The following is a 57,671-nucleotide window of genomic DNA, read 5'->3' as shown; positions in this document are numbered from 1 at the left end:
CCGCTATAATTTGCTGAATATCAAACTTTGGCTGAAAATCTCTTTCGCTATCCAGGACGATCTGGTGCAACTTGTTGATTGATTTTAACTTTTCACCATAACCCAATTTAGATTTTTCAACACCTTTTTGTAAAATCTGAATGCTCTCATCGTAAATAGTTAATGGAACCGGAAAAGGATGTCCATCTTTTCCGCCATGAGCAAAGGAAAATCGTGCGGGGTCGTTGAACCGTGAAGGCGCTCCATGGATAACCTCACTAACCAAGGCCAATGACTGTAACGTGCGGGGGCCAACTCCTTTTAACAGCAGTAGATCTTCAAAATGGCTTGGTTGACTTTCTCGGGCGACATACAACATCGCTCCCAATCTTTTCAAGTCAACATCTGCAGCACGTACATCGTGATGAGCTGGCATAATAAGTTTAGCGAAATCTTGCATTACTTTACTTGAATCCTCTCCCACTATATTCATGATACCGGCTCTATTGGCTGCCGCTTCTGCAGCTGTCAAGTTGAGGATTATACCTTGCGAAGGCCCACTGATGCCAGCATGAGGTTCTTCAACGAACGACTTGACCTTTTCAGAATGCCAATGGTAGCGACGAGCGGTGCCATCCTTTTCATGCATACCTTGCTGGACAACAGACCAATTACCACTATCTGTTACGATAAAATTATGTAAATACAGTTGGTAACCATCTTGAATGGCTGTGTTATCCACTTTAGCGACAAGCTTACTGCTGCGAATCAAGCCGTTGCCATCCAACCCAATTCGATCTGACAACTGAAGTAGTTCCTGTGGGGTCTGCATAGACAATTTGCCTTTCCCCCCACAGATATAAAGCCCCAGCGACTTCGCATCTGGATTAATAGCGCGTTTTAATGCCCCCATAACAGCCGTTGTGATCCCTGAAGAATGCCAATCCATCCCGAGAACAGCACCGAAACTCTGAAACCAGAATGGATCCGCTAGTCTTCTTAAAACTTCATCTTTACCATAATCCATAAGGATAACTTCAACTATTGAACGACCTAGGGAAGCCATTCGTTCGTAAAGCCACGCTGGTACTTTTCCATAATGTAATGGGAGATCTGCAGTGCCGGACCGTTTCATTGTAAACTAAATATATTAGTACAAATCTATCTCTTTTTCACATAAAATAAAAACGGCTAGATAATTTCTAGCCGTTTTTATTTTATAATCAATCTATACACTACACCTGAGCATACAACTTAGGGCTCATCGAAGTAGCGGCACATGTCACAGCTTCCCTATTTACCGGTTAACGCTGACAACAAACCAGCACGGAACGAAGGATCTTTCTCTGAAAATTCAATAGAATGCTTATATGTGTCTACATTAAAGAAGAGCTCCGCTGGAGCAGCTTTTTTATTGTCCAAAAATAGTTTAAAGCTATATGCTGTTTTTTTGGACAAGTCAGCATTCACCTTATTGGATGAAAAGACATTCGGAAGAATTACATCTTTTGTAAAAGAATCAGTTGTAGGCGTCTGAAATAAGTCACCTAACGCTTTAATTAAATTATCAGACTGTTGACCCGATGACGAGATTCTAATTTTACCTTTGGTAAAACCGACGTCATCACTCGGCTGGCCGTCTATTATACCTGCGGGTATAAAATCTACAACCTCAAACTTCGCTCCAACAGTATCTTGTTTGTAAAGAGATTTTGTGATATAAATCCGACTTGAATCGGTTAAGATCTCATCTGTGATACGTAGAAAAAAGTTCTTCTTTTCTGCGCCCGGTGTACCATTCGTAAATTGTTCGATTTTTACACCTTCAATTTTGTTAACCGTTGTTGTATCACTTCCATCAGTTTTCTTCTGATTGGAATTTCCGCAACTAGCCATCAGCACCGTAGCGGTTGCAAGAAATGCTATAGATTGAATCTTGTACATATTGAATTGTTTGTTATCAGTTATTAATGAATATTGCTCTTATAATATTACCATTATTACTGATAACAAACAACTATTATCAATGTTTTTATTTTATTTCAATAAAGCATCGTATAAAATTTCCACAGGATGATAAGATTTTCTTCCTACACCATCTTTAATCTGATGCCTACAGGAAGTACCCGCCGCAGCAATTAGCGTATCGGATGATGTTTTACGTATGGTTGGTAACAAAACCAGCTCGGCCACTTTCATCGAAACATCATAATGTTCAGCCTCATAACCAAATGATCCTGCCATACCACAACAGCCCGAAGGAATAGTTTCTACGCTAAAATTCGTCGGGAATGATAGAACCTGTTCTGTCACAGTCACGAGGTGAAAAGCCTTTTGGTAACAGTGACCATGCAGCTTTATCTTTTTTGTTGTTCCAGTAAACTGTTCCGGATGAATACGCCCTGCCTTCATTTCAGTCAACAGAAATTCGTCAATCATCAACGCATTTTTGGCTACTTTTTGTGCGTCAACTCGTAAATCATCGTCTACTAAACTCAAATACTCGTCTCTAAATGTAATTATTCCTGATGGTTCAACGCCTAAAAGTGGCGTATCATCCGTAATTAACCCCTTTAGGAAATGGATATTTTGATTCGCAATCTTCTTTGCTTCTTTGACAAACCCTTTGGAAAGATAAGTCCGCCCACTTTGCACATGTTTTGGAATGACTACTTCATACCCCAATGCCGTCAATAATTTATATGCTGTAATACCGATCTCTGCATCATTATATTCCGTAAACTCATCCGAAAAAAGGTAAACACGACGCTTGGCATCTCTTACCACTGCTTGTTTTTTTACCCATTGGGTTAAAGTCGTTCCATTGACTGTTGGTAAGGAACGCTTTGGCGCAAATCCGACTGTTTTTTTGACCATTCCTGACAAGAAATCATTTTTGACCACAAAATTATAAAGAGGTGCAACCCACGATCCGAGTTTCTGAGACTGGGTGAAATTAGCGATTAATTTTGTTCTAAACCCTGCACCATGCTCATCATAATAGTGTTGCAGAAATTCGGCTTTCATTTTAGCAACATCTACGCTGGAAGGACACTCCGTTTTACAGCCTTTGCAGCTTAAACAGAGATCCATGACCTCTTTGATCTCTTCATGATCGAAACGATTTTTCTTTGTGGAATTTGTTAGAAACTGACGCAGCATATTTGCCCGCGCCCGTGTCGTATCTTTTTCATCGCGCGTAGCCATAAACGACGGACACATTGTTCCACCGGTAATTTCAGTCTTTCGGCAATCTCCCGAACCAGAACACTTCTCCGCCAGCCGAAGAATAGACTCATCTTTAGAAAAATCGAAATAGGTCTTTATTTCTGTTCGGTTGCTATCGTTGTCATAACGCAGATGAGAATCCATTGGCGGTGTGTTGACAATCTTATTTGCATTAAAAACACCCTGTGGATCAAAGATGGATTTTACATCTTCAAGTAATTTGTAAACTTTTTCACCAAGCACTTTGCCAATAAACTCTCCGCGTAGGCGACCATCACCGTGCTCTCCACTTAGCGAACCGTTATATTTTAATACAAGATCACTGGTTTTTTCGAGGATTGAACGAAAAGTACGTTTCCCCGCTGCAGTTTTCAGATTTACAAAGGGTTCGATATGCAGCTCTCCCGCTCCTGCATGCGCATAATAAGATGCATGTACTCCCTCTTCGATCAAAAGCTTTTGAATATCACGCACGTAAGCAGGTAGGTCCTCAGGCGAAACAGCACAATCTTCAATCAAATTTACAGGCTGACTGTCCCCAGGCAAATTACGGATTAAACCAAGTCCTGCTTTGCGCACATCCCAAACTAAATTCGTCTGTTCAATACCGGTAATATAAGGATAGGCATATCCTAAGCCGCGGGCAATTAGATCCGCTTTCAAGGCCATCGCTTTCGATTCTGTTTCAGCTGCTGTCTGCCCCCTAAACTCAACAATTAATAAAGCCTGGGGATCACCCTCAATAAAAAAACGATTATACTTATAGGTTGGATGCCCAACCGTGAAATCCATGATGTATTTGTCTACCAGTTCAGATGCTTCTGGCTTATGCTCCAGGGCAATCACGTTGCCATGCATACACTCCACCATATCTGCAAAGTGAACACAGAGTAAACCTAGTTCCTGAGGTGGTAAGGACATCAGTTTGAGTTTCGCTTCTGTAACGATAGCCAAAGTTCCTTCGGATCCTGCTAATAAATTACACATATTGAAAGGGGCCGAACGATCAGCAAGAATATCCAATGCATAACCGGTATTTCTTCTTGTGATGGATCGTTTGGGGTAGCCCGCTTCTATAGCACTTAAATGCTGTGGGTCTGTCAATAATGCATTCATATTACGATAGATATCCCCTTCACGACCAGCTAATAATAATTTCTTAAAATATGCTGCTTCATCAATCGCCTCAAAAGTCACTTCAGAACAGTCGTCCAAAAGTACGTTGGCCGAAATCAAATTGTGCCGTGTATCTCCCCAGACAATTGAATGCAAACCCGAAGAGTTATTGCCAATCATTCCACCAACCATGGCACGGCTTGCCGTCGAAGTTTCAGGCCCAAACATCAGTCCGAATGGTTTAAGATAACTATTTAAGTCGTCACGGATCACGCCGGGTTGCACCCGAACCCACTGCTCTTCGACATTAAGTTCAATAATACCCTTAAAATGACGCGAAATATCCATAATAATACCATGGCCTACAACCTGTCCCGCCAAAGAGGTACCGGCAGTACGTGGTATTATAGTTATCCTATGCTGCTGTGCAAAATCAATTAATTTTTTAATGTCATCAATATCAGCTGGTATTGCTACAGCCAACGGCTTTTCCTGATAAACAGACGCATCGGTCGAATAGGCAAGCAACATCGTTTGATCCTTGGTTTCATTGGTATAAAAGAGCTCCCCCTTGAGTTGAGACGCTAATAAGGCTAATTGATTTTGATCTTTCACTTAATCTGCATTTAATGTATGAAACAAATTTAGTCAAATTTATGCATCGGAAAAAGAGATGAATGCAAGAAACGCACAAATCAAAAACAAAAAACGCATAAAAACGCAAAACAGGGTAATTTACCACAAAAGTCAATTTTATTTCGTTCCTTCAAACAATGCGTGTATTTTTGTGGCGCTACATCATTTAGTTAACGATTGATATCTTCCTTATATGCGTAATCTATTCCTTCGCTATACGCTTCATTCTGATTTTATTATATACACCATTCGGGTATTGATTGGCTTCCTTATAGGCTACCCACTCTTTGTATCCTTTCCCCAGTATTCTGTTTCTTGGACACTCATATCGATTATACTGGTTATTTCGCCACAAGAGAATGAATCAAAAAAAATAGCTATCGATCGCGCTAAATCCAATTTTATAGGTTCGGCAATCGGGCTTAGTTTATATTTTGTACCTATTTCACAACTGTACGCCATGATTATCGGCATTGTCGCGTCGTTGATCACATGTAAGCTACTCAACATCATGGCTGTGGCGCGAACATCTATGGTCGCACTAATTATCGTCTACCTTCATGAACAGCAAAGCCGCTCCTACTTCGCCGCCTTGGATCGCTTTGGCTGTGTCTGTTTAGGTTGTCTGATTGGATTGGGGGTCATCCTGTCTACAAGAAATATTATTCTGAAATTAAGAAAAAGGTATAATTGTTGAATTATATCGCTAGGCAACCTAAAAAGCAATACACTTACTTTCAGCACCATAACCCAGATGGTTAAGATTTCTTTACAGTGAATTCGAATAAAATTCACATATCATTCTGATTTATCAGAATAATATTCAGAATTGTGTAACTAATTTTGAATATTATACTTTTTTACCTACCTTTGCAGTCGAAATGACAAAAGTAGAATATAATTTAGACCAGGTCGACTATAAAATCTTGCGCTTAATGCAGGATAATGGACGGATCAACAATGCCGATATCGCAAGAGAATTAGGTATGGCACCATCAGCAATCCTCGAGCGCGTAAAGAAGCTTGAGCAAAAAGATGTAATTTTAAAATATAGTGCCAAGATCAATCCTGCCGCGGTCGATCAAAAACTTTTATCGTTTATTTTTATCAAAGCCAATGATATTATTGGCGAACAGGGTGTAGGGTTGGCACTTGCCGAAATCCCTGAAGTTCAAGAAGTACATGACATTGCAGGTGATGATGGTTACCTTATTAAAGTAAGAACTGCAGATTCTACAGGTTTAGTGGATCTCATGCGAAATACCTTAAGTAAAGTTGAAGGTATTATTTCAACGCGAACAACAATTGTACTTCAGACAGTCAAGGAAGATCAGCAGGTTGTGATACCTGAGTAATAGAAAGGAGGTTTAATTATGTTGCAAGGACAAAAAAAGGCAGCTAGCCCATTAATGGTTGTTGTTGCTTATTTCATTATTTATGTGGTATGGGGCTCTACCTTTTTCTTTATAGAAAAAGCATTGCATAGTTTCCCGCCATTTATTTTGGGTTCGTTTCGATTTGTTGCAGCCAGTGCAATCCTAATGACATATTGCGCCATAAAAGGATATAAATTATTTAACAAGCGCTCTATTCAGGAGGCCGCAATCGTAGGTTTTTTATTGCTCTTTGTCGATATGGCAGGGGTTATTTGGGCCGAGCAATATGTATCTGGTGGTGTTGCCGCTATTATTGCTGCTGCTGCTGCAATCTGGTTTATATTATTGGACAAACCAAAATGGAAAGAAAACTTTAGCAGCATTAGCACAGTTGCTGGTGTAGCATTAGGTTTCTGTGGTGTTGTGATGCTATTTGCTGAACAGATCATGGCGACCAATGACAATACAGATGGCACCCTTAAGGTGATTGCCTTATCGATTTTAGTATTGGGTTCTATCGCTTGGACTGTAGGTTCATTGATTTCCAAGTATTTTAAAAAATCTGAGAAAGAAGAAAAAGAGGATCTACATGTTATGGTGAAGACCGCGTGGCAAATGGTTACCGCGGGTGTACTCTTTAATATCACGGCGCTTTTTACCGACGAATATGCGTCATTTACACTGCGTAGTGTGGCGCCTGTAGATTGGTTCAATTTGGGGTATTTAATTACATTTGGCTCAATTCTTGCTTTTAGCTCTTATATTTGGTTATTGCAGGTGCGTCCAGCAATGGAAGTAAGTACCTATGCGTATGTGAACCCAATTATTGCACTTATTTTAAGTCATTTTTTCACTTCGCACGCGGTAACCTCCTTGCAAATTGTCGGTTTAGCCGTTATTCTATTTTCAGTCTTGTTGATGAACTGGAAAGCGTATCGCACCAAACTGTCGTCGCGCAGCAAAAGGAAAAAGATCATCCAACAAGGTAATAAGCTGGAGAACTTGAAATCAGCAGATCGCCAAATGGATGCCAATATTATTCCTGACACGGAATTAGTTCACTAGGTTGTTATTTTTCTAATTATATGGACAAAGCTTAATGTGTAACAATGTTAAGCTTTTGTTGTTTTTAAAAATTAGCTAACATTGGATAAGATTTGTTCATATATAATTGGCTAACTTTGCAAAGTATTTGGTTAAATTAAAAAGAATGAATATATCGAAGCAAATTGCCTTTATTGGTAGCCTTGGTGTCGCTTCGCTTTTGATGGTTACAGGTTGTACAAAACAGCTCCATCCAACGCAGAAAGATTTCCAACAATATCATATCAATAGCGATATGCAAGCTGATCCTGCAGTCGTATCAATCTACGAGCCCTTCAAGCACAAAATGGAAGCGGAAATGAATCGTGTGATTGGACATGCGGACAAGGCATTGACAAAAGAGAAAACAGCGGAAACATTAATGGGCAACTTTTTTTGTGAAGCCTTGTTGTGGATGAGTGAACATAATGCCCATAACCCTGCGGATTTAGCGTTCGCAACAAAGGGTGGGATTCGAAATGACCTTAAAGCGGGCGATATTACCGTAGGACATATTTTTGAGGTTATGCCCTTTGAGAATACATTGACCATCCTTGAACTTAAAGGTAGTCAAATTCGTCAGCTCGCTGACTATATTGCAACAACACATGGTCAACCTATTGCTGGAATGACTTTGACAATTACAGGCAACAAAGTTCAGGACATCAAGATCAAAGGTCAAGCTATTGAAAACGATAAGTTATATAAACTAGTGACCTATGATTATCTTGCCAATGGTGGTGACAACCTTACCCTGTTGACACAACCTGTATCGCGGGCAGATTATCCGCAACGTATGCGTGAAGGTTTGATTGAATATGTGAGTGAATTAACGAAAGAAGGCAAAAAAGTAAATGCAGAATTAGATGGAAGAATTAAAATCAATTAACCGAAGATCATTTATCAAGCAAGTTGGTGGATTTTCTGCTGCAGTTGCTTTGGGATCACTTCCTTTTCAAGTCGACGCGAAAAGCAAAAAGGTAAAACTTACAATTTTACATACCAACGATGTTCATAGCCGTATTGAACCGTTTCCAATGGACGGCGGTAAATATCAGGGATTGGCTGGTGTTGCGCGCAGAAGTACACTTATCAATAAAATCCGCAAAGAAGAAGAACATCTTCTATTACTAGATGCAGGCGATATGTTTCAAGGTACCCCCTATTTTAATCTTTTTGGAGGAAAACTTGAACTTGATCTCATGACAAAGCTGGGTTATGATGCGGGAACATTCGGAAATCATGAATTTGACAATGGTCTTAACGGCCTTGTAAAGTATCTGGATCACGCTAAATTTCCGTTCTTAACGGCCAATTACGACTTCAAAGGAACTGTATTGGAGGGGAAAACCCAGGATTATACCATATTCCATAAAGGTGGAATAAAAATAGGCGTGTTTGGACTAGGAGTAGATATTGAAGGATTGGTTGACCCCAATAACTTCAAGGGAATGAAATATTTGGATCCTATTGAAGTATCCGACAAGGTGGTCCGCATATTGAAGGAAAAACACAAATGTGACTTGGTCATCTGTTTATCGCATTTGGGCTATCAATATGAAAACGATAAAGTGTCAGATCTAATCCTTGCCGCTAAAACCTCAGATATTGACCTAATTATCGGCGGCCATACTCACACCTTCTTAAATGAACCAACACTGGTTACCAATTTAAAAGGAACGAAGACCGTTGTGAATCAAGTCGGTTTTGCCGGGATTAATCTGGGACGAATTGACTTTATTATGGAACCGGGGTCTGAGAAGAAACAAATGGTCGCAAGTACCTATCAAGTCAATCCTTCAATTCCGGAGTCCATGTTGGCATAATGTGATCTAATTTTAATAAATGCCAAGTTGACTAATCAATTTGGCATTTTTTTTACCAATACTACAAGAAGACGTATGAATTAAAAAACTTATGCGATCTATACAAGCTGATTCATCATTCAATGAAAAGAATTTTATCGATATACCTCGACTCCTTTAAGGGACTGTCTCAAGCCGCATGGCTACTTGCCATAGTTATGCTCATCAATAGAATGGGAAGTATGGTGATTCCCTTTCTTGGTCTCTACATGACCCAGGTTCTACATTTTGACATTAAACAGGTCGGTGTGGTATTGATGAGTTATGGATTCGGCTCCGTTTGTGGTTCCTATATCGGTGGCTGGCTGACTGATCGGATTGGCAGCTTCAAGGTTCAGTTCGGAAGTCTCGTATTGGCTGCTCCTTTATTCTTACTGATTCCACATTTCAAAGAGGTGCAGTCGTTATCCATCATGATTTTTACGTTAAGCTTAATCTTTGACGCCTTTAGACCTGCAAACTCGGTGTCAGTGGCGAGTTACGCTAAACCAGAAAATATCACGCGTGCTTTTTCATTGAATCGCCTAGCCATAAATTTGGGATTTTCAATCGGCCCAGCGGTTGCTGGCTTTTTGGCCACCATCTCATTCAATTGGATCTTTTATGGAAATTCTTTTGCCGTCCTTTGCGCTGCAGTCATTTTCTTTGTCTTTTTTCATAAACGACAAAAAAGAAGCGATATCAAATCAAAAAAAGAGATTATCTCCGAAAACGAATTACCTCAAAAAGGACGAAATCCTTATACAGACCTGCCCTTTGTCTTATTCAATATCTTTTGTTGTATTTTCTCATTTTGTTTCTTTCAGCTGATTACCACTTTACCTATCTTTTACCGTGAGGTTCATCATTTGAACGACCATCAAATCGGATTTCTACTCGGTTGGAGTGGTTTCGTTATTGTATTGCTGGAGATGTTTATCGTCCATATCGCTGAAAAAAGATTCTCGTTAATTAGCACGCTCGTCTTTGGAACATTTTTATGTGCCAGCTCTTATGCTATGCTAAATTTTACAGGCGGGCTGGGTTGGTTATATTTCACATTCTTTATTTTTGGTCTCGGCGAAATGCTGACATTACCCTTTATGGCAACGGTCTCTGTTAACCGCTCGACACCCAAAACACAAGGAGCATACATGGGCTTCAATTCCCTTGCTTTTTCAGCTGCAAATATATTTTCACCACTTTTAGGGACAAGCATAGTTGACTCCTTTGGTTTTACAACACTATGGTGGGCAACTGCATTGACTTTATCTGCTACTGCAATCGGGTTCTATTTGGTTCTGAAATGGATGAAATAGTATAAACTAAATAAACAAAAAGCGGGTGTATTTAAAATTAAATACACCCGCTTTTCATTACCTATAGCCGAAACCTACCAAATTTTGATACGCTTATCGACTGGAACAAACATTTTGTCGCCGTCCTTTGTATCCCAAGCTTTATGGAAAGCATCCAGGTTAATGATCGGCGCAAAAGCACGGTACTGTGCCGGAGAATGCGGATCAGTTTTCACTTGATTGACCACAAACTCGTCTGTTGTCTTCGTTCTCCATATTGTAGCCCAGGAAAGGAAAAAGCGCTGGTCCTGCGTAAAACCATCTATTAATCCAGGATTTCCCTTATCTTTCAGATAGAGTTGCAATGCATCAAAAGCAACTGATGAGCCTCCCAAATCCCCTATATTCTCCCCTAATGTAAAGCGACCGTTCACAAAAACACCTGGTACAGGTTCATAGGATTCAAATTGACGTACCAAAGCATCAGCCGCTGCTTCAAATTTCGCCTTATCACTGTCGCTCCACCAGTTGTTCAGGTTTCCATTTCCATCGTATTTAGCACCCTGGTCGTCAAATCCATGCGAAAGTTCATGACCAATTACCGCACCGATACCACCAAAATTAACTGCAGCATCAGCCTTATAATCATAGAATGGGGGCTGAAGAATCGCTGCTGGAAAGACGATCTCGTTAAACAATGGGCTATAATAAGCGTTTACAGTCTGCGGAGTCATCCCCCATTCAGATTTGTCAACTAGCTTATCTTGCTTCGCCAAATTTTGGTAAAATGCCCATTTACTCGAAGCCAATACATTTTCATACAACGATGTACCAACATCAAGTTTGCTATAATCTTTCCATTTATCCGGATAGCCAATTTTAACTTTAAACTTAGCCAGTTTGTCCAATGCCTTTACTTTCGTTTCATCCGACATCCAAGTTAATCCCTTGATATGCTGCCCGAAAGCTTTAACAAGATAGCTTACAAGTTCTTCAGCTTCAGCTTTGGCCTTCGGAGGGAAGTTTTCTTTCACATATAATTTCCCTAATAATTCTCCTGCGATCGAATTGACAAATTCCACACCACGCTTATCTAAAGCACGCTGCTCCTTTTGTCCTTTTAACTTACGACCCCAGAAGTCAAAATACAGATCATTAAGCTCCTGTGTAGTATATGACGCTGCATTATTTAAAATATGAAATGTCAATATCTCTTTGATTAGCGGTAGATTTTCAGGATTGAAAACTCGATCCAAATTCTCATAATACTTTATTTCCGGCACAATCACAGTATCAGCCTTAAAACCGACATCCTTTAGGTACTTTGCAATATCCACGTTTTTCACCATCTTTTTTAGATCTGCTACAGCGATCGGATTATATCGACCATTAGCATCACGTGATTGCTCAACAGTTTTAAGGTTTGCGGCCATCTGCTTTTCAAAAGCAACAATTTTTGGACCTTTTAAATCCTTCGTAACTTGGCCAGATTTAGCATAAAGTGCAGAAATATAATTTGAATAGTCAGTTAAGGTTTCTTCGTTCTTCTTGTCTTTTACTTGATAATATGAACGTCCTAAACCTAGACTTCCGCCACCAAGGTATACCGTATTAACATCGGAATTTTTAAGATGTGCATATACATAGCCACTAAAAAAAGGATTTCCACCAATGGGTGCTACCTCAACAAGATATTTATATAAATCATCGAAATTCTTAACGGCTGCAATTTTAGTGAGATAAGGTTTAACAGGCGCTAAACCAAGTTTATTGCGCGTTTTCATATCCACAAATGATTTATACAAATCACCTATCTTCTGATTGTCTGTACCCTTTTGGAACTGTCCAGATAATGATTCTTGCAAAACCTTCAAAGTAGCAATATCGGTATTTTCACGCAATTCGTCAAAAGAACCCCAACGTGCTTTATCAGAAGGTATTTTGACCGTTTTCATCCATTGCCCGTTCACAAAATTATAAAAGTCATCTTGCGGACGAATACTCTTATCCATGTAACTCACATTGATTGCATTGTTTTGCGCATGGCTTGCCAACGAGCCACAGGCTAACAAGGCTGCTAAAAGTAGATTTTTCTTCATATAAAAATTTAGTTTGTTTATCGCTATACACAAACTTAAGAAAAGTTCTTCTATTGTTGATGCAACAAATATGGTTCTAATGACAACCAAAAGTAAGAAGCATAGCTGGGTCTATGCTTTATTGCGGGTTGATTTGCGTAGTATAAGGATAAAAATAAGGAAGAATAAAGCGATACCAGCGATCCAGACCCACGGATTAGCATACCATAAAGTACCATTCGCTTCTTTCAGTTTTTGATTTTCTTCTTGCGTAACCTGTGCTTTCAATACAAAAAATGAAAGAACAGAACCAACTAGTAAAGCAGTCTTTTTCATATTTAATCACTTAACATGAATAGAATGCTTTTTTAGCCGTTTTTGTTTGAAATGAATTAAATTATCCTTGTTTGATTTCGCCTAAGTAAACCACATCTTTCAGATCAAAAGGAGTTTCTTGATACACGAAGTAATTCAACCAGTTATTGAAAAGCAGGTTCGCATGGCTTGTCCAACGCACTAGAGGACGATTTTCGGGATTGTCATCGACATAATAATTTGCAGGCATAGCAATCTCCTGCCCTTTTTCTAAGTCTCTTTTATACTCTTCGTCCAATGTAAAAGGAGCATATTCTGAATGTCCCGTCAAATAAAATTCTCGTCCACCTCGTGAAGAAACAATAGCAATACCTGCTTCCGGCGATTCCGAAAGAATTTCTAAACCCTCTTTCGCCAGTAGATCATTCTTCTCAATGGTCGTATGGCGGCTGTGCGGTATAAAGAACTCATCATCAAATCCACGGAATAGCGGATGTCTTTTGTTTAACGTAGTATGCTTAAATACACCAAAAAGCTTTTCCGCTAATGGCTTCTTCTCTACACCATAGAAATGATACAATGCAGCTTGAGATGCCCAACAGATATACAAACTTGATGTTACATGGGTTCGTGCCCAATCGAAGATGGTCTGAATTTCTGCCCAGTAGGTCACTTCCTCGAAAGCAACCATTTCAACTGGAGCCCCCGTAATAATCATTCCGTCGTAGAAATTCTCCTTAACCTCAGTGAGGCTCTTATAAAACATTTCCAAATGCTCTTCAGGAGTGTTCTTTGACACATGCGTTTCAAGTCGCAAAAATTCCATTTCCACCTGCAAAGGATTATTTGACAGCAAACGAATAAAATCTGTCTCTGTCGTAATTTTAAGCGGCATCAAGTTCAGCACTAAAACGCGAAGCGGTCTAATGTCCTGCTCATTTGCTCTTAAATCACTCATGACAAATATATTCTCCTTTTTCAACAGCTCAATGGCAGGAAGGTTATTAGGAAGTTTGACCGGCATAGATAATTTCTCCTTATACAATTAGCATGCAAAATTAGCAAGAAAATGCCATAAATGCTAAATGAAACATAAATTATCTTCCATTATATTAATATAATCTCCAACATCAAAATCTATTCCTTACTTAAATCCAATAGGGATTTTCTGAATTTCTGCGACCCAAAATTCATTCCACCTACATGCTTAATGACCAGCTTACCAGCCTTGTCCAAAATAATTGTTGTGGGTATGCTTGTGGTACTCAATCCATTCGGCAACGCCGAATTTAATTGATAGACAGGTAGACTATATTTCCTTTTCGCCATAAATTTCCTCGAAGCGCTAAGATTTCCATCAATATCGACAGACAAAATAATAATACTATCGTTGCTTTTAAAATCCTTATAGAGTTGATCCAATGAAGGCATCTCCGCAAGACAAGGTGGGCACCATGTCGCCCATAAATTAATAACCACAACTTTCCCCTTGAGTTGATTTAGGGTCAACACATTGTTTTTACTGTCCCTAAAACTAAGATCATATCCTTCGGTCCAGCCATTGTCCTCCCCTTCGGCAACAGAAAGTGTACTTGCTTTACCCGGAAATGGGCTGCAAAACAACAAACTAACCAAGAAAAGGACAGTATAATTTACTCTTTTTCTCATACAACACTGTTTCTAAGCATAAACATTAACATAACGTTTGCATCCTAATTTGATTGTCTCTAAATCAGAAAAAGCAATCTTTTTTTATCCTATTTTTTAATTCATTATTTAGCGCCGATATAGGCATAAATTCCGTTTTGGAATACAAAAGCCGAAAGATATGTGTAAAAGATATTACAAACAAATTCGGGGATATGTGTATTATATAGTATGAAAATAAGTAAATGAATATGAGCAAAGAGAAATCAATACGAGAAATTGAAATTAACGGAAAAGTTTACCAGTATAGTGCTATTAAAGATCTTCCTGAAGGTAATATCACGCACCTGCCATTTAGCATCCGGATACTACTGGAAAATGTATTGCGTAACCATGATGGATTCAGTATCACGGACGAGCATGTCAATACCCTGATTCATTGGACTCCACAGCCTGTTGACAAAGATATACCCTTCAAACCGGCCAGAATTTTAATGCAGGATTTTACCGGAGTACCTGCTGTAGTCGATATGGCTTCCCTACGTGCCGAATTCATCCGTCATGGCAAGGATGGACAAAAAATAAATCCCGCTATCCCTGTGGATCTAGTCATAGATCATTCCGTTCAGGTCGACTACTTTGGCACAGACTACTCGTATGACAAGAATGTCGAGTTGGAATATGAACGCAACCGCGAGCGTTATGAACTCCTTAAATGGGCACAGAAAGGATTGAAAAATTTCACTGTTGTTCCTCCGGGTATGGGTATCTGCCATCAGGTCAATTTGGAATATCTTGCCAAAGGAGTAATTGAACGCGACAATTGGCTTTTTCCGGATACCTTAGTAGGGACGGATTCGCATACACCAATGGTGAATGGTATTGGTGTACTAGGTTGGGGAGTTGGTGGCATTGAGGCTGAAGCAGCCATGCTTGGACAACCCATCTTTTTCACCTGTCCTGAAGTTATCGGCCTTAAACTTATGGGCAAGATACCAGCGACATGCACCGCCACAGACATGGTCCTTTCGATAACAAAAATACTTCGCGATAAAGGTGTTGTGGGTAAATTTGTTGAAGTATTTGGCGATGGATTGGACAGCCTTTCGGTGACAGATCGTGCGACAATCTCCAATATGTCCCCAGAATTTGGCTGTACGGTTACCTATTTTCCGATTGATGACCGAACCCTTGAATACATGCATAGCACCAATAGAAGTGCAGAGCAGATTAAAATTGTTGAAGATTATTGTAAAAGCAACTTACTCTGGCGCACGGGCAAGGAAGAAATTCAATATTCGTCGGTTGTTGAATTCAATTTATCGAGCCTTGAACCAACTGTATCTGGCCCCAAAAGGCCTCAGGATAAAATTCTAGTGAAGGATTTAAAAACCACATTTTCACAACTCTTAGACAGCGAACACCATCGACAATATGTCCCTGTTTTACAGCGATCGGAATCTGCCTGGCTTGCTGACGGCGGCTCTGGCACAGAGTTTACCTTTGGTAAGGTACCTGTCGAACATGATTCACCGCATGAAGTTATTCAAGAGTCTATTCATGCCGTTCGCATCAAACACAATCATAAGGAGTATATTGTCAGCGATGGCAGTATTGCGATTGCAGCTATAACAAGCTGTACCAATACCTCGAACCCTACTGTCATGATCGGTGCAGGATTATTGGCCCGTAACGCCATCGAACGCGGACTTCGCACCAAATCCTGGGTAAAGACCTCTTTAGCCCCTGGCTCAAAAGTCGTTACACAATACCTTGAAAGATCAGGACTTAGTGCTGATCTTGATGCCCTGCGTTTTCACACTGTAGGTTACGGTTGTACCTCCTGTATTGGAAACTCCGGTCCTCTTCCACCACAGATAGCAGAAGCGGTAGAAAAAGGTGAACTGATTGTTGCCTCGGTATTATCTGGTAACCGAAATTTTGAGGCCCGTGTGCATCCACAGGTCAAAATGAACTTCTTAATGTCGCCAATGCTTGTTGTGGCCTATGCGCTGGTCGGAAGAGTGGATATTAATCTCTTGGAGGAACCATTGGATTACGACCCTAACGGTCAGCCCGTATATCTGAAAGATATTTGGCCAAGCCGCGAGGATATTATCGAAACCGTCAATGCCTGCGTCAAACAATCGGATTTCCAAGAAGTCTATGATGTCATCTTCGACGGGTCGACAGACTGGCAAGAACTTGAAGTGAATCTTGATCAAAATTACCAGTGGGACAACACGTCCACCTACATCAAAGAATCGCCATTTTTTGAAAATCTACAAGCCGTTCCTAATCCAATACAGGATATTCAGAATGCACGAGTATTACTTTATCTCGGTGATTCGGTGACAACAGATCATATCTCACCCGCAGGGTCATTCAAAGAAGAAACTGCAGCTGGACAATACCTCAGATCACATCAGGTAAGTAAAGAAGATTTCAATTCTTATGGATCTAGACGTGGGAACCACGAAGTCATGATGCGCGGAACATTTGCCAATGTGCGTATTAAAAACAAAATTACCGATCGTGAGGGTGGATTTAGCCGTTACTTCCCCACCAATGAGGTGAAGACGGTGTATGAAACCGCAATGGAATACCGCAAAAACAACACAGCGCTCATCGTACTGGCAGGAAAAGAGTATGGTTCGGGTTCCTCCAGAGATTGGGCAGCAAAGGGAACATTTCTCCTTGGCGTGCGTGCGGTTATTGCTGAAAGTTTCGAGCGTATCCACCGAAGTAATCTTGTCGGTATGGGCGTAGCACCGCTTGTATTTATCAATGACGAAAACGCAGAGAAATTAGGACTAGATGGGACAGAAGTCTATAGCATCTCAGGACTTGAGACCGATTTAACACCCCATAAACTTCTTTCGGTAAAGGCGGTACATGACAATGGAACAGTAACCAATTTTCAAGTGAAAGCAAGACTCGATTCAGCCATTGAAATAGAGTATTTTAAGAATGACGGTATTCTACAATATGTACTGCGTCAGTATTTAAAGAACAACTAACATTGTGCAAATAGAGAATCGGAATACCTAAAATAGTAAAGGGCACTGATCAGTGCCCTTTAACAACTATATAAAAACCTACCAAAGTTCTACAATACTTCAGTCTTACACCCAGCACCCCAAGAAGTATGTTTTATGGCTACGCCAAAAATAGCCATAAAAAATCCCACTTTTTATCCCTGAAATCAGGTATTTTGTTCGCAAGCGAAAATAGCGCCTTTGACTTTATTTTAAAGTAAAATCATTCGGCAGAATTCCTTATTTTCGCTAAAATCAATGCCAACACGATACAGAATGGAAGAACTTGTCGAAAAAACAATCTCTAAACAAACATTTACAGCTGAACTGAAGCAAGTTCAGGAATTCTACAAATGCACCTTTGAGCAATGTGATTTCCAGAACGCAGAACTCGTAGATCTCCTATTCACAAATTGTGAATTTAAATCATGTAATCTTTCCAATGTCAGTCTAAAGGGCACACAATTAGATCATGTTGTTTTTAATGACTGCAAAATGCTCGGCATACACTTTAATGAATGTAGTTCATTTTCCTTTCATGCCAATTTCAGCAACTCGGTTCTGGATTACTCCTCTTTTTTTGAAAGAAATATAAAGAAGTTCCAGTTTGAACAATGCTCTTTGCAACATGTGGATTTTGAACGGGCCAACCTCCAACAGGTGCTGTTTAAAAAAACGAATTTGCTAAATGCCCGCTTTGTACAATGCAATCTCGAGGGCTGCGATTTTCGGTCTTCGATCAATATCCAGCTAGATCCTGAGGTCAATCGTATGAAAAAAAGTAAATTTGGCCCGGAACAACTACCTGGCCTACTACTTAAATATCAGCTGATTATTGATTAAATATGGGAAAGGCCGTTCAGCTAACTGCCAAAATCAATGTATTCAATTGAAACATGTTGATTTATCGTTAAATAACGGATTTCAGGGATAAAACTCCCCACTTTGAATCAGGATATTTGTCATTCAAAGTTTAAGAAGATGAAAAAAATATCCCTATCATTCGCAGCTATCTTAGCGGCCAGCACAATGTCGTTTGCACAGATCAATAAAGCATTCAAGATCAACTATGCTATTACGTATCCTGTCGATCCCAGTGAAGAAGCACAAGCAGCTCCAGTTTCTGTGTACGAAGCGTATGTTAACAATGATAAAATAAAAGTCATATCGGCTTCCGGAGACGGCGAAGAGTCAATCTTTCTCATTAAAAAAAATGAAGAGCAATCAATTATATTGTACCCAGGACTGGCAAAATACGTCGTTAAAGAAAATGCGCTCAGCCCACATGCAATCAAATTCGTCCCAAACCAGACGAAAATGATTGCCGGTTATCCCTGCAAACTAGCTCAGGTCGAAATTCCTATTTCAGAAGATAATGACGAAAACAGCACCTTATCGATCTGGTATAGCGATAAATTGCCAGCCACCTATTGGGAGGGATTTGATCTGTTTAAAAAAATCCCCGGGGCGGTGCTGCAGTTAACAACACCTCTTGGAATGGATATGATTGCCCAGAACATCGCCGATAGCCAACTGGACGATAAAGATTTTATCGTTCCTGAGGATTATGAGCAAGTAGCATCCATTTATGACGACGAGGAAGATTCGGAAGAAAGCAACCAGATTGCTGAAAACCTGTATTTATTTGAAGATGCTGCAACTAATCTCCTAGGGGTACAAGACGGTGAAGAAAAAACAATTGTACCAGCACAATATCTATACATCGCACCATTTGTTGGCGATATTAGTATAGTTCAATATAAAAATGAAAAATATGGTGCCATTAATCTGGCCGGTAAACCAATCATTCCCTTCCAATACGATTATTTAGGATACGATGATCACCTTGGACAACTGGTTTTTGGACTAAACGAAAAATATGGGGTCATGGATAAATCTGGCAAAATTTTAATTTCCGCAAATTATGATATGATATCGTTCATTAACGGTGGTTATGCCGTATTTCAGCAGAAAAATAAATATGGTATATTGAATCAGGCGGGCAAAATAATTGTCCCGGCGACCTAAAGCTATATTTCTGAAAATAATTCAACGCATTTCATCAGTATTGAAAACGACACGTATAATCTTACCGAAATAAAAACCAATAAAATCGTTGCTCCCGACTACGATTTGATTTCAGTTACAGAAGAACCTAATCTTTTCCTTGCTAGTAAAGATGGAAAATATGGTTATTTAGATGGCCAGGGAAAAGTGGCCATACCGTTTATATACAGCGGGGCCACCTCTTTCAGTGATGGTGTAGCTTCTGTCTCATTAGCGGATTCGGACGATGTAATTTTGATTAATACAAAAGGTGAACGTGTAGAAATGGATGCCGCGGCAGAGGCAACAGACACAATTTAAGAACCAGAAACCAAAAAAGGCAGCAGATATACCTGCTGCCTTTTTTGTTATACGCTTGCCGATCATCAAAGATCAATAGGAGTTTATTTTTTCCTTTTAAACAGCTTTTTGCCGATCGTAAATAAAATCACCACGATAATACCTCCTCCTAGGCCAAATAACAGCTCTTTTATCATTCCTGGCAGAGTTGGTAGCGCATGGTGTAAGAAATCAATATAATGCGCAAATATTCCGCCTGAAACCAGAATTAAAGCAAATGTACCTACAACAGCCAATAATTTGATAACAAAGGGTAGCGCACGGACTAAAAACCGACCTAGGCTCGCAACAGGACCTTTTTCACGGGAGGTTTTAATTAATTTATAACCTGCATCGTCCATACGAACGATAAGTGCTACAATACCATAGACTCCGACTGTGGCTAGAAAAGCAACAACCGAAACCGTAATAATTTGTAAGGATAAGCTTTTTCCCAGAACCGTTCCCAAAGCAATAATGACGATTTCCACAGAAAGAATAAAATCTGTAGTAATAGCCGATTTTACCTTCGCTTTTTCAGCGGCAACTGAGTTTTCAGCAACGACAGTCTCCACTTTTGTTTCCTCCGTAGGATGTTTGCGATGGAACAGGTATTCAATAATCTTCTCAACACCTTCAAAAGCAAGATAGAAGCCTCCCAAGATTAAAATATATTTGATGGCAATTGGAAAAAAGACATTCAGTAATAATGCTATTGGTACAATTATCAACTTATTGAGCAGTGAGCCCTTTGTAATTGCCCATAAAACCGGGAGCTCGCGTGAAGCTAAAAAGCCAGTCGCTTTCTCGGCATTAACCGCTAAATCGTCACCTAAGATTCCAGCAGTTTTTTTTGTTGCGATTTTACTCGCTACTGCCACATCATCCATTAACGCTGCAATATCATCTAGAATTGCAAATATTCCTGAAGCCATAGTTATATAAAAATTGAACGTAAAAATATAAATTTAATTCAATTCTGAAATAAGGAATTTAATCCATTTGCAATATCAAGCTACATTACATTTGAATTAAATACGTAATTTTAATACCACAAGGACAACCATTATGAAAAATTCGCTTACACAAGAGGAACAGTCAATGCTACTTGAAACGCTAAAAGAAAGGTTTCAGAAATTCCCCAAACGACACCCACAGATCAGCTGGGACGAAGTAGTGCATAAATTGCTTGAAAGCCCCCAAAAATTATGGAGCTTGTTCCAAATGGAAAAGAGCGCTGGCGAGCCCGACCTTGTTATTATTGATCCAAACAAAAAGCAGTATGCTTTTGTGGATTGTACAGAAGAAAGTCCCAAAGGAAGGAGAAGCCTCTGTTTTGACCAAAAAGCCTTAGATGACAGAAAGGAAAACAAACCTATTGGAAGTGCTGTCGAAGAAGCTAAAAAAATGGGAACCGAGCTGCTTTCTGAACAACAATATCGCCAACTCCAAATGTTAGGTGAATTTGATTTAAAAACTTCCAGCTGGATACAAACTCCGGAGGCCATTCGTAAGCTTGGTGGCGCCTTATTCGGTGACAGACGTTACAACCAAGTTTTCACCTATCATAATGGCGCGATCTCCTATTATGCGGCACGGGGCTTTCGTGCCATACTTTTTCTTTAAATAAAAGCACTTAACCATCAAAATATAAAACCTATATGAAAACAATTTTAATCGCTACCCTACTCTTTTGCTTGGGAGCTGCTCAACCACTCTTTTCACAAGTCTCTTTTCCTTCTTTCTTAGAAGGGACGTGGAAGGTTGACAATAAAGAGGAATACGAACAATGGGATCGTATAAACGAACATGAATTAAAAGGCCTTTCCTATGCGTTGAAAAATGGCCAAAAGATAGTCAGTGAATACCTAAAATTGACCAAAAAAAAGGATAAAATCATATATACAGCACTGGTCATCGGACAAAACAATGGGAAAGAAGTCAATTTTGAGCTAAATTATCAGGATAGTACCTATTCTTTTGTCAATGAGGCCCATGATTTCCCTAATTACATTCGATATACACGAGTCGCTACAAACCGACTTCATATTGCAGTGGAAGGAAAATCGGGAAAAGTCAGATCTTTTTATGCGACTAAAATCGTACCCGCAACGACCCTAGCGAATCCAAATTACGATCAGGAACTCGCAAAAAAATTAGGGGCCGATGATTATGGAATGAAATCCTACATCTTTGTCCTCCTGAAAACTGGCGAGAACAAAACAACAGACAAACAATTTATTAATGCATGTTTCAAAGGTCACATGGAAAATATCAATCTTCTCGTAAAAAATGGGAAACTGATTGTTGCTGGCCCGTTTGGGAAAAATGACAATAACTTCCGGGGGCTTTTTATCTTAAATAACTTGGCTTCTATTGATGCCGCAAAGCATATTTTAGAAAACGATCCAGCGATAAAGAATGGTCTCTTAGAAGCTTCATTTTACCCTTGGTATGGTTCAGCTGCTTTGGCAGAATACCTGTCTCAAGTAGATAAAATCTGGAAAAAACAACATTAGCTGTTTGTTCGTGACATACAGCTGTCATTTGTCGATCTAACTTTGGGGAAAACTAAAAGTCATGAAAAATAAAACAATCCCTTCATTCAGTATAATTGGCCTTGCCATCCGTACGAGCAACCAAGATGGACAGGCAGCTAAGGACATTCCGGAACTTTGGAGCCGCTTTTTTAAAGAAGATGTATTAAGCCGTATTCCCAATAAGATATCCAGCGAACTCTACTGTATCTATACCGAATATGAAAAGGATCACACCTTACCTTATACCACTTTCTTGGGCTGTAAAGTGAGCAATCTTGAAGAAGTGCCCGAAGACTTGGACGGTATTCATATCGCTGAAAATCGTTACCAACACTTTACTGCAGAAGGAAGTTTAGAAGATGGGATCGTTTATGAAACTTGGCAAAAGATATGGAGTTCGGATTTACCAAGAACGTATGCCGCAGACTTCGAAATATATGGCGAAAAAGCCCAAAATCCACAAGATGCAAAGGTGGATATATATATAGGTATCCATTAGCGGTATACCGTAACAAAAAGTATGTCTTAAGGTATTTATCATTTATTTTAAACTAAATAACCCTTACCTTTGTGCCGATTTAAAGAAAAACATTATGCAAGGCAATACGACATACAGAAAAAAAGTTGTTCGATATAGCTATTTAAAATTAATTGGAAGTTCAGCTCTCGTTAGTATCATTTGTTGCTTATTGGCATACAGCCTCAAGCACAGCACAGGTTATGTACAGGAAGAATTGTTTGAAAGAGTATCTTCCTGGAATCCTAAACTGTTTATTATTCTACCCAGCATAGGTATTACAGCTATTTATTTCTTACGGAAATACGCTTTTCAAAACAGAAAAAACAAAGGGATCAAAGAAATCTATACAACATTGGAAACAAGAAAAGACCATTTGCCTTTTTTTAAGATTCCATCACATTATATCAATGGTTTTCTAACTGTAATTTTTGGTGGTTCAACCGGTGTTGAAGTCTCCACAGTTGTTGCCACAGCCACAGTAGGTAACCAAGCATATAAGAGATTACATCCGGCTTGGGCCTACAAAACCGAGTTGATCTGCGCAGGCGTAATTGCTGGAGTCACACTGTTGTTTGGAAGCGCATTGGGTGGTTTTCTTTTTGCTTTTGAGGTTATTGCACGGAGATATAATAAGACTTTACTCATTAGTGGAATAACTTCAATGGCTGTGGCGTCCGTATTTGTCTATTACCTTGACGCAAGTCCTTTATTTACATTTGAGGTAAAAGCATGGCGATGGCAGGCGATCCCTTTTGTCGCTATTTTAGGACTGATTGGCGGGATCTTAGCGTTATATTTTACTAAAATTGTTATTTATGCAAAGTCCTATTTTGCAGGCATAAAAAGTAATTTTATCCGTGTCAATTTGGGCGCAATCACTGTTGGGACGTTAATCTTTTTCTTGCCGGCACTGTATGGCGACAGCTATCATGGTCTTGGAGAAATTCTAAAAAGCAGTCTGCATGATTCTGTCAATTTACTATACTTTCTTCCGCTGATCCTGCTTGTTCTCTTAAAACCTTTTGTAGCCTCTTTGACGTTAGGTGCAGGTGGTGATGGCGGCGTTTTTGCCCCAAGTATTGTTACCGGTGCATTGTTAGGCGTCTTGTTTGCACAGCTTTGTAATCATTACCTAGGCACACAATTGGTGGTTATAAATTTTGCTCTTTTCGGTGCTGCAGCAATGCTTTCTGCGGCTATACACGCACCATTTACGGCAATCTTTATTATTGCAAGCCTTGTTCCTTCAGGCTATTTATTACTAGCACCGCTACTCATCAGTAGTTTTATTGCGAAAGCGCTGGCAAAAAAACTATATCCTTATAATGTATACACCTATAAGGAAGTGGCGACAGCCAAACCACTTTAATCTCACGCATTGATCAACAAAACATGATCAAATTACAATAAAAAAGCGCATCAAATGTATTTGATGCGCTTTTTTCATGATTTAATCTTCCCTGCTTCCATCATCTGCCATACGGACTATCTTGGGCGAAAATTTTGCCACGACATCAACAAGATCTTTTTGTGAAGCCATTACAGTATGGATGTCTTTATAGGCCATCGGCGCTTCATCCATCCCTGCCCCAAGCAACATAATACCTTTATCTTTAAGCATCGAATGGAGATCATGGGAAGATAGCGTTTTAATCGCTTGTGTACGGCTCATCAGTCGACCTGCCCCATGAGATGCCGATTGTATCGCATTCGACTCCCCTTTTCCACGAACCAAAAATCCTGGTGTAGCCATGGAGCCTGGAATAATCCCCATAACCCCTTTTGCAGCTGGCGTAGCACCTTTTCGATGGACAATAACCTCTTGACCATTCCACGTTTCCTTCCATGCAAAATTGTGGTGATTTTCAACCTTCGCCAACAATTCGGCCCCTAAAGCCACCGTAATCTTTTCATGGATCACTTCATGGCAAGCTGACGCATAGTCGCCGGCGAGATTCATCGCTAGCCAATACTCTTGCCCTTCATGAGTATCTAAGTCTAAATAGGCCAGATTTTCAGCTTGGTAAGGCAACTTACACAAGGATTTAGCCAACTTGGTATAATGTGCCGCAATGGTAGCGCCCATTCCTCTTGAACCTGAATGGGTCAATAAGCCTAAATAGGCTCCGCTATCAATGTTCAAAACCTCATCTCTTTCTTCAAATTCGACTATACCAAACTCCACAAAATGATTCCCCCCACCTGAAGATCCCAATTGCGTCCAGGCTTTATCCTTCAATGCGGAAAGGAAGCTGTTCTCAGTGAACAACTCGTTATCCAATACAGCATGATCTACACGTTCATGTCTCAAATATCCATTGCCAGCACCAAACTTACTATTACGCAGAATAATGTCTTTCAAGGTCATTAAATTGTCTTCCAAAAATGAGGCTGGCAAATCAAAGATCGATAAAGCCATACGACAGCCAATATCAACACCGACCCCATAAGGAATCACCGCATTATTAGTCGCCAGTACGCCACCAATTGGCAACCCATATCCTTGATGCGCATCTGGCATCAACGCTCCGGCAACTGAAACAGGTAATTTCATGGCAACACTCATTTGAGCTTTCGCCCCTGTTTCGATTTCAGATGCACCATAAATCGTATATTCCGCCGGAGTCTCGTTCAATGCAATTAACGACTTATCAACAGCCTCTTGCCCAAGTATAGCATGGGCCAAAATTCCGAAAACAGCATCTTCTGAATAGCTGGTCGGATCTTCCAGAACAGACTTGAACTTTTCGAGCATTTCTACCCGCGTAAAACCGTGTCTTTTACTATTGATCTTTAATGCCACGCCCAAGGAATGATTCTCTTTATACCCTAATGCAATTAAATCATTGCCATTTATTCTCTTATTTTCCATTTTTTACTTTCTTTTTTGATGGAGCAGCCATACAACTTCTCCAAAGCAGGTAACAACATCTCTTTACGTTGCTACCTGCACCTCTTTCAACTTATTAATCTTTTATTTCACAAACAATTGCTTAAGCTGGTCAACAATCTGTCCATTTCCCGAAACCGAAATCGTATTGATCTTTTCAGCAATCTTTTCGACATATTCCATTTCCTTCAATTTAAACAACATACTGTTCTCTTCCATCAGCTTCGCGGTATTCAACAAACTCCGTGTTGAAGCAGTCTCTTCACGACGCATGATGCTATTTGCCTGTGCCCTCTTCTCCGCAATCAACACCTGGTTCATGATGTCCCGCACATCTCCTGGTAGAATAACATCTTTAACGCCGCAGGTCAACAGTGTTATACCCAAGCCCGCGACTTGTGGCAATGTATTTTCTAAGACATAGCCCTGTATTTCGGTCTTTCGCTCCATCAACTCGTCCAAAGTCATCTGGCCAATATAGGACCGTAAGGTCAACTGCATCAACGAATACAATTGCTTTTCATATTCTTTATTATCCAATAGCGCTTTGACAATATCCACAATCTGATATTGCAGCGTGAAATTGATTCTGATCTGTGCCTTATCTTTGGACAAGATCTCCTGTCCTACCACCTCCAACGTCAAGACTCTCATATCAGCTTTTGAAATCGCTATGGTTTTTGCATTCTTCCACCAACAATACGTTCCCGACTTCAAAATATCTACAAACACACCGTCTACAAAAAACAGCGCTTTCTCATTTGGTTCAATCATATATTGACGTACATAATAGCCTAAGCTTTGCTTCTCCAGCAATTGACGGTTAACAGATGCAGGGATATCAATCTCCGTAATGTCTTCCAATTGAAATCTGCGTTCGCGCAATTCCTTCCAAAAAACATGTCTGCCAGACGCTAACGTCTTTTCAAAATTACCATTCAAAAAAACAAGACAGATCTCCGCATCACCTACTTCAACGATATCGACCAATTCGCGAAAACCTGTCAACTGCAACAGTACATCGACATTGCGACCGGAAGGAAATGGATGAGTCGTCGTGTACTTCTCCAGTTTTTCACCAAATCCCAACCAGTAGTTACCGGATTTCAAAACACGGATCACCGCATTGTTCTTAACAACCAATCCGATTTCGTCTGTAGTTAGCTGTACTCTTTTCATTGTATATTCTTTTAAATTTTCCTCATTTCTATTATAAAACCTGCTATTTTTTATCCCTTGACCTCAAGCGGGATTCGAAAGTCCTGGTACCCTTTTTTAAAATCAAAAGTCGATGAACAAATACCCCATCTTATTGTCATGGCTTTTTATGATAAATCTAGACACCTCATCTTAGGAATCTCAGGCCATCAATCAATTGCTCAATCGCATGGAAACAGCGCATAAGCAGGATAAAAGATAGCAAGCTTCTACCAAATGACCTTTTTGAAGAAAGTCTTAACTTTGAATGTCCGAATGGACAGTTCGATGCAATACCCTTATGCTATTCCATCCGAAAATGGAAGTGGGATTCGAACCCACACGATTGTGTTGTTATTCTAACCAGACTGAACTATCCTGATTGCTCAGGAGTAGGAATCGAACCTACGACCCACAACTAACTGCTTTGCTCTACCCTTGAGCTACCTTTTTTACAGGAGAGGATTCGAACCTCTAACACGAGCACTTTCCTTTCAACTTCTCGTTTTATCAGTATATTGAAGCTCATAGAGAACAATACTAACCTGCTATACTGAAACAGGTGACCAGGATGCCATCTGAAGAAGAAAGGCTCTTTTATACTTCATAATGAAGTATATATCTTAAAGCTTTTCGCTATAATTTCCATCAAAGAACGTTTGTCACTGTTGACATTACAAATATCGTTGGCTTAATACGCAGGGAATTTGCGTAACAATAAAAAGAAATAAGAAAATTTATAAAAAAATATAAAATACTGATATATAGACAATAAAAAACAAATAATTAGTATCGAGAAAAATTAGAAGTCCTGAACTACGCAGATTCATTGCGTCTTTACTCGACACGGTAGACTTACGGCCCGCTGCATTATTTCAAAAAGAATGGAAAATTAAATTTTTTGATGAATATTCTGTTGAATATAGTGGTAATCCGTGATCATGTTATCCAATTTATATCCTAATTTTATTCCAGTTTTAAGACGATATCAAAAAATGAAAAGTTTATATGCAACAATAGGGCTGTTTTGCATGCTAGCAAGCTGTACAAATTCAGCGCAAGACCATAAAAGCGCTACTGCAAATCATCCTGCAAAGCAAATACCATTCAAAGACAGCACAAGGACAGCGAAGCAAGACACGGCAGTGGGTCAGCATCAACAAGCAGAAGCTTGGTGGAAAGGAATTTTTCAATGTACAGGTTCCGCATCTGGAAAATATTGTTACTATCTGGATAAAGAGGACGCATTATGTACCAAGCGATTCCAAGCCTTTTTAAAAGATGCGAATGAAATTTACGGTCCCTCCAACCTCACAGATGAAGAACTACCCAAAGCTGAGGCAGCTTACAAGGCCAAATGGGAGAAAATCTACCCTTTATATACGGAGGAAACCTGGTTATTTGGAAGAGGTAATGACGACGCATTGGATATCAAGGATGTCAAAATCGACAAAGTAACTGAAAGCAAATTTATCGTATTTATTGATTACGGTAATGACATCCGAACCAAAAATGAAGTTCAATTGGTCAATGAGCAAGGTTCTTATAAAATAGATTACTGCAAGACGACTTTCCTACACTAAACGTTCCCCCTAGCATTGAAAATGCCAATTTTCTAGACGATAAATTGGCATTTTCAATTTATGATTGTTTGCTACTTTCAATTAAGCTTGAAAGCTATTGTTCCATTTAACAACATTTCCCTGATGTATAAGCCCATAGACGGTTGAGATCCGAGAAACTGCTTCTGCAGAACAACTCGCATCGACAAAAAGGAGGTTAGCATCATCTCCAACTTTCGGCCATACGGAATTCCCTTGATCATCAAGCGGAATTTTGCCATTGGTCGCATAACGAAGGCAACGGGATAACTCGAATTCAGTTTCATAACCATATAATTCCGCAGCTAGATTGGCTTTTTGAAGCATATTACCGCTACCGAAAGTACCCCAATGGTCCTGAACATTGTCGTTTCCTACAAAAACTTCCACTCCCGCTTTTTTCAATTCCTGAAATGGCATCAACATATTGCGAAAAGGAACCGAACTGCATATACCAACTTTCGCTTCTGCCAATCGTTCGGCCGTATGTGCTAAGTCCTTTTTCGGCATGTAACCTAAGGCGAAAGCATGACTGATAAATGTACGTCCCTGCAATGCCGGATTTTCCAATGCTTTATCAATCAAATAATGTATGGTCTTAACACCTGATTCCCCTCCCTCATGTAAGTGGATATCGATTCCTTTGTTATTATCCAATGCAAGTTGAACTGTCAAGTCCATCGGTTTCTCAATACTGCCGTCAATACTAAAGGGATCCAAACCACCAATAAAATCCACCTGCCCCCATTTTGCTACCTCCTCCATTAGTTTCGCCGATTCTGTATAATATAGGCCATGCTGGGGGAATGCAACCAGTTCTGCAGCAAATGAATATTTTAAATGTTCCAGCGCCTGTAACAAATGCTCCAATGACTTTGTTCCCGATGTTGGATCTACATTAAAATGCGTACGTGCAAAATTTGTTCCGTAGCCCTGTAAAAGCGCGATTAACTTTTGGGCCCGTTCGACAGAGGTTTTCAACAACTCGGGGATAATCACCTGTTCCTTGGCAATCATATCTTTTACAGTCCTATTTTTTGGAAATACCGCCTTCCAGGGCAGGCCATATAAGGTTTTATCCAAATGAATATGCATGTCACGGAATGGCGGCAATGCCAATTTACCTTTCACATCAAAGGCTTTTCCGCCCCCCGCCGGTTGCGCAGGCTCAATACTTTTTATTTTATTTGCCTCAATTTGAATATCAAATAATGCCGTTTTCGTAGCAACAATTTCTTCCTTCTCATAAAGAAAGCCAGTTTCTAGCAATACATTCTTCAACAAATAAGTATCTTGATTTTGATTGATTTCATTCATGCCTATATCATTTTTCACCAAAGCTAAGTGATTTGAGCCAATGATCTTTGTACGAATTATTACAGCTTGTGTAGATATTATGGCTGCGCTTTAAACTGACTTGGCGTCATATTCGTATGGCTTTTAAAAAACTTGCTGAAGCTTGCATTATCGTAAAACCCCAAATCAAAGACAATAGCTTTGATCGTTTTATCCGAAATTTTAAGCAATCGCTTTGCCTCCAGTAACACACGTTCCTGAATCAAAAATGAAGCTGATTTCTGTAAAACCCGATTACTTAACACATTTAGATAATTTGCCGAAATATTTAGCTTCTCGGCATAAAAAGCGACTGATTTTTCACTTTTATACCATTCATCGATAAGCTGCACAAATTTCGCCATAATTGGATTAGCCTGATATTGTTCATAATCATCAAAATTATCCTGAACGATCTTGCTGATCAGAAGCGTAATTACTTTGACCCGTGCGTAAATCAATTCCCATAGGATCTCACCATCCTGTAAATCATCTGCAATTGCCTTGAATTCTGTCAATAACGACTGAAAATTGGCCGTTGAAAGATCAATAACCAAATGCTTAAAATAATAAGAAATAGGGAATCGCAACGCAGGTAATAAGCTTTCGAACCAATGTCTGCTAATCATGAGCTGTAGTGCATAGGTAGGATCGGCCATCTGCCATTGATGTACCTGTCCCGGAAAAACCAGATGTAACTGATTTGCACCTAGTACAAAACGGTCAAAATCTATTGTATGTGTGCCTACAGACTCTTGGAACAATAAAAGGATAAAAAAATCGTGTTTGTGCGGTTCACTAATTTCTCTAGGGCCAATGAGCTCATGAAAAAGTAAATCGCGGTCAGCGATAATCCCTTCCTGAAATTTCTGCAGGTCTAATATTGGGAAATGGTCGTTGGGTTGATACATAAACAGTATTCCAAAGATAGTATCTAAATATTAAAACAAAAAACAAAAGCTAGTGAGAGCTGGTAACAATGCTAAAAATTACGACTAACTTATGACCAGCTTCGTCCTGTAAGCACAGTGAGTCCACAGTAAGTCCACGTTGAGTCCACTTTTTTAAGGTGCATATACCATGGACTCATCGTACAGACATACTACTTACAGTCCGAAGTTGATTACTCGTAGTCCATAGCTTGTTCAAACGAAACTCTTATTGTTTGGACTCCCTGTATAAAAGAAATTGTTACGATTATAACTATTATTTAATATAAAAAAATGTTACTTTAACGCAGTTGCTAGGGTATCAAGCGATATTGAATGCCGACGCCCCCATATCTAATTAAAATCGAGAAATGCAAATCGAAATCGGTCGTATATTTTATGAAATAGTTCCCTGGAATAAAGATTATATCCAAATTTCGGGTAATTCATCACCCTATCGTGTACATGCTCCAGCACATTGCGATGTTGCTTTCCTTAAAGAGTACATCAAGTTAAACCCGCCAGAAAGTAAATCGGAAGGTATATCCTATTCCTATCTAGAAGCCCCCTACTACCTATTTGGAAAACCTTATTTGGTCAAAATCTATCCTTCCACAACGCTAGCAACCGTTGAACTGACAGCTACAAGTATATGTGTATATCAAAAGAAGAGCACGAATACATTGAAATTACTGCACAAATGGAGTCAGGAATTACTCTACCATGAAATAATCAAGCAGATTGCTTATTGGGAAGAACAGTTGGATATATATGATGTAGCTACAGTAACCATCCATAAATTATCCAAAAACGATTTTAGAATCGTTGAAGGTGGATTTCATTTTTCAAATCGACTCATTGATTTCGAAAAAGAACACATCAAGCTAATTATTCTAAAGGCTTTCTGTAAATTTGCTCATAAGACGCGAAAAGAAACAGAAGCAATTTTCAGTTTATATATTCCAAACTGGAGAGATCTTTGTTAGTACAGCATAATAAGATGACAGAAATTAACATCAGAATCCAACTAAAGAAAGACGATCTAATCATACCATTCAGCAATCAAGATCTTATACCATTCATCGCCAAACATCAGCAAGAAATCAATGATTACGTTATCGAGCAATTGGAAGATAAAGACGGCGCACCACATTTAAGTGACTTTAGCATAAGTGGATTAACTTTTTATACAAATAGTACCGAAGGTTCATTTAGACTTCATTTTAAAATTGATCGGCAATTTTGCTGCAGTGATCTCTCATCGTGTCAAATGGATTATATAGACTTTAAGTTTAATCAATCAAATGATAGTATCACACTAACTGGAAGTTATACTGTTTGGACAATTCAATAAAAGATATGCGAGTACCCGAACGTTATCAAGTTAATACAAGTTCATTTTCTTTTTATTGGTCGAAGGGTCTTGGTGTCGAATTGCTTCGCAAATTGCCGACGAAACTTTCCATCGCTGCTGCCGATCAATTTACTCCTTTACTCTATCAATTTGACAATAGCTGCGACCAACTTGTCGAACAGCTACACCTAAAAATTGGCTTCCATCAAGGTCAACAACTGCTTAAAGATGCACTTGCAGGCAAGCCTATTGATGCAGCATACGAACATGTATTGCTGAATTTTTTAAATACATTAGATCTCAACCCCTCTTGGTTAGATTGGGATAAAATAGAACAAGGCATTGGGCTCAGTCAACGTTCTGGTTTATCAGGACTTATTGTATTACGGGATTATGTCCTCATGGGGGGCTATGAGTCCAGTGCGATCAATAAACCCTTAATCTTTACAGGTGCGTTAAAAAAAGGGGCTGTCAAACGACTCACCGAAACGGTAACCTTTTGGGTGGATATCACAGGCGATGATGCACTGAAAAAGGGTAATATCGGCATAGAGGCCATTCTACTCACCCGATGTATCCATTCGTATGCGCGATTAAACATCCTAAAGCACGGTCAGTGGCAAACAGAAAAATGGGGTATCCCATTAAATACGTGGGATATGCTTGCAACCAATCTCGGATTTTCTCTTGTTTACCTAACAGGGCTAAAACGTATGAAATTCAATGTATTGAAAAACGAGGTAGAAGGTTTATTCCATATCTGGAAGTTTATCGGAACATTGCTGGGTATTCCAATGCAACTTCTCCCCGACACAGAGGAGCAAGCCATTGAAGCTTTGTATTATTGGACCATGACACAACAATCAGGAGATCAGGATAGCTTAGCTTTAGCAAAATCACTCATGGAAGAGCCCATTAAAGCAGCCTACCCCACAAACAAATGGGGACGAAAGCTCATGCGCGAAATTCATCTCTACTACAATCATTATCTATTGGGCGACTATTCGTGTTCACTATTGGGTTTAAAGAAGACGGTACTCGGTAAAATTGCTTATGTGAATATCTTAAAAAATAAAAAAGCAAATCGTATGGTTACCGACAGCTTATGGCGACAACAACAAATTGACAAAGGAAGAAAAGTACACGAAGGCGTGAAACAAATCTATCTGAAATACAATTAACCAACGTTGCGCTCGTAAGGCACCCGTGTCGCAATGGAGCGTCCCAGGGTTAGCTCATCGACATATTCCAACTCGCCACCAAAGGCAATACCGCGGGCAATCGTTGTAATTTTTACATCAAATTCACGCAATTTACGGTATAAATAAAAAATGGTGGTATCCCCTTCCATTGTTGCTGAAAGGGCCAAAATAACTTCTTCTACCTCACCTCTTTGGATTCGATTAATTAACCCTTCGATTTTTAGATCAGCAGGGCCAATACCATCCATAGGCGAAATTAATCCTCCCAATACATGATATACACCTTGATAGGAATTTGTATTTTCGATGGCCATCACGTCTCGCGTGTCTTCTACAACACAGATCAAATTTTTATCGCGTTTGAATGAGGCGCATATCTCACATATACTGTGGTCAGAAATATTGAAACATTCTTGGCAATACTGAATATCTTCTTTTAAGCGATCGATAGAGGCCGTAAAACGCGCTACATCTGCATCGGATTGCTTCAACAGATGCAAAACCAGTCTTAATGCCGTCTTTTGTCCCACGCCAGGTAATTTTCCAAATTCGGCCACTGCGTTCTCAAGAAGTTTAGAAGAAAAATTCATAATGCAAATGTAAGAATAATCAGAAAAAGTAGCTAGTATTAAAAAAATAGCTATATTGTATTCCTTTTTGAAAAATTAGGTTTTAGAAATTAAATGTATAACGTTATATATGGATATTACAAAAGAAGATAAAATTATCCGCGCATTTGAAAACAAAACATGGCAGGAAATTAAAGTAAAAGACTCATGGCAGATTTTTAAAGTGATGTCAGAGTTTGTGGATGGGTTTGAGAAATTGGCAAAAATTGGCCCCTGTGTTTCAATATTTGGATCAGCACGTACCCCGCGCGAACACAAATATTATCAAATGGCGGTAGATATTGCTAGCTTATTGACGGAACGCGGTTATGGTATTATCTCCGGCGGTGGACCGGGTATTATGGAGGCAGCCAATAAGGGCGCTTACGAATCTGGAGGTAAGTCTGTCGGCCTAAACATTGAATTACCATTCGAGCAATTTCACAACAAATATATTGACCGCGACAAATTGCTTGAATTTAAGTACTTCTTCGTCAGAAAGGTCATGTTTATGAAGTATTCTCAAGGGTATATTGTTATGCCTGGAGGTTTCGGAACCATGGACGAACTTTTTGAAGCAATCACACTGATTCAAACCGGTAAAATTGCACGTTTTCCAATCGTATTGGTCGGCTCTGAATATTGGAAAGGATTAATAGATTGGGTTCAAAATACAATGATTTCAAACAAATATATCAGTGAAGAGGATTTAAAACTGTTTCGAATTGTGGATACAGCCGAGGAAGCAGCTGATCATATTTTCCGATTCTACGATAAATACTTGTTGAAACCAAACTTCTAAGAAGTACTTCTTCGAAAAAGGAGTATCTGTTGATTCAGATACTCCTTTTTTTTTGTCTATTCGAAGCTGCTTTCTTTTGTAAAATATGCGTTTAGCTGCTTAAAGCCAGCTTTTATATATTAAAGTTGCATTATTCATAATTTAGTCCCTACATTTATAGCGCAATTTGCATTTCACGTCGTATAACCATAGAAAAACAAATTATTGTCTTGCATGAAAGATTTTGGAGGCCATTCAGATGAAGAGTTGATCGTGTTGATTCAACAAGACGATAGCTTAGCTTTCGAAGCTTTGTATGATCGCTATTGGAAAAAGCTTTATTACCAGGCTGCCCGCAAAACAAATTCACTGGAAGATGCGCAGGAAATTGTACAAAATATCTTTACTTCACTTTGGCTGAGACGCCATCAACTCCAAATTGAAAGCAATCTCGCCTCCTACCTCGCTGTGGCCGTTAAATACAAAGTATTTAAATATCTGGCACAACAATACAAACAGGAAGCTTTTAAGCATGATACGGAATGGGTAGATTTTGATAATTCGACGGAAAATTGGCTCCAGTTTGAGGAGCTTCGTGTTCGGCTAGATCAACTTGTTTCGGAACTGCCTGAAAAATGCCAGCTTGTTTTCAGATTATCCCGCGAAGAAGGACTCTCCTATAAACAGATCGCTGAAAGTATGAACATCTCTGTGAAAACTGTCGAAACCCAGTTAAGCCGTGCCTTAAAAAAAATACGCGCTGGTATTCAGCGCTTTCTGATTACTTTGTAATTTTTTTTTCTTCTTGTCAGGGTATCAGCCCAATTTAGGGACTCTATATATAAATAACCCCTAAATATGGTTGATCATAATCAATTCCGGATAAAGCAATTGGCTTATAAATGGCTTCAAGGCACATGTAGCCCTGAAGAAGAGGCCGAACTGCAACAATGGTATGAAACAAGTAATGGCGAACCTCTCCCTATCCCCGAGGAGCTCGCAACAGATGAACAACAACTCAAAGAGCTGTTATTCTTAAATATAAAGCAGGAAATCCAAGCGTCAAAAATCAAGCGAATTCCACAATGGGTGAAATTGGGTGGAATAGCTGCTGCTTTGGCACTGTTATTTATATTGCCCCTTTACCTTGTTAAAAGAACAACCGGAGATACCCCACAGGTAGCCGTGAAGACGCAACAGCAAGTTCATCCGGGCATTAAAGCAGCCGTATTAACTTTAGCCGACGGAACTAAAATTGACCTTTCTGCCCACCAACAGAGCGTTCTTCATCAGGATGAACAGGTGAAAATTGTTACAACTGCTTCCGGAACCGTGCAATATCAATTTACAGCCAGTAAGAATACTGCTGCTAGCCGAACCAATACCATTGAAACGCCGATTGGAACAGAATATAAGATCATTTTGGCCGATGGCAGTAAGGTATGGCTAAACGCTGGCTCCGTGCTCACATTTCCTGAATCTTTTGCGTCGAATAGCCGTGAAGTAAAATTATCTGGTGAAGCCTATTTTGAAGTCAGCCACGATAGTAAGCGACCATTCTATGTGCGATCCAATGAACAAACCATCCGCGTATTTGGAACCCATTTTAATGTAAGCTCCTATCCAAATGAAAACAATAAAACCACACTTATAGCGGGCTCTGTACAAGTCTCGCAATTCGGCAAGTCAAAAATGCTGAAGCCTGGTCAAGCAGCATTTACCTCAGGTGGGAATCTTATCGTAGCAGAAGCCAATATCGAAGAGGCAATGGCCTGGAAAAATGGCTTTTTCTATTTTGAATCGACACAAATAAAAGATGCACTCGCCGCCATAAAACGCTGGTATAATGTAGATATTGTCTATAAAGGAACAAATGAAAAGCGTGAACTGACAGGAAAAATAAAACGTAATTCAACGGCCCAGCAACTGGTTGAGACCCTCAACTTCCTGGATATAAAATGTCGATTGCAAAACAATAAAATTGAAGTTGAACTCTAAATTATTTAATATAAAACAAACTTACCCAACTAATTATGTATAAACTTAAAACCATCCAAGGGGCTGGTAAAAAGGCAAAACTATTTGCTGCTTTACTTGCGATCCAATGCGTTTCCCATGCAAATAATTTGGCGATGGCGAATGTAAACCAAACTAAAATCAAGTTACAAGACAAGGAATACACTTTGGCGAAGTTTGCTAAAGAGATCGAACGTCAGAGTTCTTATGTGTTTCTGTACGATAACTCACAGATTAATGATAACCAAAAAATCCGAATAAACCATAAAGATGGTTCTATTGTTGAAATTCTGGATGACAACCTAAAAGAGCTATCTTATTCTTATAAAATTGTCAACAACACCATTGTCCTAAAAAGGAAAACAGATGACATACCCTTAAGAAACACGATTAATGTACAACAGCTTGTCAAAGGACGCGTTTCTGATAGCGATGGTAAAGCATTAACAGGGGTCACAATCCGCAATACAACAACAGGTAAACAAACGGAAACAGACAGTAAAGGTGAATTCTCGATTGAAGCGACCCCTACACATCAACTCAGCTTTAGTTCGATAGGTTATGAGACTATCAGTAGTACGGTAGGCTCCAATAGCTTCCTCAACGTGCAGATGAAAACTACCAACAACCAATTGGAACAGATCGTTGTGGTCGGTTTTGGAACACAGAAGAAAAAGGACATCACTGGAGCCATTGCAACCATGAGCACAAAGGATATTGAAGATCGCCCTGTGACCCAATTGGCGAGTGCCATGGAAGGCAAAATGGCGGGGGTAGAAATTGTAAAATCCTCCGGACAACCGCAAGCTGGCTTCTCCATTCGAGTTCGCGGAACCTCAACAATCACTGCAGGTAGCAATCCATTATACATTGTAGATGGTGTTCCTACTGAAAATATATCGGAGCTCAATCCATCAGATATTCAAAGCATTTCGGTCTTAAAAGACGCTGCTTCTGCCGCTGTCTACGGATCGTCAGGAGCCAATGGCGTTGTGTTGATTACGACCAAAAGAGGAACAAACGGTAAAACACAAGTAAATTTCGAAACCTATCAAGGATTTTCAGCCATCAGAAAAAAGCCTAGCGTTCTAAATGCTGCACAGTATAGAGAATTAATGACTGAGATGGGAGAAGCCTTGGATTGGTCGAAATATACCGCTGATACGAACTGGCCAGATCAGCTATTCCGCACCGGCCACAGCCAAAAATACCAGGCTTCAGTACGCGGTGGAGATGAAAAGACAGGGTTTTACATCTCTGGATCTTATCAAAAAGATAATGGCACGGTCATCACAAATACAGTAAACAAGGTCAATTTTAAGGTTAATTTGGATCACCAGATCAATAAAATCTTTAAAGTTGGAACAAGCTTATCTTACAACCGTTGGTACGATGTGGACATTAACGAGAACTCCCGAAATGGGGTCATCATGAATGCTTACCTGGGCTCCCCAGTCATCGGCATATACGGTGATAAGGGGGCTTTCACAGTAGATCCATTCTATACGGATCTTGACAACCCCGTTGCATTGGCAACAGGCAACGAGCACAGCTATATCAACAACAGATTTACAGGAAATGCCTTTGTGGAGGCTAATATCCTACCGGGACTAAAATTCAAATCGCTGTTTGGGTATGAGAAATTTAACAACCAGTACCGCACTTTTGTGGATCCGTTCCGCACGACAGAGGGTAGAAAATATAAAGGGATGGCGACGCTCCAGCAGCAGGACAATCAGTATTGGATGTCCGAAAATACATTAAACTATGACAGAACTTTTAGTGACAAGCACCACTTCACAGGTTTATTAGGTTATATTACCACTAAAACACAAACAACAATCTCAAATATTGCTACCCAGAATTTTGCTAATCCAGCGATTCACACCGTCAATGGAGGTTCGATGATTACGGCGATGCCAACGGCGATAGATGCTGCTGTATCCACTGTCTCCGGCATTGCAAAAATCGGTTATGATTATAACGACAAGTACTTATTTACAGCCAATCTGAGAGCTGACGCGTCATCTGTATTTGGGCCTAATAACCGTTGGGGGTACTTCCCTTCTTTCTCTGCCGGCTGGCGTTTATCCAATGAAGATTTCTTTAGTTCGCTGAAAAACACGGTAAACGATTTGAAAATCCGCGCTAGTTGGGGTAAGGTTGGAAATAGCCAAATCCCGGCCTTTTCCTATCTTGGTTTAGTTGACGTCACGGGATCGTACAATATCGGCGATCAGGTTGTACCGGGGTATACACCCTCTACCTTGGACAACCCCAATCTAAAATGGGAAACAACAAACCAGACCGACATTGGTGTGGATGCCAGTTTCTTTAATTCCAGATTGATATTTGGTGCAGATTATTATGCAAAAAAAACTGTAGGCCTACTTCTCAACTCAAGAGTTCCTTATAGTTCCGGTTACAGAACTGCGCTGAAAAACCTCGGCGACCTACAGAATAAAGGTTTCGAATTCGAATTCAGTAGCCGAAATTTCGTTCACGATTTCAAATGGAATACAACAGTCACCTTTGGGCTCAATCGCAATAAAGTACTGAATATTGATGGCGGAACCTACTATGACGGAAATATTGATGGCCGCGGCAATAGTACGATTGCAAAAGAAGGGGTTGCATTGGGATCATTCTGGGGTTACGTCGCGAAAGGCGTCAATCCAGAGACCGGAGATATGATCTATCAGATGGCAGACCCTGAAGCAGGTCTTCAAACGAGTGATATGGCTATCATTGGTAATGCTACACCAAAATTCTCTTATGGCATGACAAATGATTTTAGTTATAAGAACTTCAGCTTTTCTTTTTTCTTACAGGGTGTACAGGGAAATGATATCCTTAATGCGACACGTATTTATACAGAGGGTATGTGGGAACCGAGAAACCAAAGTACTGCCGTGTTAAACAGATGGACAGTCAATAACAAAAATAGTACTATGCCGCGTCCGGATCTAAACAATACAGATGACAACTACAATTCACAGATTTCTTCCCGTTTTGTAGAGAAAGGTTCCTACTTCAGGGTAAAATCGATGACCTTGGCCTATACACTACCTAAACAAGTGCTTGAAAGATGGAAGCTCAATAAGGTCCGTTTTTATGTGACAGGCGAGAATCTGTTAACATTCACAAAATACTCAGGTCTAGATCCTGAGGTAAGCATGTATGGGGGAACTAACCAGGAAACCGTGAGCTCCAATATGGCGCCGGGCATCGATTTTGGTACTTCGCCGCAGGCACGCACTCTTATTGTTGGTTTAAACCTAACTTTTTAACCTTTTAGCTTACAAACAATGAAATCAAATAGATATACGTCATTAGCCATCGCCTTATTGGCTTCTCTAGCTCTAAATTCCTGCAAAAAGTTTTTAGATCTTCAGCCTACCTCCACGGTAACGAGTGAAAATGCCTATCTCACCGGAGACAATATTGAGAAAGCATTAAACGGGGCCTATAATTCTTTTATAGGCAATGGTACCCGCCCAGGAAGCAATGCCAATTATTATCAATGGGAGATGATTTTACAGACCGATATCCGTTCGGACAATGCGCATGCGGCCGGTGGTGGTGAGATAGACTTTGCACAAATTGACTATAATACCATTACCAATACCAATGAAATGGTACGCAGGGATTGGGAAGAACTGTATGGAGCAATCTCAAAATGCAATATCGTTATCGACAATGTTGATAAAGTCACAGATCCTACTTTTTCGGATGAAAGACGCAAACAAATTCTTGGAGAAGCTTCATTTTTAAGAGCCTTCCATTATTATCAATTGGTCAAACTTTATGGTGGTGTACCCTTGGAAAAACACTCCAACAGTACAGATGCCGAAGTATTACGCATCAAGCGATCAACTGTAGAGGAGGTTTATGATTTTATAGATTCGGATCTACAAGTTGCAGCAAACAATCTTCCCGATGGATTTGGACAAGCCTCTATTGACAAGGTTAGAGCTACAAAAGGTGCTGCAAATGCCTTGCTGACCAAGATATGGGCACAACGCCCTGATCGAGATTACAATAAGGTATTGCAATACGCCGATTCAGTGATTACTGGAAAAGGTGGCTATCAGCTCCTTCAAAACTATGCGGATCTTTTTGACGGTAAACATAACTATAACAGTGAATCTATCATAGAGATTCCCTATATCGCCGGCAGTCCCAATCTAAGCTGTTGGGGTGGCGCATTCTTTTTCCCGGATCTTGATGAAAATGGCCAAATCAACGAAAACGAATGGCGCCGGTATGGCACACCTTCGAAAGATCTAGTCGAAGCTTATGACAACGCTGGCGACACTGAACGAAAGAATGCCAACATCTGGTTTTTCTCTGTCCCTTGGGCAGATGAGTTCTGGAACCCTTGTGGAGATGCCGATACAGAAATCCCATTTAATGTAAAGCAAAAACATGCCAACAGCTTCCAAAGTGGCGATCATTTTTACCTTTTGCGGCTTGCGGACATCATTCTGCTTAAAGCAGAGGCTCAAAACGCCTTGGGAAATACTTCTGGTGCGATAAACACCATTAATGTCATACGTCATCGCGCAGGGCTGTCAGATTTATCCGGTGTCAGCTCCAGTGCGCTAAAGGCCATCATTCTCAACGAGCGCCGATTGGAACTTGCTTTCGAAGGTCAACGTTGGGATGATTTAAATCGTTATGGTGTCACGGTAGATGTAATGAATAAACTAAATGAAATAAAATTTACATGCGATAACGGCAAACAGAGCAACCCTACGTCGATTAAGTATAATTTTAACCAAAATAGCCTGCTCCTTCCAATACCATTATTGGAACTGCAGGCAAATCCGAGCCTGACTCAAAATCCAGGCTATTAATTAGACCAAGCATAGGCTGTTCAAAGGATTAATTCCTTGAACAGCCTTTTTTACTAATATACTTTATTATGACTCGTTTTAAATCACTGGATATTTTCCGTGGGTTTACACTCGCGGCTATGATTCTCGTCAATAATCCCGGCAACTATCATCATGTATTTCCTCAACTTGAACACTCCATCTGGCATGGCTGTACGTTTACAGATCTTATATTTCCATTTTTCTTATTTGCTGTTGGAAACTCGATGGCATTTTCTTTAAAAAATATAGATCAACAGGCTCCATCAGCCTATTGGCAAAAAGTTGCGAAAAGAACGGGCATCCTTTTTATGCTGGGCATCTTTTTAAATGTTTTTCCTTTTGTTGAATGGAATAGCCTTCACAAGCTGGAATGGATTCCATTTGCCAAGTACAGGTATTTCGGCGTATTGCAACGTATCGCTATCTGTTATTTCAGTTGCGCCATGTTAATATATTATTTTAAAGATAAAGGCACAATTATCATCGGTGTAGCATTTCTCTTGTTCTATTGGTTGATTTGCTACTATAGTAATCCATCGGATCCTTATAGTTTGGACGGTTGGTTCGGAACAGCACTCGATATCCGAATCTTTGGTGCATCCCATCTCTATCACGGCGAGGGCACAGCGTTTGATCCAGAGGATATCTGGAGCGTATTACCGGCCATCAGTCAAACGATATTCGGGTATATTACCGGAAAGTACATTATTCACAAACTGACAGGAAAAAGGGAGCTGATGAACCTCGTTGTCGTAGGTCTGTCCTTTATCCTGATTGGCTATCTATGGTCATTTGTCTTTCCTATTAATAAGAAGATTTGGACCAGCAGCTACGCCGTATTCAGCACTGGAATTGCACTCTCTTTTCTTGGTATATTAATCTATCTTATCGAATTTCAAAACATCAAAGGGATAATTTACACTGTCCTTGACGATTTCGGTAAGAATACACTATTTATCTATTGTCTTAGCGGCTTAATTCCCACGATTTGTTCTTTTATTCTCATCGGGGATACACATCAAAATCTTTGGAACTTAAGCTACCATTTCCTGTTTGATAGCTGGCAAAACCAACGATTATCGTCCGCCCTATTTGCGCTGCTATTTGTCGCTTTGAATTGGTTGATCGCATATTGCCTACGGAAGAAAAAGATCTATATCAAAATCTAGGTCGAGGTGCCATTGGCTTAAAATAGGCAATCTGAATAATAGGAATAAAAAAAAGGGCCAAGGCCCTTTTTATATATAAAGATATGGATAAGATATACCGCAGCTACTTTTAGAAAACGCCCCATCTTTGTTTTACTATTTCGCTATTACAGTATGCTGACACTAAAATAGCTCAAACTAACTATACAGAGAAAAAACTTAGGGGGACAAAGGGGGGGACAAAATACAATCGATTGAAAAACAGCAAATTAAAACACGTATTTAAATTAAAAAAAGCGCTACTTTATTTTGAATAATCATAATAGAAGTCATACTTCGCTTAAAATTCTTGTCCGGAAATATAAAAAAAAGAAAACCTGAGGTTGGGAGTCCCAGGTTTTAACTAACCAATTATTAACCTAAATTATGAAAAGTCTTTTTTTAATATTCTACACAAAGAATATTTCAACTATTGGACCAAAATCGCGCATAAATTACTATTTCACATTTCCTTAACAGATTACTGAGATTGAAATGACTAAACGGAAGACATTTCCAAAATAAGAATAGAAAATATACTGTTAAAAGAAATTAAAGAGACTATTCGGAGCCAATTTTTCATAAGAGAAATCAAGTTCTGCCGCAACATCAGGTAAAATCTTTGATTTTGTTAAGAAATGTATTTTAGCGGGATGTCTTTCTGCTGCCATTTTGACCAATTCCATCATGTAGTGATTGCTCTGATATCTTTTTACTTGTCCTTTTATATCTTCAAACCCGCTATACTGGCCGTATTGATCAATATATCCCATCCCATAAAAAACACCATTTTCGATGACAATACAGCTTTTTTCATCCGAATTACGTCCTTTATCGATCAATACAAAGGATGGCTGCTGTTTGAGCCAATCCTCGATACAACGTTCCACCCGTGTATTGTGTAGGTCTCGATCGGGTAATTCGGTCTTTTTTAGCGCTTTCGTAGACAAACTGGCGTGCCCAAACTGACAAAATTGCGGATTAATAGCGTCATGCTGAATAAAGCTTTGCAACAACTGAATAGCGTCATATTCACGCTGAAACAGCTGAATACATTCTTGTCCCCTTGTTGTCTTCCCAATAGCCAGATGGAGATAGCCATTTTGATCCTCATAAGAGAACAAACCAAATTTAGGCTCATACCGTTTAAGTGCTCTATTATATTTTGGCCAGAACTTTTTGATTTCCGCACATTCCAACAACAATGACATCAGCTCTGTCCCGCAGCATTCATAACTTATATGATGAATTTCTTTTAAGAAATGTTGCCTTTGCGCTTGAATATTATTCCCTGTAAAATGAGACAATACTCTTTTTTTTATATTGACGGCTTTGCCAACATAAATTACTTTTCCAGCTTTGTCATGAAAATAATAGACTCCAGCCTCGTTGGGCAATTGTTCATACTCCAAGGGATTTAAATGCGGTGGAAACCGTTGATCTAGCGCTTTATGCTTAATCATATCCTGAAATACCTGTTCGGTATCTAGCACTTTCAAATAAGCAAAGAGAATGGCAGTTGCATCGGCGTCGCCACCCGCACGGTGCCTATTTTCAATCGGGATATCTAAATAATCACATAGGCGCCCCAAGCTATAGGATAATAATCCCGGCTTTATTTTTCGTGCATAGCGTACCGTACATAATTTTATAGCTGACCACTCGAAGCCTGACTCCTGAAGCTGAAATCGAATGAATGAATAATCAAAATTTACATTATGTGCAACAAAAATACGGTCTTTGAGCATTTCATAAATCTGCTCGGCTACTTCATCAAATAATGGAGCGTCCTTCACCATGTCATTGTTTATACCCGTAAGCGCAAAAATCGAATTCGGAATCTCTTTCCCTGGATTCACCAAGGTCTCCCAACGTTCCAAAACCTGATTACCATCATGAATAACAATGGCAACCTCTGTGATCCTGCTCGATTTTGCATTGCCACCTGTAGTCTCTATGTCCACAATGGCAAATTCTTGTCTTTTGCTTTGATTTACACTCATAACGCAAAGCAAACATACTAAAAATATTAGCTATTCAAAAGGATCACCGCAATTTTACAAAACACGGACGCCAATTATACAATCTAGCTGATAGAAATAGCTGTTTTTCTAAACTACTGTTCATGTTATATATTGCTGGATTTTGTTTATTTTGGCTTTTCTTAATTAAATTCATGCTCATGGAAGTAACACAAAAAAATAACGATAAACACGGCAGCTTTGAGGTTATCGATCAGGAAAAGTCAGTTGCACAAATGACTTATACCTGGGCTGGCCCTACAAAATTCATTATAGACCATACGGAAGTAAGTTCCGAATACGCAGGAAAAGGGCTAGGCAAACAGTTATTGATGGCAGCAGTGACCTATGCACGTAAAGAAAATTTAAAAATTATGCCTTTATGTCCTTTTGCAAAATCAGTTTTTGATAAGGACCCAGCATTAGCCGATGTGCTTTTTTAAGACCTCGCCAATGTAAAAAAGATGGTTAGATTGCTGTAGCAATGTATCTAACCATCTTTTTTTGCCCTCTGTTTAGCTAATGGGCAGTTGCTAATCAAGTTTGATTGCTAATTTGTTTATCAATTTAAAAATGAGATCAGCCGTTAGTTTGGCCGTTCTGGAATCAATATCGAAATGTGGATTGAATTCTGCAAAATCGACAGATTTTAGATTAGGCAGATCCAGTAGCATATCGTAGATCATAAAAAACAAATGATCAGGGACAATACCGTTAAATGCCAATGCACTTACTCCCGGTGCATAGGCTGCAGCGAAAGCATCAAGATCAACCGTCAAATACACATAATCCACTAATTTGGAAAAACTAACAATTTTTTCCCGGATCAGATCAAGTTTTTCAATGAGCAAACTCTCTCTTTCAATAATCTGCACATCCTTCTCTTTGGCATAGGCGAGCAATCCTTTGGTATTACTAATTTCCTGAATACCAATTGCTAAGTAATGAAATGGCAAATCTGCTTTAGACTGATCGTGCTCGATTTGATAGAACCCCGTTCCAGAATTCCCTTTGCCATCCTGCAATGGACGGATGTCTAAATGGGCATCCAAATTAATAATGCCAAGACTTTGATTACGACTCTTTAGAAATTTTTTAACACCCAAATAATGGCCATAAGTTACTTCATGGCCACCACCTAAGACGACTGGAAATCCTTCTTGCTCGAGAATACAATTTAAGGCAGCCCCTAGCCCCTGCTGAGATAATTCTAAATCACTGTCTTTTATAAGTATATCGCCGCAGTCTTTAAGTTTTAGTTTATCAGAAAAATGTACAGGAAGGTTTGTTAATACATTCCGGAGTGCTGTCGGTCCATCTTTGGCCCCTACACGACCTTGATTGCGTGCAACACCCTCATCGCTACAGAATCCGAGAAAAGCAATGGACTGCCTTAAATCGGGCTGCTCGAGAAGATCAACACAATCCATTAATTGATGCCAACGCATCCATTCACGATCCTGGCCATCGATACGCCCCTTCCAGACCGCTTGGTCTCCTTTGTTATATATTTCCGGATTATTCAACAATAAGTTCATTCGCTCAGATCAAATAATTGTTCGATAATATCGTCATCTACAAGTTGAGCGCGGGTAACTTGCAATGTGGTATTTCTCTCCATTGCACGATCTAACGCCTGATTAGCTTCCTTATTTCTAGCCCAAGCGCGCCTAGCAATCCCGTTATTCACATCAAAATACAGCATCTTTTCCAATTTAAAAGCTGCTTCTGCAGAGCCATCTAGCAGTAGCCCGAAGCCACCGTTGATGACTTCACCCCAACCGACTCCACCGCCATTGTGAATAGATACCCAAGTAGCCCCCCGGAAGCTGTCACCAATGACGTTATGAATAGCCATATCTGCTGTAAATTGACTGCCGTCGTAGATATTGCTTGTTTCCCGATAAGGTGAATCGGTACCGCTCACATCATGATGGTCTCTTCCCAAAACAATAGGTGCTTCAAATAAGCCACTTTTTACGGCTTCATTAAAAGCCTTTGCTATGGCAATACGCCCATTGGAATCTGCATAAAGAATACGCGCCTGAGAGCCTACTACAAGTCTATTTTTACCAGCTTCTTTGATCCATTGAATATTATCTTGCATCTGCTGCTGAATCTCCACAGGGGCTTCTTTTCGGAGCTTTTCTAAAACTGTCATGGCTATTTCGTCTGATTTTTGGAGATCCGAAGTCTTTCCAGACGTGCAAACCCAGCGAAAGGGTCCAAAACCATAGTCAAAACACATTGGACCAAGAATATCCTGTACATAAGATGGGTAGCGGAACTGATCCTTTTTATCATTCCAAACCGCTGCACCAGCACGACTGCTCTCCAACAGAAACGCGTTACCGTAATCAAAGAAATACGTTCCTTTGGCTACATGCTTATTGATGGCATCGACATGTCGTACCAAGCTTTCTTGTACACATCGCTTAAACCGGTCAGGATCGGTCGCTAACAACGCATTGGATTCTGCAAAGGTCAACCCCATCGGATAATAGCCTCCAGACCAAGGATTATGTAATGATGTCTGATCAGATCCTACCGTGATGTGGATATTTTTGCGATCAAAGGCTTCCCACACTTCGACAATATTACCGATATAGGCGAAGGAAATTGTTTCCTTTTGATCCATCGCCAACTGTACCTGTTCAACGAGTTCATTGATATTTTCTATCAATCGGTCTACCCAACCCTGTTCATGCCGCTTTTTTGCCGCAGCGGGATTGATTTCAGCGCATACGGTGATACAGCCGGCAATATTACCTGCTTTGGGCTGTGCGCCACTCATACCTCCCAAACCAGAAGTCAAAAACACCTTGCCTTGAATGGTATCGTCTACTGCTAAATGTTTTCGAAAAGCGTTCATGACAGTAATTGTGGTGCCATGCACAATACCCTGCGGACCAATATACATATAGGAACCTGCTGTCATCTGTCCATATTGTGTAACACCTAAGGCGTTAAAACGTTCCCAGTCATCCGGTTTCGAATAGTTTGGAATCATCATGCCATTGGTTACAACAACACGAGGTGCATGTTGTGAGGAAGGGAAAAGCCCCATTGGATGACCACTGTAAAGATGTAAAGTTTGCTCATCTGTCATCTGCGAAAGATACTGCATGGTGAGGCGATATTGAGCCCAATTTTGGAAAACAGCTCCATTCCCACCATAGGTAATCAGTTCATGGGGATGTTGTGCTACAGCTGGATCGAGGTTGTTCTGAATCATCAACATAATAGCTGCCGCCTGCTTACTCACTGCTGGATAATCATCTATCGGTCGAGCGTGCATTGCATATTGGGGTCTAAAGCGGTACATGTAGATTCGCCCAAAACTACGAAGCTCCTCTAAAAATTCAGGTGCTAAAACCGTATGCCATTGTTTTGGAAAATAACGCAATGCATTCCGTAGGGCCAGCTTCTCTTCCGACTTGGTGAGAATATCCTTTCGTCTGGGGGCATGACTTATTGTATGATCTCGTTCTACTTTTGGAGGTAATACGGTCGGAATACCTTCCGCAACCTCACTCTTAAATGTATCTTCCATGTTGTTATATTGAGAATACTTCCTGACCATTTTTCCATACTGCTGTAGGCTGCAAGCTTCCTTGGTAGTAGGTAATATCCTGATAATTATCTGTTTTAAATAAACTAAAATCTGCTTTCATGCCCTTGGTCAACACGCCGCGATCCGACAGGTTTAAGGCTTTTGCAGCACGGTAGGTTAGTGCCGCAAGCAGCTCAGCATTCGTCAACTTTTCTGCTGTTGCCAAAATACTCGCACTCGTCAGTAACTGTCCCATGGGCGCGGAACCTGGATTCCAGTCACTTCCTATTGCCAAACATGCCCCTGCATCCAGCAACTTTCTAGCAGGTGTAAAACCACATCCCAGACCGATTGAGGCGGCAGGCAGCGCCACAGCAACAGTAGCTGAGTGTGCGATGAGTTCTATTTCAGCCGCAGTTGATGCTTCAAGATGATCCGCGGATTGCGCACCGAGTTCTACAGCAATCTGACTTCCCGAAGTGGTAAACTGATCGGCATGAATAGTCAGATCAAAACCCATTTCTTTTGCTTTTCGTAAATAGGCCACAATGTCTTCCCCCTGAAAAGCCGTTTTTTCGATAAATGCGTCAATCCGATTCGATAGCCCTTCTGATTTCAATAGGGGAAAAAGATCTGTTGTGATCAGATGAAGATAATCTTTTGCGGATCCGTCGAAGTCCCGTGGGAGCATATGTGCAGCCAAACAAGTTGGAATAAGGTCTGATGCTGTACGACGATCCGATTTCTGAATGCCCCGTAATATCTTAAGTTCTTCTTTAACATTGAGGCCGTAACCACTTTTAACTTCAATTGTTGTGATTCCTTGCCTTAATAGAAAATTTGCGCGCTGGATAGTGAGATCAATCAATTCTTCTGCCTTACAATCCCGCGTATGGGAAACGGTGCTCCAGATCCCACCTTCTGCCGCTGCAATCTCCAGGTAGCTTGAGCCTGCATTTCGAAGGGCGAAATCATTCGCTCGATTACCGGCAAAAGCAATATGTGTATGGCAATCAATAAAGCCTGGCAGAGCGACCTGATCTCCTTCTACAAGTACAAGTGCCGCCTCCTTTCCCCATTGCAGTTGTAATTGCTCAAAATCCCCCACTTCCAATATATGGTTACCCGCTATTAAAATACCTCCTTCTTTAATAATAGCCAATTGTTTATCGTGGAGTGCCCCATTTACGGGCATATTTGACAGCGTTAATACCTGCCTAAAAGGTCCAACTAATTTCAGCTCTTTTTCCATCATTCTTCGTTTAAAACATTTCAAACCTTTGTTTCAAATCCGCTTCAATCTCACCTGTAGCATATTGACGATGCAATGTGATCAGTTCGCCTGATTTTACGAGGCTTAGTGCCTCCGTCAGCAGCTCTTCCATCGGTTGATCGGATTCAATATGCGGAATGGACTGGCGAATTCTTGCATGGATAGCTTCCAATGCTGCAGTCGATTTTAATGGCTGATGGTAATCTTTGGCCTGTGCCGCACATAACAGTTCAATACTTAGTATTTTATCGACATTGTCAATGACCTGCAGTAATTTTCGGCCGGCAATAGATCCCATACTGACATGATCTTCCTGGCCTAAAGAGGTAGGAATACTATCTGCACTTGCAGGAAAACAAAGTCCTTTATTCTCACTTGCTATCGCGGCAGTGCTATATTGTAAGATCATAAATCCTGAATTGAGACCGGTTGACTTCATTAACAATTTTGGGACGCCGTTGGTTTGACCTTCTAAAGACAAATAGACCCTTCGGTCCGAAATATTGCCAATTTCCGATGCGGCCAGTGTGGCATAATCCAAAGGCAGAGCAATTGACTGTCCGTGAAAGCTACCGCCACTAATGGTTAGTTCATCATTAATGATCACAGGATTATCGGTCACTGCATTTATTTCGATTTCTATGGTATCCTTCAAATGAAACCAAGCATTGCGTGATGCTCCATGGACCTGAGGGATACAGCGCAGCGAGTAGGGATCTTGTACACGAGAACAGTCTTTGTGGCTTTCCAAAATGGCCGAGCCATGAAGCATGTTAAAAATGCTTGCAGCGACATAGCGGTTTCCTGGGTGCGGGCGTAATTGATGTAATTCTGTAAAAAATGGTTTTATTGAACCATTTAAGCCTTCAATCATTAAGGTAGCAATAATGTCAGCGTTCTGAAGTACACGATTTAACTCGGCAACAGCCATCACACCATGTGCCGCCATAAATTGAGTTCCATTGATTAAAGCCAGCCCTTCTTTTGCGCCCAGCTGAACCGGTGCCATACCGTGTTTTTCCAAAACGGCAGCTGTCTCCACAATCTCCCCTTCTACGTTAACTTTTCCTAAACCAATCAATGGTAAAAATAAATGTGACAATGGGGCCAAATCACCCGATGCGCCCACAGAACCTTGTTTGGGGACCACAGGAATGACATGATTTTCAATATGCCAAATAATCCGCTCAATCGTCGCATACTGAACTCCTGAAAATCCTTTAGAAAGCGCGTGAACTTTAAGAATAAGCATCAATTTGGCCAAATCGTTGGCTATAGGTTCTCCCATACCGACAGCATGGCTTTTTAGAATATTTTCCTGTAACAGCTGCGTTTGACTTGCATCAATAAGTGTGGTGCACAATGGACCAAAACCTGTATTGATCCCATAGACAACCTCACCGCGCTCTACTATTTTCCTGACATAACTGGCGCTTTGCTCGATCTTATCCTTGACTTCGGGGGAAATTTCCCCGGTAACCGTTCCTTTTGCTATCGCTAAAGCTGTGGAGCATGTTAGCTGCCCACTGCCATATAAAAATTTTTCCATTATCATAACTGCTTTACTCAAATGTACTTGCTATATTTGATAATTAGAAATACCATTTTTATCATCAATTGATAACCATGAATTATCAAATAGAGCTAAGACATTTACTGTATTTTAAAGTATTGGCGGAAGAACTGCATTTTAGAAGGGCTGCCGAAAAATTGTTTATTGCGCAGCCAGGCTTGAGCAGGCAAATTAAGCAGCTGGAGGAATCCTATGGCGTAACATTCTTTGAGCGTAATAAACGAAATGTTCAAATGACTGAAGCGGGGATGTATCTCTTTCAGGAGGTGAAAGAACTATTTAGGCACTTGGATCAGATTGAAACTCAACTTCAAAGTTTTGCCAACGGTAAAATAAGCACCTTAAAGCTGGGGTTTATCGGGTCGGCTGTTCAAACAATCTTACCGCAATTGCTTGTCACCTTAAAACAGCAGCAGCCTGATATCGAGTTATCACTTCACGAACTAGCGAATGAAACCCAGCTGGATCTGCTGGAGAAAAAAGAACTGGACTTAGGGTTTGTTCGTCTTTCCGAAACGCCCCCCGGGTTATGTAGCCTGCCTCTACATACAGAGCACTTTAGCCTCGTTTTACCCAACGATCATCCCCTATTGAAGTCGCCGCAACCAAGTCTTGATGCGTTCAAAAATGAATCATTTATCTTATTTTCCAAAAACTATAGCCACTCGTATTATGATCTCGTGATGAGCATTTTTAGTGATCATAAGTTTATCCCCAAAGTTACTTTACGCACAGTGAATGCTTTAACTATTTTCAATATGGTTGCTCAGGGACTGGGTGTTGCAATAGTTCCTTCATCTTTAAAGAACGGATACCATGTTGATGTCACTTTCCTTGAATTGACCACTTTACCACAACGAACAACGCTCTCTTTAGTTTGGAATGCCCAAAATCGTAATCCCGGTATTCCATTAGTTATTCAGATCATCGCTTCGCAACCCAACAAAACTGGACCTGATACTGCCGGCATAAACAATAATAGCTAAGACTGCATCAAAAGAATGCCAAATAAATTGTTCGGATAAGCTTGTTATTGTATTGCATATAAAAAACAAATTCTCTAAGTTTGATATATTTACTAAACTTTATTTAAAAAACGAATTATGATTTTAGAAGTAGCTGTATTACAAATTATTGAAGGAAAACAGTCCGATTTTGAAAGAGATTATAAAACAGCTTGCCAGTATATTAGTGCGAGTAAAGGTTATATCACGCATTCCTTACGTAAATGTATTGAAAAAGATAACCAGTACATTTTGTTGGTTGAATGGGAAACTTTAGAAGACCATACCATTGGTTTCAGGGAGTCGGCATTATTTAAGGAATGGGAGAAACTTTTACACCATTACTACGATCCATTTCCAACAGTCGAACATTATGAAGTGTTAAAATAGTAGTTTTGTCGTCCTTTTCTACAATAATCTAGTATCTTTGTAGAAATTTTTGATATTCAACTTTTAACCCCTATAACGTCACAAGCGTTATAGCTTTGAACAGAACAAGATGTACACAAAAGAAAAAGCAAAAGTAAATAGTTTTACGGTAGATCATACCAAGTTAAAACAAGGGATCTACGCTAAAGCTTCTACAACCAATAACAGCAATGTTGAGAGTTATACAACTTACGACATTCGCATGATCAGACCGAATTCTCCGGAGCGTATGCTATCACCTGAGGTCATGCATACCTTAGAACATTGTTTTGCAACAGAAATTAGAACCATCTTAGGTGATGAAGTTATTTATGTTGGGCCAATGGGCTGTTGCACGGGATTTTATGTTGTATTGGCTGGAACAGCGAAAACTCCTCAGAACGTGGCGGAATTGATGAAAGAAGTATTAGAGACTGTTCTTACAGAAGGATACGAAGTACCTTTCCAAAATCCAATTAGCTGCGGAAACTACACATTCATGGATTTTCCCACCTCAAAACAGGCTTGTGTTAACTTCTTAAATCTAATTACTGCCGAAGAATTGGAATTTGAGTATCCATATATCGAAGAAAATTAAATGATCCTGAATAAAGATATTGAAACGATTATCTTGGTAGCAAATAAAAATGAGCTATCTTTTAATTCGACAAGTGAATCGACTTTTGTATACGAAATTGGTGTAGGTAAAGTAAATGCGCTCCTGTCCGTAGCTACGCTTTACGAAGACATCAAAGCATTAGGGATCAGTCCTGTTCTTCTCAATGTTGGCACGGTAGGTTGTACAAGGCATCCGATAGGCCATGTCCTTTATCCGGCATACTATGCACAAGGGGATGCTTATACGGATGGATTTTTCCTGGAAAACACCTTGTTTTTTAAAGGTCAAGGCGTATTGGAATCCATATCTCGTGATGAATTTCGCTACGAAGATGCACTTTTGACATCGGATCGTTTTATCAATGTAAATACTGCTTTTTATCAGGATATCAAACATTTTAATCCTTTGGCATTTGATATGGAATCTTATGCCCTAGCGAATTTCTGTTTTCAAAAAAATCTCACCTTTCATAGTATTAAAATTGTTTCAGACAATTGTGATGGCACAGTTAAAGATTGGGAAAGTATTTTAGGAGAAATTTCAGGGAGATTAGGTGATATTCTCGATCAATTCATGAAAAAGCTGGATAACGAAAAAGCTGCTGCGGTCAGTATATCGTAATCTAATGAAATAGCAAAAAAAAGACCTGTAGAAATAAAGGTCTTTTTTTTTGCAAATTACCGTGTTCTTTCTTCAACAGCTTCCCTCTTGTCTTTCTAATTTGAATTTATTCAAACTATTCTCTCCCGAGGTTGTTCAGATAAGTGGATTACAAGCCCATCGTTATTTCAATATAACTCTTCCACACTGCAAATAAATCGATCTAATATTCTTATGAAGAAAAAGAAGAAAATAATAATTTCAAATAGACTGCCGATACAAATAGAACGAAAAAAAGAAAAATTAATCATCAAGCCGAGTGCGGGCGGACTGGCAACCGGTTTAAATTCCGCCTTTGATACGGATGAAATACTTTGGGTTGGCTGGCCGGGAATTGTTCCCAAAGATGAAGAGGAAAAAGAAAAGATTGTCGAGCTTCTCAAACCGATGAGCTTACTTCCTGTTTTCTTATCAAAAGATGAAATACATAATTTCTACGAAGGTTATTCCAATGAGGTCCTCTGGCCTATTTGCCACTATCAGCCGAGCTACATCCATTTTGACCGCGAATATTGGTCTACCTATGTCATGGTAAATAAGAAATTCTGCGAGGCTGCGCTTTCTATCGATGAGCCATCCGATTTTATTTGGGTCCATGATTATCAGCTTATGCTGCTCCCTCAACTGCTGCGTTCAGAGAAACAAGAGCTCAACATCGGTTATTTTCACCATATTCCTTTTCCTTCGGAGGAACTCTTTATGAACATTCCGCAACGTAAAGAATTGGTTGAAGGTTTACTGGGAGCAGATCTTATCGGATTTCATACTTTCGCCGATAGTCAGAACTTTCTAAATGCCTGCAAAAAAATATTGCATGTATCATCTGGACATAACCAGCTCAAGTACAAAGACCGTCATATATTTATAGAATCCTTTCCGATGGGCATTGATTTTGATAAATTCGTCGAAGTCAGCAGTCAGCCTAAAATCCAGTCGATTGCAAGCCAATTCCGGAGCCATTTTCCCGATCAAAAGATTATTATAGCTGTAGATAGGCTCGATTATAGCAAAGGCATATTAGAGCGATTACGTGCTTTTCTCACTTTCCTTGAAAAATACCCCGAATGGCATACAAAAGTTATATTGTATATGCTTATCGTACCCTCTAGGGATAAGGTATCGCAATACAAAAAACTGAAAGATGAGATTAACCGGAAGGTGAGTGAAATCAACTCCATTTATGGCAATCTAAGCTGGACGCCGGTACTATATTTTTACAAATCACTTCCATTCGAGGAGCTGGTTGGATTATATGTTGCATCCGATATCTGTATGATTACATCTACGCGAGATGGGATGAATCTTGTAAGTAAAGAATACATCGCCAGTAAGACTTTATCAAAGGGGGTATTGATTTTAAGTGAGTTTGCAGGCGCCTCCAAGGAACTCGTTGATGCCTTGATTATTAACCCCTATAATCGTACAGAAACGGCAGACAGTATTTACCAAGCGCTTAAAATGCCGCCCGAAGAAATTCAGGAACGTACCGATGCCAATATTCAGATTATACAGAAGTTTAATGTGCAGCATTGGGTGCAGCTCTTTACCAATCGTTTGGCCGAGACCAAAGCCATACAACGTGACGAATGGGCAAGACGAATCTCGGATAAGGTATTGAATAGTATTTCAGAAAGGTATAGCAAAAGTAGCAATAGACTCTTTTTTCTGGACTATGACGGTACTTTGGTCAAATTCCAGAATCATGCCCAGAAAGCGAGTCCGACGACCCTGTTGTATAACCTTTTGGATAATATCATTTCTGATCCACTCAATACATTGGTCATCATAAGCGGCCGATCACAAGAGAGCTTATCGTCTTGGTTTGACGGTCGATCATACTATTTAGTTGCCGAACATGGCATTTGGTCAAATTTCCCAAATTTCAACTGGTCGTATAAGAAAGGATTGGCCCTCCACTGGATGCCTGAAGTAAAAAAGCTGATGGAAAAACTCGCCGATCAAACTCCGGGGGCTTACATCGAGGTCAAGCCCTACTCGTTAGCTTGGCATTATAGAAAAGTGGAACTGGGCTTAGGCGAACTTAAAGCAACCGAGCTAAAGGAGATCTTAAACCCAATGCTCAACGACTATGGATTACAGCTACTGGACGGAAATGCTGTCATTGAGGTCAAAAATACAGAAGTTAATAAAGGTAAGGCGGCATTGGAAATCGCAGGACATATAAAAGCAGATTTCATGTTGGCTATTGGCGACGACATTACCGACGAGGATCTATTCAGGTATCTACCGCAATCGACCATAAGTATTAAGGTAGGCAGCAACAAATCTGCAGCAAAATATTATTTAGATGAACAAGAAGATGTTCTTCAATTTTTAAATCAACTTATCGTAAAATAATGAACGAAAATACAACAGAAAACAGACATATCTACCAATCTGGAATCATTGGAAATTGTTCCTACATAGCGCATGTTGGCATCGATACAAACATATCATGGTTGTGCTGGCCATCGTTCGAAGATAGCTTTGTATTCGGCAGTATGATTGATAAAAATCAAGGTGGAACTTTCAAGATCAGTTCAGAGGAAGCAGTTGTGGAAACCAAGCAGTATTACATCAAAAACTCCAATGTGCTCTGTACGGAAATCCACACGGAATCCTACGCCTATCGTATTACAGATTTTGCACCTCGTTTTGAACAATTCGGGCGGTATTTTAAACCATTGATGCTGATACGAAAGATCGAACCACTGCATGGTGCCCCTAGCGTCAACATTAGATGTCAGCCGACTGCTGACTACGGCCGATTGGCACTTAAGCCTACCCGTGGCAGCAACCATATTCTTTATAGCAACGATCAGGTCGGAGAACGAATTCGACTTACCACTGATCTGCCTATTTCACATTTCTTCCAAGAGGAAAGCTGGACCATTATCGGTGAAAATAAATACCTTATACTGACGTATGATGCTGCTTTCGAATCGGCCATTGTAAGCACCTGTGAGGATTTCCTCCATAAAACGCTCAGTTATTGGCAGCGATGGATTAAAAGGTGTAGTATCCCTAACATTTATCAAACAGAAGTTATCCGATCGGCTCTGGTGCTGAAACTTCATCAATATGAGGATACCGGAGCAATTATCGCTGCATCAACAACTAGTCTGCCCGAATATCCAGGTTCGGGCAGAAACTGGGACTACCGTTATTGCTGGGTACGTGATAGTTATTATGTCTTAACAGCATTGACGCACATCGGTCAGTTTGAAGAAATGGAAAGCTTTGCTAATTATATTGCTGGTATCACGCATCGCAACCCTGGAAGACTTCAACCTTTGTATGGTATCCTTGGTACCACCGAACTGACAGAACATATCTTACCTTACCTAAAAGGCTATCAGGATAACGGTCCAGTGCGGATTGGCAATCAAGCTTTTGAACATATCCAAAACGATGTATACGGCCAAGCAATGATTGCCTTGTTACCTCTTTTCACTGATCAGCGTTTTAAAATCCATGAAAACAAGAATGTTTTAGGC

The 57,671-nt window shown here is 40.0% G+C and carries 49 protein-coding genes and 1 tRNA gene (2 of these 50 running past the window's edge); 31 read left to right on the top strand and 19 right to left on the bottom strand.

Annotated features, from left to right (window positions below; all coding sequences use genetic code 11):
* The 3 genes from B4N43_RS13280 to B4N43_RS13270 all read right to left on the bottom strand — a co-directional run.
* Positions 1-1,114, bottom strand: partial view of a DUF763 domain-containing protein gene (locus B4N43_RS13280; protein ID WP_248931726.1) — the 5' portion only. 101 nt of this gene lie to the left of the window's left edge; 1,114 of the gene's 1,215 nt are visible here — the first part of the coding sequence; it begins with the start codon at positions 1,112-1,114; its stop codon lies beyond the left edge, outside the window.
* A gap of 158 nt (positions 1,115-1,272) precedes the next feature.
* Positions 1,273-1,923 carry a hypothetical protein gene (locus B4N43_RS13275; RefSeq protein ID WP_201668344.1) on the bottom strand — a complete coding sequence of 217 codons (651 nt, stop codon included), beginning with the start codon at positions 1,921-1,923 and terminating at the stop codon, positions 1,273-1,275.
* Between the two features lie 93 nt (positions 1,924-2,016).
* Positions 2,017-4,938 (bottom strand): FAD-binding and (Fe-S)-binding domain-containing protein, encoded by a 2,922-nt coding sequence (locus tag B4N43_RS13270; RefSeq protein ID WP_286735262.1) that lies wholly within the window; start codon positions 4,936-4,938, stop codon positions 2,017-2,019.
* Positions 4,939-5,152: 214 nt separating this feature from the next.
* On the opposite strand from B4N43_RS13270, the gene B4N43_RS13265 reads away from it, so the two are divergent.
* From B4N43_RS13265 to B4N43_RS13240, 6 genes are all read left to right on the top strand, one after another.
* Entirely contained in the window at positions 5,153-5,656 is a 504-nt protein-coding gene (locus tag B4N43_RS13265; protein WP_075992664.1) for an FUSC family protein, read from the top strand.
* 184 nt (positions 5,657-5,840) lie between these two features.
* Positions 5,841-6,314, top strand: a complete 474-nt coding sequence (locus B4N43_RS13260) for an Lrp/AsnC family transcriptional regulator (RefSeq protein WP_046673335.1) — start codon at positions 5,841-5,843, stop codon at positions 6,312-6,314.
* A gap of 18 nt (positions 6,315-6,332) precedes the next feature.
* Positions 6,333-7,400 (top strand): EamA family transporter, encoded by a 1,068-nt coding sequence (locus B4N43_RS13255; RefSeq protein WP_286735260.1) that lies wholly within the window; start codon positions 6,333-6,335, stop codon positions 7,398-7,400.
* Positions 7,401-7,545: 145 nt separating this feature from the next.
* The gene (locus tag B4N43_RS13250) at positions 7,546-8,307 is read left to right on the top strand and encodes a 5'-nucleotidase C-terminal domain-containing protein (protein ID WP_286735259.1); all 762 of its coding nucleotides are present in this window, start codon (positions 7,546-7,548) and stop codon (positions 8,305-8,307) included.
* Entirely contained in the window at positions 8,285-9,244 is a 960-nt protein-coding gene (locus B4N43_RS13245) for a bifunctional metallophosphatase/5'-nucleotidase (protein WP_075992666.1), read from the top strand. Before B4N43_RS13250 ends, B4N43_RS13245 begins: the two co-directional genes overlap by 23 nt.
* 122 nt (positions 9,245-9,366) lie before the next feature.
* Complete coding sequence (locus B4N43_RS13240; protein ID WP_248931728.1) at positions 9,367-10,581, top strand: MFS transporter; 1,215 nt, start codon at positions 9,367-9,369, stop codon at positions 10,579-10,581.
* Positions 10,582-10,655: 74 nt separating this feature from the next.
* Here B4N43_RS13240 and B4N43_RS13235 read toward each other — a convergent pair whose 3' ends face one another.
* The 4 genes from B4N43_RS13235 to B4N43_RS13220 form a co-directional block, all read right to left on the bottom strand.
* Entirely contained in the window at positions 10,656-12,659 is a 2,004-nt protein-coding gene (locus B4N43_RS13235; protein ID WP_286735257.1) for a M13 family metallopeptidase, read from the bottom strand.
* 111 nt (positions 12,660-12,770) lie between these two features.
* The gene (locus tag B4N43_RS13230; RefSeq protein WP_075992668.1) at positions 12,771-12,974 is read right to left on the bottom strand and encodes a hypothetical protein; all 204 of its coding nucleotides are present in this window, start codon (positions 12,972-12,974) and stop codon (positions 12,771-12,773) included.
* A gap of 61 nt (positions 12,975-13,035) precedes the next feature.
* Positions 13,036-13,977 carry a homoserine O-acetyltransferase MetA gene (metA, locus tag B4N43_RS13225; protein ID WP_075992669.1) on the bottom strand — a complete coding sequence of 314 codons (942 nt, stop codon included), beginning with the start codon at positions 13,975-13,977 and terminating at the stop codon, positions 13,036-13,038.
* A gap of 113 nt (positions 13,978-14,090) precedes the next feature.
* Positions 14,091-14,621: a TlpA family protein disulfide reductase gene (locus B4N43_RS13220; RefSeq protein WP_248931729.1), complete on the bottom strand. Its 531-nt coding sequence runs from the start codon at positions 14,619-14,621 to the stop codon at positions 14,091-14,093.
* A gap of 230 nt (positions 14,622-14,851) precedes the next feature.
* On the opposite strand from B4N43_RS13220, the gene acnA reads away from it, so the two are divergent.
* The 4 genes from acnA to B4N43_RS13200 all read left to right on the top strand — a co-directional run bounded on the left by acnA (position 14,852) and on the right by B4N43_RS13200 (position 20,005).
* The gene (gene acnA / locus B4N43_RS13215) at positions 14,852-17,620 is read left to right on the top strand and encodes an aconitate hydratase AcnA (RefSeq protein WP_286735254.1); all 2,769 of its coding nucleotides are present in this window, start codon (positions 14,852-14,854) and stop codon (positions 17,618-17,620) included.
* A 276-nt stretch (positions 17,621-17,896) separates the two neighbouring features.
* The gene (locus B4N43_RS13210; protein WP_286735252.1) at positions 17,897-18,481 is read left to right on the top strand and encodes a pentapeptide repeat-containing protein; all 585 of its coding nucleotides are present in this window, start codon (positions 17,897-17,899) and stop codon (positions 18,479-18,481) included.
* 138 nt (positions 18,482-18,619) lie between these two features.
* Positions 18,620-19,666 (top strand): WG repeat-containing protein, encoded by a 1,047-nt coding sequence (locus B4N43_RS13205; RefSeq protein ID WP_286735250.1) that lies wholly within the window; start codon positions 18,620-18,622, stop codon positions 19,664-19,666.
* 105 nt (positions 19,667-19,771) lie between these two features.
* Positions 19,772-20,005, top strand: coding sequence for a WG repeat-containing protein (locus B4N43_RS13200; RefSeq protein WP_376749079.1), 234 nt, complete (start codon positions 19,772-19,774; stop codon positions 20,003-20,005).
* A gap of 83 nt (positions 20,006-20,088) precedes the next feature.
* On the opposite strand, the gene B4N43_RS13195 is transcribed toward B4N43_RS13200, so the two are convergent.
* Complete coding sequence (locus B4N43_RS13195) at positions 20,089-20,958, bottom strand: DUF808 domain-containing protein (RefSeq protein ID WP_286735248.1); 870 nt, start codon at positions 20,956-20,958, stop codon at positions 20,089-20,091.
* 133 nt (positions 20,959-21,091) lie between these two features.
* Between B4N43_RS13195 and B4N43_RS13190 the strand changes: the two genes are divergently transcribed.
* The 4 genes from B4N43_RS13190 (at position 21,092) to B4N43_RS13175 (ending at position 24,452) form a co-directional block, all read left to right on the top strand.
* Positions 21,092-21,649: a DUF4256 domain-containing protein gene (locus B4N43_RS13190; RefSeq protein WP_286735246.1), complete on the top strand. Its 558-nt coding sequence runs from the start codon at positions 21,092-21,094 to the stop codon at positions 21,647-21,649.
* 35 nt (positions 21,650-21,684) lie between these two features.
* Entirely contained in the window at positions 21,685-22,542 is an 858-nt protein-coding gene (locus B4N43_RS13185) for a DUF6265 family protein (protein ID WP_286735245.1), read from the top strand.
* 61 nt (positions 22,543-22,603) lie between these two features.
* Positions 22,604-23,062, top strand: a complete 459-nt coding sequence (locus B4N43_RS13180; RefSeq protein WP_286735244.1) for a GyrI-like domain-containing protein — start codon at positions 22,604-22,606, stop codon at positions 23,060-23,062.
* A 94-nt stretch (positions 23,063-23,156) separates the two neighbouring features.
* Complete coding sequence (locus tag B4N43_RS13175; protein WP_286735243.1) at positions 23,157-24,452, top strand: chloride channel protein; 1,296 nt, start codon at positions 23,157-23,159, stop codon at positions 24,450-24,452.
* 81 nt (positions 24,453-24,533) lie between these two features.
* Here the strand turns inward: B4N43_RS13175 and B4N43_RS13170 are convergent, their stop codons facing one another.
* The 3 genes from B4N43_RS13170 to B4N43_RS13160 all read right to left on the bottom strand — a co-directional run bounded on the left by B4N43_RS13170 (position 24,534) and on the right by B4N43_RS13160 (position 27,618).
* Positions 24,534-25,955: an RtcB family protein gene (locus B4N43_RS13170; RefSeq protein ID WP_286735241.1), complete on the bottom strand. Its 1,422-nt coding sequence runs from the start codon at positions 25,953-25,955 to the stop codon at positions 24,534-24,536.
* A 102-nt stretch (positions 25,956-26,057) separates the two neighbouring features.
* On the bottom strand, positions 26,058-27,152 hold the full coding sequence (locus B4N43_RS13165) for a slipin family protein (protein ID WP_286735239.1): 1,095 nt from the start codon (positions 27,150-27,152) through the stop codon (positions 26,058-26,060).
* Between the two features lie 404 nt (positions 27,153-27,556).
* Positions 27,557-27,618: transfer RNA gene (locus B4N43_RS13160), tRNA-OTHER, on the bottom strand.
* Between the two features lie 547 nt (positions 27,619-28,165).
* Here B4N43_RS13160 and B4N43_RS13155 point away from each other — a divergent pair.
* Positions 28,166-28,753: a hypothetical protein gene (locus B4N43_RS13155; protein ID WP_286735237.1), complete on the top strand. Its 588-nt coding sequence runs from the start codon at positions 28,166-28,168 to the stop codon at positions 28,751-28,753.
* Between the two features lie 81 nt (positions 28,754-28,834).
* Here B4N43_RS13155 and B4N43_RS13150 read toward each other — a convergent pair whose 3' ends face one another.
* The gene (locus tag B4N43_RS13150) at positions 28,835-30,088 is read right to left on the bottom strand and encodes an amidohydrolase (RefSeq protein ID WP_286735234.1); all 1,254 of its coding nucleotides are present in this window, start codon (positions 30,086-30,088) and stop codon (positions 28,835-28,837) included.
* Positions 30,089-30,165: 77 nt separating this feature from the next.
* Positions 30,166-31,017 carry an AraC family transcriptional regulator gene (locus tag B4N43_RS13145; RefSeq protein WP_120334349.1) on the bottom strand — a complete coding sequence of 284 codons (852 nt, stop codon included), beginning with the start codon at positions 31,015-31,017 and terminating at the stop codon, positions 30,166-30,168.
* 389 nt (positions 31,018-31,406) lie between these two features.
* Between B4N43_RS13145 and B4N43_RS13140 the strand changes: the two genes are divergently transcribed.
* The 3 genes from B4N43_RS13140 to B4N43_RS13130 are packed head-to-tail and all read left to right on the top strand — an operon-like array spanning position 31,407 to position 33,570.
* Positions 31,407-32,021 (top strand): hypothetical protein, encoded by a 615-nt coding sequence (locus B4N43_RS13140; RefSeq protein WP_286735231.1) that lies wholly within the window; start codon positions 31,407-31,409, stop codon positions 32,019-32,021.
* 14 nt (positions 32,022-32,035) lie between these two features.
* On the top strand, positions 32,036-32,389 hold the full coding sequence (locus tag B4N43_RS13135) for a hypothetical protein (protein WP_286735229.1): 354 nt from the start codon (positions 32,036-32,038) through the stop codon (positions 32,387-32,389).
* 5 nt (positions 32,390-32,394) lie between these two features.
* Positions 32,395-33,570 (top strand): oxygenase MpaB family protein, encoded by a 1,176-nt coding sequence (locus B4N43_RS13130; protein ID WP_286735227.1) that lies wholly within the window; start codon positions 32,395-32,397, stop codon positions 33,568-33,570.
* Here B4N43_RS13130 and recR read toward each other — a convergent pair.
* Positions 33,567-34,181, bottom strand: a complete 615-nt coding sequence (gene recR / locus B4N43_RS13125; RefSeq protein ID WP_120334345.1) for a recombination mediator RecR — start codon at positions 34,179-34,181, stop codon at positions 33,567-33,569. The genes B4N43_RS13130 and recR overlap by 4 nt on opposite strands.
* Before the next feature lie 115 nt (positions 34,182-34,296).
* Between recR and B4N43_RS13120 the strand changes: the two genes are divergently transcribed.
* From B4N43_RS13120 to B4N43_RS13095, 6 genes are all read left to right on the top strand, one after another.
* On the top strand, positions 34,297-35,001 hold the full coding sequence (locus B4N43_RS13120; RefSeq protein ID WP_075994812.1) for a TIGR00730 family Rossman fold protein: 705 nt from the start codon (positions 34,297-34,299) through the stop codon (positions 34,999-35,001).
* 213 nt (positions 35,002-35,214) lie between these two features.
* Positions 35,215-35,772: an RNA polymerase sigma-70 factor gene (locus B4N43_RS13115; protein ID WP_120334344.1), complete on the top strand. Its 558-nt coding sequence runs from the start codon at positions 35,215-35,217 to the stop codon at positions 35,770-35,772.
* Between the two features lie 66 nt (positions 35,773-35,838).
* Positions 35,839-36,978, top strand: a complete 1,140-nt coding sequence (locus B4N43_RS13110) for a FecR family protein (RefSeq protein ID WP_286735224.1) — start codon at positions 35,839-35,841, stop codon at positions 36,976-36,978.
* Between the two features lie 35 nt (positions 36,979-37,013).
* Complete coding sequence (locus B4N43_RS13105; RefSeq protein ID WP_286735222.1) at positions 37,014-40,286, top strand: TonB-dependent receptor; 3,273 nt, start codon at positions 37,014-37,016, stop codon at positions 40,284-40,286.
* 18 nt (positions 40,287-40,304) lie between these two features.
* On the top strand, positions 40,305-41,855 hold the full coding sequence (locus tag B4N43_RS13100) for a RagB/SusD family nutrient uptake outer membrane protein (protein WP_286735220.1): 1,551 nt from the start codon (positions 40,305-40,307) through the stop codon (positions 41,853-41,855).
* A gap of 68 nt (positions 41,856-41,923) precedes the next feature.
* Positions 41,924-43,045, top strand: coding sequence for an acyltransferase family protein (locus B4N43_RS13095; protein ID WP_286735218.1), 1,122 nt, complete (start codon positions 41,924-41,926; stop codon positions 43,043-43,045).
* Positions 43,046-43,605: 560 nt separating this feature from the next.
* Here the strand turns inward: B4N43_RS13095 and B4N43_RS13090 are convergent.
* Positions 43,606-45,066: an exonuclease domain-containing protein gene (locus tag B4N43_RS13090; RefSeq protein WP_286735215.1), complete on the bottom strand. Its 1,461-nt coding sequence runs from the start codon at positions 45,064-45,066 to the stop codon at positions 43,606-43,608.
* Positions 45,067-45,245: 179 nt separating this feature from the next.
* Here B4N43_RS13090 and B4N43_RS13085 point away from each other — a divergent pair, with 179 nt between their 5' ends.
* Positions 45,246-45,527 carry a GNAT family N-acetyltransferase gene (locus tag B4N43_RS13085; RefSeq protein WP_153847362.1) on the top strand — a complete coding sequence of 94 codons (282 nt, stop codon included), beginning with the start codon at positions 45,246-45,248 and terminating at the stop codon, positions 45,525-45,527.
* Between the two features lie 90 nt (positions 45,528-45,617).
* Here the strand turns inward: B4N43_RS13085 and hutG are convergent, their stop codons facing one another.
* From hutG to hutH, 4 genes are read right to left on the bottom strand one after another with little or no spacing between them, the layout of a single operon-like run.
* Positions 45,618-46,622, bottom strand: coding sequence for a formimidoylglutamase (gene hutG, locus B4N43_RS13080; protein WP_286735212.1), 1,005 nt, complete (start codon positions 46,620-46,622; stop codon positions 45,618-45,620).
* Positions 46,619-48,637 (bottom strand): urocanate hydratase, encoded by a 2,019-nt coding sequence (locus B4N43_RS13075; RefSeq protein WP_286735210.1) that lies wholly within the window; start codon positions 48,635-48,637, stop codon positions 46,619-46,621. The genes hutG and B4N43_RS13075 overlap by 4 nt, the downstream gene beginning before the upstream one ends.
* A gap of 4 nt (positions 48,638-48,641) precedes the next feature.
* On the bottom strand, positions 48,642-49,892 hold the full coding sequence (gene hutI, locus B4N43_RS13070) for an imidazolonepropionase (RefSeq protein ID WP_286735207.1): 1,251 nt from the start codon (positions 49,890-49,892) through the stop codon (positions 48,642-48,644).
* Between the two features lie 7 nt (positions 49,893-49,899).
* Positions 49,900-51,459 carry a histidine ammonia-lyase gene (hutH, locus tag B4N43_RS13065; RefSeq protein WP_075992692.1) on the bottom strand — a complete coding sequence of 520 codons (1,560 nt, stop codon included), beginning with the start codon at positions 51,457-51,459 and terminating at the stop codon, positions 49,900-49,902.
* A 77-nt stretch (positions 51,460-51,536) separates the two neighbouring features.
* Here hutH and B4N43_RS13060 point away from each other — a divergent pair, with 77 nt between their 5' ends.
* The 6 genes from B4N43_RS13060 to B4N43_RS13035 form a co-directional block, all read left to right on the top strand.
* Positions 51,537-52,469 (top strand): LysR family transcriptional regulator, encoded by a 933-nt coding sequence (locus B4N43_RS13060; protein WP_075992693.1) that lies wholly within the window; start codon positions 51,537-51,539, stop codon positions 52,467-52,469.
* A 117-nt stretch (positions 52,470-52,586) separates the two neighbouring features.
* Entirely contained in the window at positions 52,587-52,877 is a 291-nt protein-coding gene (locus B4N43_RS13055; RefSeq protein WP_075992694.1) for an antibiotic biosynthesis monooxygenase family protein, read from the top strand.
* Between the two features lie 109 nt (positions 52,878-52,986).
* Positions 52,987-53,493, top strand: a complete 507-nt coding sequence (locus B4N43_RS13050; protein WP_075992695.1) for an S-ribosylhomocysteine lyase — start codon at positions 52,987-52,989, stop codon at positions 53,491-53,493.
* Positions 53,494-54,135 (top strand): hypothetical protein, encoded by a 642-nt coding sequence (locus B4N43_RS13045; RefSeq protein ID WP_075992696.1) that lies wholly within the window; start codon positions 53,494-53,496, stop codon positions 54,133-54,135.
* A gap of 213 nt (positions 54,136-54,348) precedes the next feature.
* Complete coding sequence (locus B4N43_RS13040; protein WP_075992697.1) at positions 54,349-56,532, top strand: bifunctional alpha,alpha-trehalose-phosphate synthase (UDP-forming)/trehalose-phosphatase; 2,184 nt, start codon at positions 54,349-54,351, stop codon at positions 56,530-56,532.
* Positions 56,532-57,671, top strand: the 5' portion of a protein-coding gene (locus tag B4N43_RS13035) for a glycoside hydrolase family 15 protein (RefSeq protein WP_286735201.1). 672 nt of this gene lie beyond the right edge of the window; only the first 1,140 of its 1,812 coding nucleotides appear in the window; it begins with the start codon at positions 56,532-56,534; its stop codon lies beyond the right edge, outside the window. The genes B4N43_RS13040 and B4N43_RS13035 overlap by 1 nt, the downstream gene beginning before the upstream one ends.

This window comes from Sphingobacterium sp. UBA1897 (assembly GCF_002337775.1).
Classification (GTDB): Bacteria; Bacteroidota; Bacteroidia; order Sphingobacteriales; family Sphingobacteriaceae; genus Sphingobacterium; species Sphingobacterium siyangense.
Note: the sequence above shows the minus strand (reverse complement) of the source record. Positions and strands in the feature narration are given on the sequence as shown.

What these genes read in the sequence shown, in the direction of transcription:
- B4N43_RS13275 (WP_201668344.1), bottom strand. Translation starts at nt 1,923, where the DNA reads ATGTACAAGATTCAATCTATAGCATTTCTTGCAACCGCTACGGTGCTG.
- B4N43_RS13265 (WP_075992664.1), top strand. Translation starts at nt 5,153, where the DNA reads ATGCGTAATCTATTCCTTCGCTATACGCTTCATTCTGATTTTATTATA.
- B4N43_RS13260 (WP_046673335.1), top strand. Translation starts at nt 5,841, where the DNA reads ATGACAAAAGTAGAATATAATTTAGACCAGGTCGACTATAAAATCTTG.
- B4N43_RS13255 (WP_286735260.1), top strand. Translation starts at nt 6,333, where the DNA reads ATGTTGCAAGGACAAAAAAAGGCAGCTAGCCCATTAATGGTTGTTGTT.
- B4N43_RS13250 (WP_286735259.1), top strand. Translation starts at nt 7,546, where the DNA reads ATGAATATATCGAAGCAAATTGCCTTTATTGGTAGCCTTGGTGTCGCT.
- B4N43_RS13245 (WP_075992666.1), top strand. Translation starts at nt 8,285, where the DNA reads ATGGAAGAATTAAAATCAATTAACCGAAGATCATTTATCAAGCAAGTT.
- B4N43_RS13240 (WP_248931728.1), top strand. Translation starts at nt 9,367, where the DNA reads ATGAAAAGAATTTTATCGATATACCTCGACTCCTTTAAGGGACTGTCT.
- B4N43_RS13235 (WP_286735257.1), bottom strand. Translation starts at nt 12,659, where the DNA reads ATGAAGAAAAATCTACTTTTAGCAGCCTTGTTAGCCTGTGGCTCGTTG.
- B4N43_RS13230 (WP_075992668.1), bottom strand. Translation starts at nt 12,974, where the DNA reads ATGAAAAAGACTGCTTTACTAGTTGGTTCTGTTCTTTCATTTTTTGTA.
- metA (WP_075992669.1), bottom strand. Translation starts at nt 13,977, where the DNA reads ATGCCGGTCAAACTTCCTAATAACCTTCCTGCCATTGAGCTGTTGAAA.
- B4N43_RS13220 (WP_248931729.1), bottom strand. Translation starts at nt 14,621, where the DNA reads ATGAGAAAAAGAGTAAATTATACTGTCCTTTTCTTGGTTAGTTTGTTG.
- acnA (WP_286735254.1), top strand. Translation starts at nt 14,852, where the DNA reads ATGAGCAAAGAGAAATCAATACGAGAAATTGAAATTAACGGAAAAGTT.
- B4N43_RS13210 (WP_286735252.1), top strand. Translation starts at nt 17,897, where the DNA reads ATGCCAACACGATACAGAATGGAAGAACTTGTCGAAAAAACAATCTCT.
- B4N43_RS13205 (WP_286735250.1), top strand. Translation starts at nt 18,620, where the DNA reads ATGAAAAAAATATCCCTATCATTCGCAGCTATCTTAGCGGCCAGCACA.
- B4N43_RS13195 (WP_286735248.1), bottom strand. Translation starts at nt 20,958, where the DNA reads ATGGCTTCAGGAATATTTGCAATTCTAGATGATATTGCAGCGTTAATG.
- B4N43_RS13190 (WP_286735246.1), top strand. Translation starts at nt 21,092, where the DNA reads ATGAAAAATTCGCTTACACAAGAGGAACAGTCAATGCTACTTGAAACG.
- B4N43_RS13185 (WP_286735245.1), top strand. Translation starts at nt 21,685, where the DNA reads ATGAAAACAATTTTAATCGCTACCCTACTCTTTTGCTTGGGAGCTGCT.
- B4N43_RS13180 (WP_286735244.1), top strand. Translation starts at nt 22,604, where the DNA reads ATGAAAAATAAAACAATCCCTTCATTCAGTATAATTGGCCTTGCCATC.
- B4N43_RS13175 (WP_286735243.1), top strand. Translation starts at nt 23,157, where the DNA reads ATGCAAGGCAATACGACATACAGAAAAAAAGTTGTTCGATATAGCTAT.
- B4N43_RS13170 (WP_286735241.1), bottom strand. Translation starts at nt 25,955, where the DNA reads ATGGAAAATAAGAGAATAAATGGCAATGATTTAATTGCATTAGGGTAT.
- B4N43_RS13165 (WP_286735239.1), bottom strand. Translation starts at nt 27,152, where the DNA reads ATGAAAAGAGTACAGCTAACTACAGACGAAATCGGATTGGTTGTTAAG.
- B4N43_RS13155 (WP_286735237.1), top strand. Translation starts at nt 28,166, where the DNA reads ATGAAAAGTTTATATGCAACAATAGGGCTGTTTTGCATGCTAGCAAGC.
- B4N43_RS13150 (WP_286735234.1), bottom strand. Translation starts at nt 30,088, where the DNA reads ATGAATGAAATCAATCAAAATCAAGATACTTATTTGTTGAAGAATGTA.
- B4N43_RS13145 (WP_120334349.1), bottom strand. Translation starts at nt 31,017, where the DNA reads ATGTATCAACCCAACGACCATTTCCCAATATTAGACCTGCAGAAATTT.
- B4N43_RS13140 (WP_286735231.1), top strand. Translation starts at nt 31,407, where the DNA reads ATGCAAATCGAAATCGGTCGTATATTTTATGAAATAGTTCCCTGGAAT.
- B4N43_RS13135 (WP_286735229.1), top strand. Translation starts at nt 32,036, where the DNA reads ATGACAGAAATTAACATCAGAATCCAACTAAAGAAAGACGATCTAATC.
- B4N43_RS13130 (WP_286735227.1), top strand. Translation starts at nt 32,395, where the DNA reads ATGCGAGTACCCGAACGTTATCAAGTTAATACAAGTTCATTTTCTTTT.
- recR (WP_120334345.1), bottom strand. Translation starts at nt 34,181, where the DNA reads ATGAATTTTTCTTCTAAACTTCTTGAGAACGCAGTGGCCGAATTTGGA.
- B4N43_RS13115 (WP_120334344.1), top strand. Translation starts at nt 35,215, where the DNA reads ATGAAAGATTTTGGAGGCCATTCAGATGAAGAGTTGATCGTGTTGATT.
- B4N43_RS13110 (WP_286735224.1), top strand. Translation starts at nt 35,839, where the DNA reads ATGGTTGATCATAATCAATTCCGGATAAAGCAATTGGCTTATAAATGG.
- B4N43_RS13105 (WP_286735222.1), top strand. Translation starts at nt 37,014, where the DNA reads ATGTATAAACTTAAAACCATCCAAGGGGCTGGTAAAAAGGCAAAACTA.
- B4N43_RS13100 (WP_286735220.1), top strand. Translation starts at nt 40,305, where the DNA reads ATGAAATCAAATAGATATACGTCATTAGCCATCGCCTTATTGGCTTCT.
- B4N43_RS13095 (WP_286735218.1), top strand. Translation starts at nt 41,924, where the DNA reads ATGACTCGTTTTAAATCACTGGATATTTTCCGTGGGTTTACACTCGCG.
- B4N43_RS13090 (WP_286735215.1), bottom strand. Translation starts at nt 45,066, where the DNA reads ATGAGTGTAAATCAAAGCAAAAGACAAGAATTTGCCATTGTGGACATA.
- B4N43_RS13085 (WP_153847362.1), top strand. Translation starts at nt 45,246, where the DNA reads ATGGAAGTAACACAAAAAAATAACGATAAACACGGCAGCTTTGAGGTT.
- hutG (WP_286735212.1), bottom strand. Translation starts at nt 46,622, where the DNA reads ATGAACTTATTGTTGAATAATCCGGAAATATATAACAAAGGAGACCAA.
- B4N43_RS13075 (WP_286735210.1), bottom strand. Translation starts at nt 48,637, where the DNA reads ATGGAAGATACATTTAAGAGTGAGGTTGCGGAAGGTATTCCGACCGTA.
- hutI (WP_286735207.1), bottom strand. Translation starts at nt 49,892, where the DNA reads ATGATGGAAAAAGAGCTGAAATTAGTTGGACCTTTTAGGCAGGTATTA.
- hutH (WP_075992692.1), bottom strand. Translation starts at nt 51,459, where the DNA reads ATGGAAAAATTTTTATATGGCAGTGGGCAGCTAACATGCTCCACAGCT.
- B4N43_RS13060 (WP_075992693.1), top strand. Translation starts at nt 51,537, where the DNA reads ATGAATTATCAAATAGAGCTAAGACATTTACTGTATTTTAAAGTATTG.
- B4N43_RS13055 (WP_075992694.1), top strand. Translation starts at nt 52,587, where the DNA reads ATGATTTTAGAAGTAGCTGTATTACAAATTATTGAAGGAAAACAGTCC.
- B4N43_RS13050 (WP_075992695.1), top strand. Translation starts at nt 52,987, where the DNA reads ATGTACACAAAAGAAAAAGCAAAAGTAAATAGTTTTACGGTAGATCAT.
- B4N43_RS13045 (WP_075992696.1), top strand. Translation starts at nt 53,494, where the DNA reads ATGATCCTGAATAAAGATATTGAAACGATTATCTTGGTAGCAAATAAA.
- B4N43_RS13040 (WP_075992697.1), top strand. Translation starts at nt 54,349, where the DNA reads ATGAAGAAAAAGAAGAAAATAATAATTTCAAATAGACTGCCGATACAA.